This window comes from Anaerolineales bacterium (genome assembly GCA_037382465.1).
Classification (GTDB): domain Bacteria; phylum Chloroflexota; class Anaerolineae; order Anaerolineales; family E44-bin32; genus WVZH01.
In genome coordinates, this window is record JARRPX010000008.1 from 1 (window position 1) to 46,333 (window position 46,333).

At 55.9% G+C, this 46,333-nt stretch carries 40 protein-coding genes, 1 tRNA gene and 2 pseudogenes; 29 read left to right on the plus strand and 14 right to left on the minus strand.

Annotation, left to right across the window (positions count from 1 at the left end; genetic code table 11):
• From P8Z34_03740 to P8Z34_03770, 7 genes are all read right to left on the minus strand, one after another.
• Positions 1–839: TIGR03618 family F420-dependent PPOX class oxidoreductase (locus P8Z34_03740; GenBank protein ID MEJ2549778.1), on the minus strand; the 839-nt coding region annotated here is incomplete at its 3' end.
• Between the two features lie 9 nt (positions 840–848).
• The gene (locus P8Z34_03745) at positions 849–1,199 is read right to left on the minus strand and encodes a pyridoxamine 5'-phosphate oxidase family protein (protein ID MEJ2549779.1); all 351 of its coding nucleotides are present in this window, start codon (positions 1,197–1,199) and stop codon (positions 849–851) included.
• Between the two features lie 9 nt (positions 1,200–1,208).
• Positions 1,209–1,595 carry a hypothetical protein gene (locus P8Z34_03750; protein ID MEJ2549780.1) on the minus strand — a complete coding sequence of 129 codons (387 nt, stop codon included), beginning with the start codon at positions 1,593–1,595 and terminating at the stop codon, positions 1,209–1,211.
• Positions 1,596–1,741: 146 nt separating this feature from the next.
• Positions 1,742–2,458: an isoprenylcysteine carboxylmethyltransferase family protein gene (locus P8Z34_03755; protein ID MEJ2549781.1), complete on the minus strand. Its 717-nt coding sequence runs from the start codon at positions 2,456–2,458 to the stop codon at positions 1,742–1,744.
• A gap of 180 nt (positions 2,459–2,638) precedes the next feature.
• Entirely contained in the window at positions 2,639–3,073 is a 435-nt protein-coding gene (locus tag P8Z34_03760) for a YkvA family protein (GenBank protein ID MEJ2549782.1), read from the minus strand.
• A gap of 105 nt (positions 3,074–3,178) precedes the next feature.
• Positions 3,179–4,108 (minus strand): magnesium transporter CorA family protein, encoded by a 930-nt coding sequence (locus P8Z34_03765; GenBank protein ID MEJ2549783.1) that lies wholly within the window; start codon positions 4,106–4,108, stop codon positions 3,179–3,181.
• Between the two features lie 222 nt (positions 4,109–4,330).
• Positions 4,331–4,723: a hypothetical protein gene (locus tag P8Z34_03770; GenBank protein MEJ2549784.1), complete on the minus strand. Its 393-nt coding sequence runs from the start codon at positions 4,721–4,723 to the stop codon at positions 4,331–4,333.
• Positions 4,724–4,876: 153 nt separating this feature from the next.
• Between P8Z34_03770 and P8Z34_03775 the strand changes: the two genes are divergently transcribed.
• Complete coding sequence (locus P8Z34_03775; GenBank protein ID MEJ2549785.1) at positions 4,877–5,758, plus strand: cation diffusion facilitator family transporter; 882 nt, start codon at positions 4,877–4,879, stop codon at positions 5,756–5,758.
• 206 nt (positions 5,759–5,964) lie between these two features.
• Here P8Z34_03775 and P8Z34_03780 read toward each other — a convergent pair whose 3' ends face one another.
• The 4 genes from P8Z34_03780 to P8Z34_03795 form a co-directional block, all read right to left on the minus strand.
• A complete protein-coding gene (locus tag P8Z34_03780) occupies positions 5,965–7,539 on the minus strand; it encodes a hypothetical protein (protein MEJ2549786.1) in 1,575 nt (524 codons plus the stop codon).
• Positions 7,540–7,976: 437 nt separating this feature from the next.
• Positions 7,977–8,378, minus strand: a complete 402-nt coding sequence (locus tag P8Z34_03785; protein ID MEJ2549787.1) for a hypothetical protein — start codon at positions 8,376–8,378, stop codon at positions 7,977–7,979.
• A gap of 899 nt (positions 8,379–9,277) precedes the next feature.
• Entirely contained in the window at positions 9,278–10,108 is an 831-nt protein-coding gene (locus P8Z34_03790; protein ID MEJ2549788.1) for an alpha/beta hydrolase, read from the minus strand.
• 238 nt (positions 10,109–10,346) lie between these two features.
• Complete coding sequence (locus P8Z34_03795) at positions 10,347–10,697, minus strand: hypothetical protein (GenBank protein ID MEJ2549789.1); 351 nt, start codon at positions 10,695–10,697, stop codon at positions 10,347–10,349.
• 409 nt (positions 10,698–11,106) lie between these two features.
• Between P8Z34_03795 and P8Z34_03800 the strand changes: the two genes are divergently transcribed.
• Positions 11,107–12,621 (plus strand): 4Fe-4S binding protein, encoded by a 1,515-nt coding sequence (locus tag P8Z34_03800; protein ID MEJ2549790.1) that lies wholly within the window; start codon positions 11,107–11,109, stop codon positions 12,619–12,621.
• A gap of 62 nt (positions 12,622–12,683) precedes the next feature.
• On the opposite strand, the gene P8Z34_03805 is transcribed toward P8Z34_03800, so the two are convergent.
• Positions 12,684–13,496, minus strand: a complete 813-nt coding sequence (locus P8Z34_03805) for a DNA-formamidopyrimidine glycosylase family protein (protein MEJ2549791.1) — start codon at positions 13,494–13,496, stop codon at positions 12,684–12,686.
• 371 nt (positions 13,497–13,867) lie between these two features.
• Between P8Z34_03805 and liaF the strand changes: the two genes are divergently transcribed.
• The 3 genes from liaF (at position 13,868) to P8Z34_03820 (ending at position 16,755) form a co-directional block, all read left to right on the plus strand.
• Positions 13,868–14,404, plus strand: coding sequence for a cell wall-active antibiotics response protein LiaF (gene liaF, locus P8Z34_03810; protein ID MEJ2549792.1), 537 nt, complete (start codon positions 13,868–13,870; stop codon positions 14,402–14,404).
• 177 nt (positions 14,405–14,581) lie between these two features.
• The gene (locus P8Z34_03815) at positions 14,582–15,031 is read left to right on the plus strand and encodes a hypothetical protein (protein ID MEJ2549793.1); all 450 of its coding nucleotides are present in this window, start codon (positions 14,582–14,584) and stop codon (positions 15,029–15,031) included.
• Between the two features lie 479 nt (positions 15,032–15,510).
• Entirely contained in the window at positions 15,511–16,755 is a 1,245-nt protein-coding gene (locus P8Z34_03820; GenBank protein ID MEJ2549794.1) for a sigma-70 family RNA polymerase sigma factor, read from the plus strand.
• Between the two features lie 136 nt (positions 16,756–16,891).
• On the opposite strand, the gene P8Z34_03825 is transcribed toward P8Z34_03820, so the two are convergent.
• On the minus strand, positions 16,892–17,749 hold the full coding sequence (locus P8Z34_03825; GenBank protein MEJ2549795.1) for a crosslink repair DNA glycosylase YcaQ family protein: 858 nt from the start codon (positions 17,747–17,749) through the stop codon (positions 16,892–16,894).
• Positions 17,750–17,971: 222 nt separating this feature from the next.
• Here P8Z34_03825 and P8Z34_03830 point away from each other — a divergent pair, with 222 nt between their 5' ends.
• The 17 genes from P8Z34_03830 (at position 17,972) to cdd (ending at position 35,696) form a co-directional block, all read left to right on the plus strand.
• Complete coding sequence (locus tag P8Z34_03830; protein ID MEJ2549796.1) at positions 17,972–18,331, plus strand: aspartate 1-decarboxylase; 360 nt, start codon at positions 17,972–17,974, stop codon at positions 18,329–18,331.
• A 190-nt stretch (positions 18,332–18,521) separates the two neighbouring features.
• On the plus strand, positions 18,522–19,133 hold the full coding sequence (locus tag P8Z34_03835) for a sigma-70 family RNA polymerase sigma factor (GenBank protein MEJ2549797.1): 612 nt from the start codon (positions 18,522–18,524) through the stop codon (positions 19,131–19,133).
• Positions 19,130–20,008 carry a zf-HC2 domain-containing protein gene (locus P8Z34_03840; GenBank protein MEJ2549798.1) on the plus strand — a complete coding sequence of 293 codons (879 nt, stop codon included), beginning with the start codon at positions 19,130–19,132 and terminating at the stop codon, positions 20,006–20,008. The genes P8Z34_03835 and P8Z34_03840 overlap by 4 nt, the downstream gene beginning before the upstream one ends.
• Positions 20,009–20,130: 122 nt before the next feature.
• Positions 20,131–20,502, plus strand: a complete 372-nt coding sequence (locus tag P8Z34_03845; protein ID MEJ2549799.1) for an NUDIX hydrolase — start codon at positions 20,131–20,133, stop codon at positions 20,500–20,502.
• Between the two features lie 238 nt (positions 20,503–20,740).
• On the plus strand, positions 20,741–21,478 hold the full coding sequence (gene trmD, locus P8Z34_03850) for a tRNA (guanosine(37)-N1)-methyltransferase TrmD (GenBank protein ID MEJ2549800.1): 738 nt from the start codon (positions 20,741–20,743) through the stop codon (positions 21,476–21,478).
• A 31-nt stretch (positions 21,479–21,509) separates the two neighbouring features.
• Entirely contained in the window at positions 21,510–23,477 is a 1,968-nt protein-coding gene (locus P8Z34_03855; GenBank protein ID MEJ2549801.1) for an ABC transporter substrate-binding protein, read from the plus strand.
• Positions 23,478–23,771: 294 nt separating this feature from the next.
• A complete protein-coding gene (locus tag P8Z34_03860; GenBank protein MEJ2549802.1) occupies positions 23,772–24,758 on the plus strand; it encodes an ABC transporter ATP-binding protein in 987 nt (328 codons plus the stop codon).
• A gap of 26 nt (positions 24,759–24,784) precedes the next feature.
• Positions 24,785–25,786, plus strand: a complete 1,002-nt coding sequence (locus P8Z34_03865) for a dipeptide ABC transporter ATP-binding protein (protein MEJ2549803.1) — start codon at positions 24,785–24,787, stop codon at positions 25,784–25,786.
• 136 nt (positions 25,787–25,922) lie between these two features.
• A complete protein-coding gene (locus P8Z34_03870) occupies positions 25,923–27,875 on the plus strand; it encodes an ABC transporter substrate-binding protein (GenBank protein MEJ2549804.1) in 1,953 nt (650 codons plus the stop codon).
• A gap of 70 nt (positions 27,876–27,945) precedes the next feature.
• On the plus strand, positions 27,946–29,010 hold the full coding sequence (locus P8Z34_03875) for an ABC transporter permease (protein ID MEJ2549805.1): 1,065 nt from the start codon (positions 27,946–27,948) through the stop codon (positions 29,008–29,010).
• Between the two features lie 54 nt (positions 29,011–29,064).
• Positions 29,065–30,138 (plus strand): ABC transporter permease, encoded by a 1,074-nt coding sequence (locus tag P8Z34_03880; protein MEJ2549806.1) that lies wholly within the window; start codon positions 29,065–29,067, stop codon positions 30,136–30,138.
• An 87-nt stretch (positions 30,139–30,225) separates the two neighbouring features.
• Complete coding sequence (locus P8Z34_03885; GenBank protein MEJ2549807.1) at positions 30,226–31,092, plus strand: hypothetical protein; 867 nt, start codon at positions 30,226–30,228, stop codon at positions 31,090–31,092.
• Positions 31,093–31,246: 154 nt separating this feature from the next.
• Positions 31,247–32,317 carry a response regulator gene (locus P8Z34_03890; protein MEJ2549808.1) on the plus strand — a complete coding sequence of 357 codons (1,071 nt, stop codon included), beginning with the start codon at positions 31,247–31,249 and terminating at the stop codon, positions 32,315–32,317.
• A gap of 96 nt (positions 32,318–32,413) precedes the next feature.
• A tRNA-Gln gene (locus P8Z34_03895) sits at positions 32,414–32,484 on the plus strand.
• Between the two features lie 183 nt (positions 32,485–32,667).
• Positions 32,668–34,020 carry a bifunctional UDP-N-acetylglucosamine diphosphorylase/glucosamine-1-phosphate N-acetyltransferase GlmU gene (gene glmU, locus P8Z34_03900; protein MEJ2549809.1) on the plus strand — a complete coding sequence of 451 codons (1,353 nt, stop codon included), beginning with the start codon at positions 32,668–32,670 and terminating at the stop codon, positions 34,018–34,020.
• Position 34,021: 1 nt separating this feature from the next.
• Positions 34,022–35,320 carry a hemolysin family protein gene (locus tag P8Z34_03905; GenBank protein MEJ2549810.1) on the plus strand — a complete coding sequence of 433 codons (1,299 nt, stop codon included), beginning with the start codon at positions 34,022–34,024 and terminating at the stop codon, positions 35,318–35,320.
• A complete protein-coding gene (gene cdd, locus P8Z34_03910; protein ID MEJ2549811.1) occupies positions 35,292–35,696 on the plus strand; it encodes a cytidine deaminase in 405 nt (134 codons plus the stop codon). Before P8Z34_03905 ends, cdd begins: the two co-directional genes overlap by 29 nt.
• 98 nt (positions 35,697–35,794) lie before the next feature.
• Here the strand turns inward: cdd and P8Z34_03915 are convergent, their stop codons facing one another.
• Entirely contained in the window at positions 35,795–37,393 is a 1,599-nt protein-coding gene (locus P8Z34_03915) for a sulfatase-like hydrolase/transferase (protein MEJ2549812.1), read from the minus strand.
• Positions 37,394–37,482: 89 nt separating this feature from the next.
• Here P8Z34_03915 and recO point away from each other — a divergent pair, with 89 nt between their 5' ends.
• The 7 genes and pseudogenes from recO to P8Z34_03950 all read left to right on the plus strand — a co-directional run bounded on the left by recO (position 37,483) and on the right by P8Z34_03950 (position 46,217).
• A complete protein-coding gene (recO, locus tag P8Z34_03920) occupies positions 37,483–38,304 on the plus strand; it encodes a DNA repair protein RecO (GenBank protein ID MEJ2549813.1) in 822 nt (273 codons plus the stop codon).
• A gap of 13 nt (positions 38,305–38,317) precedes the next feature.
• Positions 38,318–41,317, plus strand: a complete 3,000-nt coding sequence (gene glyS / locus P8Z34_03925) for a glycine--tRNA ligase subunit beta (GenBank protein ID MEJ2549814.1) — start codon at positions 38,318–38,320, stop codon at positions 41,315–41,317.
• 113 nt (positions 41,318–41,430) lie between these two features.
• Positions 41,431–43,365, plus strand: a complete 1,935-nt coding sequence (dnaG, locus tag P8Z34_03930; GenBank protein MEJ2549815.1) for a DNA primase — start codon at positions 41,431–41,433, stop codon at positions 43,363–43,365.
• A gap of 5 nt (positions 43,366–43,370) precedes the next feature.
• Positions 43,371–43,661: pseudogene (locus tag P8Z34_03935) on the plus strand (sigma-70 factor domain-containing protein).
• A 480-nt stretch (positions 43,662–44,141) separates the two neighbouring features.
• A pseudogene (locus tag P8Z34_03940) lies at positions 44,142–44,942 on the plus strand (sigma-70 family RNA polymerase sigma factor).
• Positions 44,943–45,387: 445 nt separating this feature from the next.
• A complete protein-coding gene (locus P8Z34_03945) occupies positions 45,388–45,744 on the plus strand; it encodes an NADH-quinone oxidoreductase subunit A (GenBank protein ID MEJ2549816.1) in 357 nt (118 codons plus the stop codon).
• Positions 45,735–46,217 carry an NADH-quinone oxidoreductase subunit B gene (locus P8Z34_03950; protein ID MEJ2549817.1) on the plus strand — a complete coding sequence of 161 codons (483 nt, stop codon included), beginning with the start codon at positions 45,735–45,737 and terminating at the stop codon, positions 46,215–46,217. The genes P8Z34_03945 and P8Z34_03950 overlap by 10 nt, the downstream gene beginning before the upstream one ends.
• Positions 46,218–46,333: the final 116 nt, after the last annotated feature.

Consider the following 46,333-nt stretch of genomic DNA (forward strand, 5'->3'; position numbering starts at 1 on the left):
TCGCCGGGATCGTCGTCGAAGAGCACTTCCACGATCGGACTCCCGGAGACGAGATCGTCGATCGAGTCGACTTGGTCGCGGTACCACTTCGTTTCCGGAGCGCTCATCAGACGCCGGCGTTCCTGCGGGTCTTCGATGAGAACCGCTCGAGCGGGAAGTTCGGCCCGCAGCGATTCCTTCAGGCAAAAAGTGAACTGCGGCTGGGCCTTTAGATTGGCCAGCCAATCGCGCGGCTTGCGGGGACCTTTGCCGCCTTTGGCGTCCGGTGTACCGCAGATGATGATGCGCCCGCCGACGTTGGTGAACCAGATTTCAGTACGGCGCTGCAGCCCCGATTTCGCACCGGTGGTAATGATGTCGATGGTGCGATCGGTTCGCAGGGCTCGTCGAATCGCATCCTCCTTCCGGGAGGCGCCATCCGCCGGCGGTCTTCCGGCTTCGATTTCAACCGGCTCGATTCTCACCGTCACGCGCGTCTCTTTTTCACGTTGTTCAACGGGGAAGATGTCGCCGTAATAATGCGTCTTGCCTGTGTACCGCCGCACCAGATCGTCGAGGATGGCTTCGGCATTTTCCTCGGTGATATCCACGACCAGGCCTCGAATCGCCAGCCAGCGCCGATCGTCTTCGGGGTCCATCACCAGCAGAGCCACGTTGGGGTTGGCCTGCATGTTGCGTCCCTTCTGTCGTTCGCGTGTTGTGCAGATGAGAACGTGTTTGCCATCGTAATCCGCCCACACCACACTGGACTGCGGCGTGCCGTCCGGCATCATGGTAGTGAGCACAGCGTGATTGGCTTCGGCGAGCAAATCGAGGTGGGAGGCGGGAATCGAAGTCATATCCAGAATTCAACCCTCTACGCGGATGCGCGTCGGCGCCATGCGTACACAGATGGTATTGTCGATTTCCCGCATCTGCTTCGGAAGGGAATCATCATCCTTTCCAATCTCTATGATTTCCCCGCGGATTTCCATGTTGTGCAACGGATTCCCGCGATCGTAGGCGAGGATGGAGACTCTGTGGTTTTGCCTCACGCTGCTTTCGGATGCTGAGCCTCGCTCGATGACGAGCAGGAGGTCGTTCCCGTCAAGCGCACACCAGATCGGAGCGATGCGCGGATGCCCCGCAGTATCGACCGTTGAAAGATAGAACGGGTAGGTCTTCTCAAACAGATCCTGGTGTGATTCCGGGTAAGGCATAAGTAAGTGCTACGGCTCTTCCGTTCCGAAAAGCCAGGCCTCGGCCTCCTGTATTTCGCGAAATACTCTCGTGTTTACATCCGTGTCGCCCATCTCTGAGATGAATTTTCGCGTAAAGCCGAAGTGCAGATCGGAATGGGTTACGATGGCTCGGCGGTAGTTCTTGAACAAGGGCCGTAGTTGAATTTCTTGATCGATGAAACGCTGATAACCGTCGATCGAGAATTCCTGGTGTTCGACGGATCGAAAATCGGCGAGCTCTTTCATGTTTGGCCCGAATTGCGGATCAGCCACGAGTCGGGCGCGAAAGGCCAAATGGTCTTCCGTGGTGAGCACACCGTCGGCCTCGACGAGAATTAGGTTGCGTTCGGAATCGATACGATAGGAGATTGGCATGGCATACAGTCAAATTCTCTAATCTATGCTGCACGATTCACTACTGGCTTGAATCCCTCCGATCATATTATCGTTGTGCGCTGAGTGCAAACGTGCGATGTGCCGGGATTCGAATGGTACAGAGGAACGAAACCCCATCCGTTTCCTTACCAAATTCCCGGCAACAAGCGGTAGCGTACTTTTTGGGCATATTCTCGATACCCCGGGAGCTCTTCCAGCAGCGTGCGGTCTTCCAGCGCCGTGCGGACGACGGTCAGGGCGATGACGATCACGGTCGGGATCACCAACCAATAGGAACTGAAGAAAACCGGCGCGGCGAGCCAGGAGAGCACACCGCCGGCATACCCTGGGTGGCGCACGAAACGATACGGGCCTGTGCTGACGACGGTCTGGCCGCGATCGTGCTGGATGCGTACTTGAGAGGAGAAAAAGCGGTTGGACAGCATGGCCCAGGTCCCGATGTTGCTGCCCAGGAAAATCACCAGCAGGGCGGCGATCTGAATCCCATCGGGCAGATCGGGAGTCCAACCGAAGCGCTCGTCCAGCCCGGCGATGATCCAGGAGACAAACGGCCCGACGAGCGCCGTCAGCGGCATGAGCACTCGATCCCAGGGCTTGACGTCTTCCTTGCTGCCGGCTTCCGAGCGCTCTCGGGCCATGTCCGGGCTTTTAATCAACACGAGGGCCCGGCTGGAAACGAGCACGATCAGCGCGTTGGCCGTGTACGCCCATCCTTCCCACCAATCGAGACGGCCGGCGCAGAGGAAGAGCACGCAAGGCATGAGCGCGATCAGGATTAGCAGACTGATAAGGCCCCTCCAGGGAATCCCATGATTTTCATGGTTGGTCGTTGAAGCGTTCATGGGGCACCTCCGGGCAATAAAAAATTCGCTTCCCCGATAGATCTCTTAGAGAAGCGCGATCGTGATTGCTTGCGAAAATTATCCCCGAGTTCGCGATTCAGCGCGGGACAGGTGGCTGACGTTCATCCGACGCTGCCAGGTTCTCGGCAGGATGAAATCGGATGGCGTGCGGGGAAGAACTCATCGTCGATCCAACACGCGCACGCCGGCTACGATCAGCACGCTTGCCAGGAGAAGCCATATGATTACGACCATGGCTGCGCCCAACTTGCTCGTGGGCTTGCCGGACAACATTTTCTCCTGTGCCTTAAGGCGGCATTCGAGCATAACCGGTTCGGGAATCATCTTCAGCGCCAGCGCGATGCCCAGGGGCGTGATAACCAGGTCATCTACGATCCCCAACACCGGTATGAAATCGGGAATCAAGTCGATGGGACTGAATGTGTGCGCCACGACGAAAGCCACCAGCGCTTTGGCGTACCAGGGCACCCTGGGGTCCCTGCTGGCCAGGTAAACGGCATACGTCTCGGTTTTGAGATGCTCGATACGCTGCTTCCAGGCTTCGATCCTGCTCACGATAACGACGTCCTCGAGTTCCTCGTATTCGAACTGCATCCCTGCGATCCGCTGGCCGCCGTTCCGGGATTCCGCAAACTCGAGCTGGTGAGGCACTCGTCTCTACTGGGATCGCGAACAGAAAGCGATAAGCCAAATCTTAGCTTAGAGCCAATCCCGCCTGCGGAAGAGAACGACCACCAGGAGTGACAGGACAAGTGAGAGGATGAGCAGATTGCCCAACGCACTCGTGCTCTTGCTCCCCGGTAGGGGAACGTTCATGCCATACAGGCTGGCGATCAGCATGGGAATACTGATGATGATCGTTATGGCGGTCAGGAATTTCATCACCGTGTTGAGATTGTTGGATACGATGGATGCAATCGCGTCCATCATCTGCGTGAGGAGATTTTGCGAGATACCGACTTGATACACGGCCTGCTGAATTTCGACCAGAACGTCTTCCAATATCTCCTGGTTCTCGGAAGACCATTCGAGAACATCGGTCTTGCGTAATTTCTCCAGCAAGACCTCGAGGGAATTCAGTGCGGTGGTGAAATAAACCAGACTTTTCTGGTAGTCCAGCAGCTGGAGAATTCCCTGGTTGTGCAACGAGCGCTGAAGACGTTCCTCCACTTCCTCTGTAGCGTGGTTGATGTCGTCCAAACTGGCCAGATATTCCGATGCGGTGTGGGAGAGGATGTTCAACACGAAGGTGGTTTTTTCCTTCAGGCCATATCCGGCCGGCGGGCTTTGGGAAAATTTCCCGGCCACACCCATTTCACAAGGTTCGACAGTCACGATGTTTTCCGGCAGCAAGTAGATACTCACAGGCATGGTGATGTAGGGGATGCGAGCGTCTTGGGCCTGGCGCAGGGGAAAATGCAGCACGATGACGATGGTTTTCCCGCGCCGCAGGATGCGCGGTCTCTCATCGAAATCGAGCACGTGCCCGAGGAGTTCTTTGGGCTGGATGATTTTTTCGAGTTGGGCGAGTTCGGATTCCGTCGGGTCGGTGACGTGAACCCAGCTTTGAGGACCGATGTGATCGGATGTTTTCAGAATCCCTTCGGTTACCTGGTAGACCTTAATCACGAGAGACACCTCTGGGAGAATGTGGACTCGCGTTTCGAATCGCGCGGTCAACGTCCACTTTTATTGGTGATAGAACGCAGTCCGGCCGTGATTATACTTCGCTTGCTGAATGGAACGTCTTGGTAATATGTGCTTGGCGGAAGTCCCACTTTGTACTGGATAGGTCGTATCGCTGTATGCGTTCGATGTTGATTGGCGCCTGAGGCTCGCCTACCTTGTAGATCACGTCGTCTCGTTCGTGGCGGTGAAAAGCCATGCTTCTGCCTCATCGATATCGCGAAAGACCTGCACCTCAGGCAACGTATCGGCGACGCCGGCGATGTACATGCGGGAAAATCCGAAATGCAAGTCGGAACCCGTCACAATGGCAATGCGGTACTCTCCAAGGCGGTCGGCGTACATATTTTCCTGCTCGAGGAAACGATTGAGTCCTTCGGTGGTGTGCACGTGTTTTTCGACGGAGCGGAAATCGGAGAGTTCTCGCATATCGGGACGGAAGGCGGGGTCATTCACCAACCTTTTCCGGAAGTCGAGTAAATCGTCATCAGTTAGAATGCCGCTGCCCACGGCCAAGACGAGATTTCTTTCGACGTCGATGCGATAGGAGATTGGCACCGTGTCCTTTTTCCTCTTCATTCCAATATAGGGCGCAATCCCTCATCGACTATCTTACACTACTTTTAGATTCATGCCAGACGGAGATGTAAGGAAGAAAACTTATGCGTGATGTGGTTTAATGGGATACGATTTCGCTGGAAAGGGATGGGAATGGCTTCGATCGAATCTGGTTTGACGATTGCGGGCAGCGCAATTGCGATCAATTTAATGCTGGCCTTGATCAAGATCAGTACAGGCGTTCTGGGGAATTCATATGCGTTGATCGCCGACGGGATCGAATCGACGGCAGATATCTTTTCCTCATTGATCGTTTGGAGCGGGTTGCAGATTTCTTCGAGACCTCCAGACGAAGATCATCCCTACGGTCATGGGAAGGCCGAATCGTTGGCCGGCATGGTCGTTTCGTTGTTCTTGATCGCCGCGGCTATATTCATTGCCGTCCAGAGCATTCGAGAGATTCGTACGCCACACCATGCCCCGGCTTGGTATACGCTGCTCGTATTGGGCATCATCATTACCGTTAAGGAACTGCTCTACCGCAGGATGACCAACGTCGGCAATCGGTTGAACAGCAGCTCGCTGCGTAGCGATGCCTGGCACCATCGTTCGGATGCGCTCACCTCACTCGCCGCTTTCGTCGGGATCAGTATTGCCCTGATCGGTGGAAAAGGCTTCGAGCAGGCGGACGATTGGGCTGCACTGCTGGCCAGTGGGGCGATTCTGTTCAACGGCGTTCGGCTTTTTCTGCCGGCGCTGAACGAGGTCATGGACGCTGCGGCTCCGGAACAGGTGGAACGCCAGATTATCGACCTTGCCGCGAGCGTCGAAGGTGTGGTGGCCATCGAGAAGTGCCGAATCCGCAAGAGTGGCCTGGGATACCTGATGGACATCCACGTCGAGGTGGATGGCGACATTTCTATCCGCGAAGGGCACTACATCGGGCACAGGGTGAAAGATCGCCTCATGCAGTCGAATTTACCCATCGTGGATGTGGTGGTGCACATCGAGCCTGCCGGTGGGGTAGGAACTTGATCCGCTTCCCGTATTGATGCGCTTTTACATGTTAGTTGTTCCAGGATGTCTGAAGTAGAAGAACACTTTCGTACAGCATTGGCATTCCGTCGTCGGGCCGATCAAAAAATAGTGTAATCATCATGCGGTAAGGCTGCCGAAAAAAAGAGACTTCGTCCGTGGTGAAGGGCGAAGTCTCTGTAAAGCTTGGTATCAAGTAAATATTGTCACTCGCATTGACAATATGAAGGTTTCCCGGCTGTATCCGTCCAGGTGCCGCCAGCAGCGATGCAGTCATCCTTTTCGAGATCCTGCGTACAGACGAGGGGAGGCGATTCTTCGATTTCCGGGTCGTTCCATTTCGAGACCTCGCTGGTGTCGCCGCTTTCCTGGTTGTCGACTTTGCGCACGTAGCAGGTGTCGTTGCCGTCCGGATTTTCGATGATCCACCACTCCTCACGGATGTCTTGCGCCACGATCGCAGCCGTCTCGCCAGTCAGGAAGTAACCCAGTACGGGATATTTTTGCGGATCGGGGCCGCGCAGGCACTGCTGGTCTTTGAGCGCTTTCACGAAAGGCAGTGAAGCCTGACCGGCACACAACAGATCCTCGTTCGTGATGAAGAACGAGCGGGTTTCCGAGAACGGACCCATGTTCTGACCCTTCATGGCGGCTACGCGCCAGTAATACCTCGTACATTGCGCCAGCTCGGGAGTCGTCACGTACGTCATTGGGGAGGTTGTGGCTCCCACGAGCGACGTACCGCCGAATTCGGGATCATCTTGCAAGTCGATGTAGTAGCCAGTGGGTAGGCAGGCGGGTTCGCCAGGTTCGTAGTGCAGTTTGAGGATCGTAATGCTGGTTGTATCTCCGTCGTGCGGCGAGACCAACACCGGTGCGATCAATGCCGAAACCGAGCTGCAGAGCGGGCCGGTGAAGAAAACCCGCATGGCCGAATCCGGGCCGTGGACGCCGTCCGTCCAGGCATTGACGGTCCAGTAATACATCGTCGCCGGATCGAGCGGTCCCTGGGGGTATTCGGCATCAGCGGGCGGCCAGGTCGTGTGCAGGCCATCATCGGTATACCCCATTCGCGCCCAACCATATTCCGGATCTGGCGAAATAAGGATGCGGAAAAGCTCCGGGACGCAGCCTCCGGTGTAGCTCCATTGGAACAGTTCGGCCGGGATCGAGCCTTCCGACGGATCCGTACCGAGGTAGGCATAGTGATACGGCGAGATTAACGCCGGTGGGACGAGATCATCAGGCGTGCAGTTGGGGAGTATCGCGATCTCGGGGTAGGCTTCCGCCTGCGCGATCACGATGTTCCCTCCGACCGTTACTTCGACTTCGAGGGGATCGCTGTACATGTTGTAGCCGGATGCCTTCGCTCGAATGGAAATCAGGTGATCGCCAGGGGCGCTCGGCGTCCAGAGCAGCTCGCTGTAGAAGACGTGTCCGTATACGGATCCACCCGATCCATATCCCAGCGGCTGCACCGTGCCGATCGCGTTGCCATCGACCCGCACCTCAAACAGATCGATCCCGCCGAAGCTGTGACCGCTGAAGCGGATCAGATACGGCGCAAGAGGAATAGCGCTGCCTGGCTGGGGGTCGTAGATTTCGTGCATGTATGCAGGGAGATAATTTTGCAGATCTACTTCCGGGACATCAGCCTGTTCAACCTGCTGCGGCAGTTGTTGTTCAATATCGATGTCGGGACCAGGCTGGGGTTGCTGTTCACCACAGGCACTGAGAACGAATACGAGAACCGTGAGCACAAAGTAGTATCTTGACTTCATGGAAACCTCCTCTCGTTTGAACACGGCGACCAGGTTGGGTGCTTAATCCAACCGCCTTCAATAATAACAACGGTCGACGAAGGCAGAATGTGACAGGGACCGTAATTATCTGACTGATTGATGCGTTTTTCATTATCCGCTGCCACACATTTCCACGCGTAACGCGGGCGTTCAGGTAAGATTTGGCTTTGTGCAACGTTTCGACACGCCCACTCGAGTACGTCCAATTCCTATCCGATGACGATGAGCTTTCGGGCTTGTTCCTTGCAAATCCGAAGCGATCGACCGCTGAAGACAGTACGTACATCAGGCGAGATTCTGCAGTGTGGGTTGCCGATGGGATCGTTGGGAGAAGCGAGCCGGAATATCAATTCCGTGTTTGAAGGTGAAGCCGGTTCTTTTGCTTCCGATCAGGTTGTTGATGCGATTGTTGGTTTTTACGCACCCGCTGCTTCGTCCTCCGGATTCCCGAATAACCAGGTCTCGGCCGCTTCGATTTGGCGGAAAACGTGCAGCACGTGCCCTGACGAGGATGTACAAGATTGGTATACTCGCGCCATTCCGAACCCGATGTCCGAGTCGGTGACGATGGCTTCACGGGTGTTCTGCAATTTGTCTGCATGGGCCAGATCGATTGCGATGTATCGATTCACACCATCGACGGTGAATTGGTCTGCCTGGATGGACCGAAAATCGGTGAGGATCCTCATCCCTGAGGACATCTGAGGACTTTCGAGAAGCTCGTTTCGGTAAGTGGCCATATCGTTGTCTTTAACCATTCCTCTGGCGGTGATGACCACAAGGTTATTATCTGCGTCGATGGTATATGAGATCGACATAATCGCGTTCCCTCAAATTTCGAATTCGATAGTGATGAACAAAATTGTACATCCAATTTATCACCATGAAAAATCGTCTTTCCCAGCAAAGTGCGACGGCGGATCTTGGGTGCATATCCGGGTTGCAGGCCGTTTCTGCAGTGGCAGCCATAGTCGATTGGCTCCAAACCTCGTTCCGCGGGGTTCTTATCGAATTTCCCGTCCATTCACTCTTCCATGTATCCATTCATCTCGAACAGACTGAGCAATCGAAAGGGATTCGATAGACGAATCCGATCCGACTGTGCAGAAGAATGGCTTTCGTTACTTAAGACGTTGAATGGATGTTCGATCTCGCTGGCAGTAAACGATTCCCCCTTATCGGAATGATTTCACTTTTCCGATAGGTCAAGCCAATGGCGCGCTTCTTCCATGTCTCGGAAGACTTCGGTCCTTTCATCGATGGAATCACGCATCATTTGGAACATTCGCGCAAATCCATAGGATAAATCATCTGGAGCTACAAATGCCCTTCGGCTCCACACAGTCGAGAATTTCAGACCGGTGAATTCATGTACGGCCTGTGTTGTGATTTCAAGCTTCTGGATGTTGGATAAATAATAAGCTGCCCGTAGGAAGGATCGAGTTCGGGATTGTCCCGCGTTTGTTTTTGATGTGTGATGATATCTTCGTCCGTGACGACACCTTCGATTTTGGTGAAGATTATTTTAGCTTCGTGGTCTATCCAATAAGTTACGGGCACGACTCTGCCCTCCAAGTACCGCTATTGGTGTGATGAATGAATGCGGGGTGACTTTCAAGTGTGTGTGGTTATTCAATCTTAGATGATGTATCGTCGTTCGTGCAATCCTGCCGGACATCCTGCGAGGAAAACGTCTCGACGGTGGCGTACAACTTCATCAAATCTCGGGCATAAGATGCAGTTCGTTTTCGAGCACTCCATAGAAAGGCGCCCTGGCATGCTGTTCGATCCAGGGTTTATGACCGCAACGTTCGAGAAGAATGAACCGGAACTCGGGAAGCACCGTTTCGAGCGGCACACGGACTCCCTCTGCGGGGTGGGAATCGTGATCGCCATGAATGGCGACCACCGGGCATTGAATGCGTGCGGCAGAAGCCAGGAGTTCCCCACTGCGGCGCAATTCGGCCGCTTCCGGCCAGACACCCCGATAGATGTCGACCTGGAAATCGACGATTTCGGACTCGGCGGGCAGCGGATCGAAAGCATCTGCTATAGATAACAATTCTCCGGCGCGTCGAAACACAGACTTTGCCACTTCCTCCTGAGCAGCCATGATCTCCAGCAGTTGAGTCAATTCCCTTCGTTCAGCCGAGGAGAGGCGTTCAAGCCGAGTGGCATGCATGTCGGCGATGTATGCTTCTGTAAAACTTCCGCTGCCGATGAGGATCAGTTTGCAGACCATGCGCGGGAATCTTTCTGCGAACAAGATGCTCAACCAGGCGCCCCAGGAAAAACCGATCAACACGATCGGCAGGTCGGCGTGCTCCGCCAGAACGGCGTGCAGTTCCTCGACCTGGCCGGCAATCGTATTCGCTTGCTGCAGTGGTTCCAGGACGCCCCAATCCGATTCGAGTTCGCGGGCTACCGGCGCCATTTCGCCCGGCGCGCCGGGTCCTCCATGCACGACGACCACACGATAGGGTGCTTTTCCATACCGACGCAGGTTTTTCACCGGCTGCCTCCATTGCCAAAATATCGCTTCGTGCAAAACACCGAGTCCATTATATCGGTATGCCGGTATTTCCTCGCCGTTAACGGCAAAGGAAAAGAACGGCAACTTGTAGCATAACTATCGAAATAATGATTCTCCGGGGTGTTCTGAATTCATGCGGATGATGAGCGAAAATTGCCAGTGGGGGCGCACGGCACACGTGCGTTCGTTACCCGTCAGATTCGAGGGTGTTGGAGTTTCTCCTTGACCTACGAAGCTTATATTAAGCCTCGATCTATTCCACTTCTTTAGTATCTTCTTCGGCGACCAAATTCGCTGTGTCAATACGGTTTTCGTTGAAGTACATAAAGAGCCAGGGATAGCGGATCAACGCTTTATCGAGCCATTTGCGCGCGGTGCGGTACTTTTTCTGATACACTTTTTCGCTGATCTTCAAGAGCCATCCCATGACGTCATTCATCTCTTGAATCTGGCGTTGGGCATTCAGGAATTGTACGGTCGTGCGATCGAGGTATTTTTCCGTTTCCTTGAGCTTTAGAAACCAATCTGTCGTTGTAAATCGCTCTGCGCGCGCGTCGTTATCGGGATCGAGTATGGGGTGCCACTTACGTTCCTCTTGACTCATTTTCCCTCCTCCTGGTTATGCGCGTCAAATGGTAAACAAGCCCCCCTTGCTTCATGTATATTGATATTCCGATTGCACAATGTTCGCCTGAAAATCCTTGGCATGTTTCAAGCTGTGTGTAAATTAAAGGATACCATGGAAAAGTTCCAATTCCAACAGATTCACCATGGTTGTCATACAATCCAATATACGAAAAATCTCCTTTGAGATCAATGGTTATTAGGGGTGATTTTTTTGGACTGCCCGAGGTGAGTGAATCGGAGATCAACGATCTGCCAAATTGCCCTTAAATGCGGGATGCTCTTCCTTTCCGTGTTGCCCGAACGCACATTCGCATTAGAATAGGCGCACATGAACAGTCAGTCGAGAGATACACGAGGAGCATGGTTTCAGCACGGAAGAGGTAGTCATGAGTATGCGTAATTGGCGCCGACTGCGCCAGGTAACCCAGGTGTTGAGTTTGAGTCTGTATCTGTACTTGTTCTTCGCGATACTGCCAGAGCGAACGGCGTTTCCTCTGGCCGATTTGTATTTTCGACTCGATCCCTTGCTCGCCATGGGTGCGATGATAGCTTCCCGATCTTGGATTCCGAAGCTTGTGCTGGCGTTGATCACCATCGGGTTTACACTGCTGTTCGTGAGGATCTGGTGTGGATGGTTTTGTCCCTTGGGCACGATTCTGGAGTGGTTTCGCATTCGATCGCCCAAAAAGCGCAGGCAGCAGCCATCCGCGGATTGGCGAAAGGTGGGAAGAATTTTGCTACTGGTGATGCTGGTGGCGGCGCTGCTGGGCAATCTGTCTTTGTTCATCCTGGATCCCCTGACGCTGCTCACGCGTTCCATGTCCACGGTCTTCCTGCCCGCCTTCGACAAGGGAGTCACCGCAATCGAAGAGACCCTGTATAAGCTGCCTGGGTTGCGGCCGGCGGTAAATGAACTCGAGCGGCTGCTGCGAGGTCGAATATTGCCCGTTGAGCCCCAGGTTTTCACGTCGAGCTTCCTGATTGCCCTTATATTCTTCACTATTCTCGCTTTGAATGTGTTTGCAGAACGTTTCTGGTGCCGCTACCTCTGTCCTCTGGGCGCTTTATTGGGCTTTCTTTCCAAAATATCGATCTTCCGTCCGTTCATCGGCGAATCGTGCAAAGCCTGCGCACGCTGTTCGCGCGTCTGCCAGTTGGATGCCATCCGCGACGAACCGAAGTATGAGATCGCCCCTGCGGATTGCACGCTCTGCCTGGATTGTTTTACCGCTTGTCCTGCAAATGACATACGTCTCCGGCCGACGGTCAGCGTCGACGCGCTGCGTCCCTACGATCCGGCGCGTCGGGAGGTTCTGATGGCGATGGCGGCCGGGGCGATGGGCGTGGCGGTGCTGAAAAGCGGAATACGAAGCAAGGATCGCCATCCATTTTTACTGCGTCCACCGGGTGTCGGGACGGAGGACGTGTTCCTGGCGCATTGCCTGCGCTGCAGCGAATGCATCCGCGTTTGCCCAACTTCCGGTTTGCAGCCCGTGCTTGCGGAGGCGGGTGCGGAGGGCTTTTGGACGCCGCGTCTGGTGCCGCGCCTGGGATATTGCAATTACGGCTGCAACGCTTGCGGCCAGTCGTGTCCCTCGGGCGCCATTCCGGCCCTCGAACTGGAAGACAAACGCCGGGCGGTGATCGGGACCGCCAACATCGACAAGGATTTATGTCTGCCCTGGTCGAAAGGGGTACCATGCATCGTGTGTGAAGAAATGTGCCCCATTCCGGAAAAAGCCGTCAAACTTGAGGAAGCGACGGTCATCAACGCTGATGGTGAAAGTGTGACTGTGCAGCGTCCATCCGTCCTCGACCACCTGTGCATCGGCTGCGGGATTTGCGAATACAAGTGCCCCGCGCAGGGAGGCGCGGCGATACGCGTCCGCCGTCAGGCGTAACCCTGGGTTTGCCGTTCACGAGCGCGCTTGTGCTGAAACGCAGAGGCGGCTCGCAACTGCGGTCATCCATCGATGGGTTGGCAATTGGGGCAGATGAAACTGCTCGTGCTCCCCGTCTTGATCTTTACGATCTCGGTCTTGCACACGGGGCAAGGCTGCCCTTCCTTGTATCCGACGAGAATGTCGTCCATCGTGAAGCCCCCTTTTTCCCCATGCAGGTTGACTTCATAGAATGCACCTCCCTTGTCGATGCCGGGTTGGAGACCGGCGTGGATGGATTCCGCCAGGCGTTCGATTTCGTCCTGTGACAAGGTATTCAAGGTGCGCAGCGGATGGAGTTTGGCGAGAAAGAGGATGTCGTGCACGTACGCATTGCCGATTCCCGCGATCGAAGTCTGGTCGAGAAGGAACGATTTTACCCGCGCTTTGCGCTTGGCAATGATCTGCCGTAGATCCTGCGCCGTGAGGTCGATGGCCTGAGGACCAAGCTTTGCAGTCATCTTGTGGTCCTGGAGGCTGTCGCTCGGCATGTAGTGGGCGTAACCAAACCACCAGAAGTTGATCGACAGGCAGGTATCGTCGTCGAAGCGAAAACTCAATCTGCGCTTCTCCGGCAGGTCGTCGCAAGGCGTGAGCAAGATTTCGCCTCCCATACCCAGGTTGAGCAGCAGCCACCCCTGATCGGTTTCGACGAAGATCCATTTTCCCCGGCTGCTGACGTCGTATATCGTGGCCCCTGTCAACGCCCGGACAAACTCCTTTTCAGGGACGTTCAGCGACTTGGGTTGAAGGATTTCGATATGTTGGATGGTCTTGTCGACCAAAGTGTCTTTCATCTCTTTCGATCTTGCGGTAATTTCCGGCAGCTCCGGCACATGCCGCTCCTTTGAATCATCGACTCGCTCGACGGTAAGTTTTCTCGACCCATCATAGAACAAATGTTTGATTTGTCAATACATCGATGCCCTTCATGTGGATGCAACTTTGAAGCAGACTAAAGCGTATAGCCTAATGAAGAACGGTCGATCCGCTACGCGTTTGTCGCCCGAAGTCTCGGAGTAAAGATGATCGAGCACAGGCGGTGGCGAGCGTTCGCTCGAGCGCGCAGGTGAGATGAAACGTCGTGTTTTCACAATATAATTGGAAAGACGCAGCGTGACTCAGCGAAGCGAGTACTTGATTTTCCACCTGTCTGGTGATCGATCCTGATGAACCTGCGATGGGTGAACTCCATAGGAGGATGATTATGCGTGACAAGGGACAACTCTGGCTGGGGGGTGTGCTGATCTTTCTGGGTCTGCTTATTTTATTGGACAACATCTTCGTCGATATTGCCTTTGGCGCACTCTTCTGGCCATTGGTGTTTATCCTCGTCGGCGTGTTGATCATCGTACGTCCGCGCATGGTCAGCCCGGAGACCGACGTCAACGTGCGTTTGTTTGGAGACACCCGCCAGATGGGAGAGTGGGATGCACATGACGTGGAGTACTGGTCTTTCATCGGGGACGTTAAAATGGACCTGCGTGAAGCCAACGTGCCCGCCGGAGAAACCGTCGTGAAACTGTACGGTTTCATTGCCGATCTCAAGATACGCCTCCCGGAAGACGTCGCGGTTTCCGTCGATAACATCGCACTCATAACGGAATCGAAAATATTTGGGAAGAAAATGGGCGGCTTGCTCACCCCGATCGATTGGAAGAGCGATGATTACGATGGCGCCAAGAAAAAGCTGAACATCGAGATGGTTAATTTCATCGGTGGTGTTACACTGTTCCGCGGCTGAGTTCGTTCGTGGAGAACAGCCAACCGCGTGTCCGAGAGTCCGTGGAACAGCACTGTGCGAGGCAGATAAGAAACGCAGGACGGTAAAGTTGGGTTATAAAAGGTAGATTGATGTCGGGAACATCAAGCGTGAGGCGTTTTTCGATTTACAGATCTCAACGTGTTGGAGGAGGATACGATGGCCGATCAAAGCTTTGATGAAAAAGAAGTTCAGAAAAGGGAAGAAAAAGGTGTGGACGAGAAGGATCGTCAGGACACCGTGAGTTCGTTGTCGTTTGCCGCGTTCTTGATCTGGGCCGGCGTGGTGCTGCTGTTGAATAACACCGGACATTTGCCCGTACTCACGGACTTCATCGCCCGCCTCAATCTGCCGACGAGCGAATTGCCTTTCGAAATCCCTTTTATCGATACCGAAGGTTGGCGGGTGTTCTTCCTCGGTGCGGGATTGCTCGTGCTGATCGAGATCCTCATTCGCCTCGTCGTGCCGATGTATCGAAGACCCATTGTGGGGAGCATCATCTGGGCCGCCATTCTGTTCGGCTTGGCCTTGGGCACCTGGCAGGTGATCTTGCCGATGGCGGTCATTGTCGCAGGGCTGGCGATTCTGCTGCGCGGCTTGATACGTTGACGAGCATCGTTCGAGTAGACGAATAACGTACTTCGCTGGGTATCTGGCCTTTCCACTACGGGGGAAAAAGGGCCGGCATCAAAGCGTATTGTTCCGATTCTGGTCGAAGACATAGGGGAGGGTTTTTCGTTTGTGCTCGTTGAGGACATCAACGGGCGAAATGAAAGCCAGGCACGCTCGGCAGGGCGGTGTTGGTCTACAGTGAGCGACGGAGATTGCTGCGGCTATCGCCGTTGCTTCGTTTTCTTTTAAGGATGGCGGATGTAAGTCGGCGGTAATTGATTAAGGAAACGTTAAGCATGTTGTGGCATACTATAGATGCGATCAATTCACCTTCGTGCCAGAAGCCTATCCTTGCGTATTAGTCAAGTTCTGTGAGTTGTTGGGTTTATGTCTCGCTGAACGATGAGGAGAGACGCAAGTATGGGCTGTTGTGAGGTGAATGGCGCGAATGGAGAGGAGGAGTTCAAATCGATACCTTGAATTCTAAAACCGCGAATAGCAGCAGCACTCGTGCACGAAATTCCCTTACGGCAGAGTCGGAAGCAGTCGAACTTCTCATCGATCTCGGGATGGAGAAGGGCTACGTCAATCTCGACGACATTCTCGCCGCGATTCCCCAGGCGGAAGAGAACGTCGATCTGCTGGACGAGTTGTTCAACGCGCTTCTTGCCGCGGGCATTCCCTACTCGAATAACGGCTACATTGCCGGGAATCACGATGTGCAGGAATCCGATGTCGAAGCGGCGACGAAGATTGCCCGGAATGAGGATACGGAAGAGGAGTTCCAAAACCAGCGCACCATCGATGCGGCCGATGCAGGTGACAGCATCGGTACGTATCTCAGCCAGGCGGCACGCGTTCCTCTGCTCACGCGTGAGGAGGAGGTCCTCCTCGCCAAACGCATCGAGCGCGGCCGCGATGCGAGCTGCAAACTTGCAAAAGCGAATGGTTCGGCGAAGAAGCGTGCCGATTTGAGGTGCCTGGTCGAGGACGGTGTGGCTGCACGCGAGCATCTGATCCTGGCGAACGTACGCCTCGTTTTCAGCGTGGCCAAGAAATACTGCGGACGAGGTATGCCGTTGATGGACTTGGTGCAAGAAGGCCACATTGGATTGATGCGCGCGGCGAAGAAATTCGATTACAAACGGGGCTATAAATTTTCGACCTATGCGACGTGGTGGATCCGGCAAGCGATTACCCGCTCCGTGGCGGATCAGGGCCGGACGATTCGACTGCCGGTGCACATGGGCGAGCGAATCAGCAAAATGTACCGCGTGCGTCACAGCTTGATACAATCCCTGGGACGGCTTCCGCGAACGGAAGAGCTGGCGGAAGCCCTGGGGGACAAAACCGAGAACGTCGCCAAGATGTTGCGATTTTCGAAGCATACTTTGTCCCTCGAGCTGCCGGTCGGAGAAGATGATGACGCCGTGCTTGGCGATTTCATCGAAGATGAAGAAGCGCCGCCGCCGGAAGATAAGACCGGACAGGTTCTGCTCAGGGAGCGCATGAAGGATCTTCTGGATACGCTGCCACCGCGCGAAGTGCGCGTTCTGCAATTGCGCTTCGGCCTGTACGGCACGCGTCAGCATACGTTAAATGAAGTCGGCCAGAAGATGGGCATCACGCGCGAGCGTGTGCGCCAGATTCAGGCGCAAGCCATCCGCCGCTTGCGGAAAAATTCACTGCGGCGGGAGTGGGTCGATTACGTTAGGGCGTAAAAAACCTGCTCGAAGATTTGATCGATACCGGAAGCACCCGCCAGGGTGCTTCCTTAATATATATGAGATCCGGCGTCGAGTGAGAAATCCGGAGATGTTTGTTAGATGCTTGCAGGGGCAGGTTTAAAATCTGCCCCTATTCCATACGCGGCGATCCATCCCATAGTTTGGCGGTCGCCCAGCGTTTGTCCTCGCACGGAACGGCCAGGCTCTCATCCGCCAATTTCTGCAACGCTTTATCGGTTTCCTTGATGCGCCAGCGGAACAGACGGCCAATGTCTTGCGCCGTCGCAGCGCCGACCGAGTCGAGATAGCGGCACGCGAGTGTGGTGCGTGCATCTGCGAGTGTGATCGGTCTGGCTTGTGATGCTACGTTCGTGAACCAGCGGTCGAAGAGTTCGTAAATGAAGGCATAGCGCCAGGCGCCAGCTTCGGCGATGCCGATGGGCACGACCCACAACCCGCGCTGCAGATCGGCGATGGCTTTATTGAAACGAGATTTCGATTGACCGGCGCTGAGGTGAGCCAGCCTGCGCAGCTGAATCGTGTGTTGAGGCCCGTTCCTCAACAATGCTTCCGCCACGCGGTACGCCTCGTAGGTCAAATGCCCATCTTCGTACGCCAGACGGTAGTCATCGATTTCCGCGACGCGGTCGGAGAGGGCGTAGAAAACGGGAATGACCTCGAGACTGACCAGCGTGGCTTTGCCGCGCAGCAGCTTTCCGTAATACCACTGACGTTTGTCCAGCATCTGGTCTTTCCAGCTCCAGGTGATGTGGCCCGGATCGTCGTGCTCGTCGGCCACGGGACGGTCGCCCGCCACCGCAGTCCACAGACTGGGGAGATCGAACGATTGGATCGGCCAGAGCGTCGCGAATCCGCGCGCTTCGACGAATGCAAGCGCATCGTCAAGGGTTTGGAGGCGGGTACCCGGCGCAGTTTTGTAAGTCCGGGCGCGGTAGGTCTGTAAGGATTTATCCGGAACGCGTGTCATGATGGTCCTATTCTACCCGTTTGCCATTTTAAAGAGGTTGAAAATCCACTTTCGAAAACACGTTCATTACGAATACTCGCTGCTCGATGAAGAATCCACACTCAAAGACTGTTCTGCCGGCAATTCTTGCTTGGAGAGATTCTGATAGAGAGATGTGTTTTTAATTCCCTTGATCGTGACCGGGTATACTCGTAGAATGGGTCCGATTGAGGGAGTGTTGTCGTGACAGAGAGGGATAACAAACGCTGGCTGCTGCGTTCGAAGATACATAAAGCCACCGTGACGTCTGCCGATCCGGACTACGTGGGCAGCATCACGATCGATTTGGATTTGATGGACCGGGTCGGCATCTGGCCGGGCGAGAAGGTCATGGTCGTCAGCAACGCGACGGGGGCGCGGTTGGAGACCTATGCCATTTCCGGTGTGCGCGGTTCGGGAGAGATCTGCATGAACGGCGGTGCGGCCCATTTGATTAAACCCGGTGAGGAGATCATTATCATGGGTTTCGCGTTGGCCTCAGAACCGATCGAACCGCGGATCATACTCGTGGACGCCGAGAATCGATACGTGAGGGATTTGTAGCCGGTTTGCTGTTCGATGATGTGGGGGAACGATCCAAAGGTTGCTTCCACGATTTAATATCGAATAATCGACCCTCGTTCCGTGTGAGTGAATCGTTGCCTGCGAGACAATCACAGCCTGTGGACGACTGGCCGGCCGTGGGAGTTGGTTTCTTGCTTTCGCGTAATTGCCGCGCTATGATGGATCCGACGTGGATGAGCCAGAACTGATTCGCTACGCCCAGCAGGGCGATTTGGATGCCTTCAATCGTTTGATCCAGATCTACGAGCGGCAGGTTTTTAATCTTGCCTGGCGCATCATGGGGGATTCGGATTCGGCTGCGGATGCAACCCAGGAAGCGTTCATCTCGGCATACAAGGCCGTCGTCCGCTTTCGCGGCGGTTCGTTCCGTTCGTGGATGATGCGCATCGTCACCAACGCTTGTTACGACGAACTGCGCCGGCGAAAACGGCGGCCGGCTGGTTCCCTGGAGAAATTGTTCGACGAAGTAGGCGTGCCTGAACCGGACGATCCGGGTGACCTGATCCACAAACCGGAAGACCCCGAAACGGCGACCGAGCGCGCCGAGTTGTCGAACGCCATCCAGGATTGCCTCAATCGTTTGCCCGACGATTTCCGGGTGGTCGCCGTACTGGCCGACGTCCAGGGCTATGAGTACGGCGAAGTGGCGCAAGTTATCGGAAAACCGTTGGGTACGGTAAAGAGTCGTCTGGCGAGGGCGCGGGCACGCTTGCGGGAGTGCCTGCAGCGTCACCGGGAACTTTTACCGGCGACATACCGTCTGGAAGATGAGTCGCCATGAACGAGATGAACGTCAGTAAACTTTCGAAGCAAGACCTCGAGAGGCTGTCTGCCTATGTAGACGGCGAGTTAGACGCCAGGCAAACTGCCCAGGTGGAAGCACGCCTCGAAAGGGACGAGTTGTTCCGGGAGGCACTGGCGGAACTGCGTCAGACCGCCCACTGGCTGCGTTCCATGCCGCAGGTCGCTCCACCGAGGCGATTCCGCCTCACGCCTGAAATGGTCGAACGGCGTCCGGCCGACCGCGCCTATCCGTTTCTGAAATTGGCCAGCGCAGTGGCTGTGACCGCGTTTGTGTTCGTGATCGGGATCGATGCTTTCAGGTCGACTCACGAATGGAAAGCCCTTCCGGCCAATCTGGCCCAACGTTCGGCCGCCGAGGCGCCGGGAGCAGCAGCGGATACGGGTGAGGCGGAGGAATATGCCGCTGAAGAATCCATGGTGGAGGCACTGGAAGCCGCCGCACCACTGGCGGAACCTGCGGAGGAGGCGACCGAGCAGAGGTTCGCAGCGGAAGCGGAGGCGGACCAGCAGACGCAGCAACCTGAAGCCGAAATGCCGGCGGAAGAATCGGAGGGGCAGCCGGAAATGCCGCTGGAAGAATCTCCCGCAATCGGAAAAACCTCACAGGGAGCCGATAACCTCGGGGGAACGGGGGTTGAAGAAGCCGGCGGAGAGCCGCCGGCTGAAGCGGAGGCCGCCCCGACTGTGACGGCTCCCATCGAAAATGAGGGGACGCTGGTTGGAGAGGAAGCGCCGGAGAGAGGATCGTCGGTTCGCCAGGTCGAACCGATCCGCCTGCTCGAATTCGGGCTGGCGCTTCTGTGCATCGTGCTGATCAGCGCAACGCTGCTGATGCGTGTATCTTCCCGGTGAACGATCCGTCCGCGATTCGATTCTGTGTGTTGTGCGGCGCGCAAACGAAGCTGCAGGAGCGTTTCGGCCGTTTACGTCCGGTTTGTACTTCTTGCGGTCATATCCATTTCCAGGAGCCAAAAGTGGCCGCCGCCGTCATCTTGGAGCGGGAAGGGAGGATCTTACTCGTGCGCCGCGTGAACGAGCCGCAGCAGGGGAAATGGTCCTTGCCGGCCGGTTTCATCGATGCCGGTGAGGATCCCAAAGAGGCCGCAGTGCGAGAGGTATATGAAGAGACCGGCTTGCGGGTTCGTGTCACAGAATTGCTCGACGTGATCGGCGGGCGGGAATATCCCAACGGAGCCGACATCGTCATCTTGTACTCCGGCGTGATCGAAGGGGGAGAACTGGCCGCCGCAGACGATGCAGATGCGGCAGCGTTTTTTGACTACGAGGCGTTGCCGGCGATAGCCTTTAAATCGACGCAAAAGGCGATCGAAAATCGGCAGCGGTAGCCTTGAATCGAAGGTTCGTTTCATTCGATTTCGGATAGGGGGAAAATCGTCTTTGCAGCCGTTTAGACCATCGGGCGTCCGTCACGTGCAGAAGGAAGGAAGGTATAATGAACACTCGTTCGGGCGGTGGAACGCGGTTTCATCTCCCGCACGCATGCTCGAGATCAGCGCAGTTCGAGCAGACCCATGATGGGCAGATGCCAGTTTTACTGCGTCGTTATTGGTTCGAGAGGGTAACATGGAAATCGATGTGTTCACCTTGTTTCCGGAGGTGATGCAGCCGTATCTGCAGTCAAGCGTGTTGGGTAAAGCGCAGGACAGCGGTCTGCTCTCGGTTCGCCTGCACGATATTCGCCAGTACGCGGCCGATCGCCACAACACCACCGACGAAGAGCCATACGGCGGTGGCGGCGGCATGATCATGAAACCGGAGCCGGTATTTGCGGCCGTGGAAGACGTACTGGGGAAAGAGATCGATTCGATCTCCATCATCCTGCTCACCCCGCAAGGAAGGGTGTTCGATCAGCGTACGGCGAAGGAGCTTTCGCATCACAATCACATCGCGTTGATCTGCGGACGATATGAGGGCGTCGACGAGCGCATCCGCGAACACCTCGTCACAGACGAAATCTCCATCGGCGATTACGTGCTTACCGGCGGGGAACTACCGGCGCTCGTGGTCATCGACGCTGTTGCACGCTGGCTTCCGGGGGTGCTCGGTGACCGGAGCGCCACGCACAAGGACTCACACGCCAACGGCCTTCTCGAATATCCACATTACACTCGACCTGCCGCGTTTCGAGGTTGGAAGGTTCCGGATGTGTTGCTCTCCGGTGATCACGCCCGCATTGCCGCATGGCGCCGCGCAGAGTCGTTGAAGCGAACTGCCGAACGCCGGCCCGATCTGCTCGAACGAGCCGAACTCGATGATGAGGACCATAAAAAATTGTCTCAGGGGGATGAAAACGATGAATAGCATGTTGAACATAAGACCAATGGAGGAACGCGTGGAACGGAGCTCTTCGGTGTGGAATGGTGTCCGTATCACTCTCTTCTTGCTGGCCGCAATGGCGATTGGCGCCTGTCAGCCGCCGCAGGACGTCGATTTGCCGCTTACGATCGACGGTTCGAAAACGGCGACGCCGATCGTCGAACCGACGCCGGAACCACCGCCTCCGAAAACCCTTTTTGTCTGTCTGAACCAGGAGCCCGCTTCGCTCTACATTTACAACCCACTGTATTTCAGTGGAGATTCCAGCGGGGAAGCGGATGCCGTTCTCCAGGCACTGTATGATGGACCGATCGACATCGTCGATTACCAGCCTGAAGCGGTCATTCTGGACGGCCTGCCGAATCTCGCCCGAGGGGAAGATGCCCGCCTGGAAGAAGTTGCGGTACACACCGGAGAACTCTATTACAATCCGAAAACCATGCAGCCGGAGGTCCTCGCATACGGCAAGGAGTATCTTCCCTCCGGATGTGCGGGATCGGATTGTCTGCTTACCTACACCGGCGGCGAGGTCTTCATGCCGCGCATGATCGTCGAATTTCATCTGCTGCCCGGTTTGACCTGGTCGGACGGTTCTCCGCTGACGGCGCAGGATTCGGTCTACTCCTTCGAACTCGATCGCAACGCCGACACGAACTCGATCAAATATCTGGTGGATCGCACCCACTCCTACGAGGCGCTGGACGACGACTTGAGTGTCCGTTGGACGGGAATTCCCGGCTTCATCGACGCCGAATACAAGACGAACTTCTGGTCCCCTTTGCCGAAGCACGTTCTCGAGAGTTTCACGCCCGAAGAACTACTAACAGCAGATGCCGCCAATAAAGACATCCTGGGATGGGGCCCCTATCAAATCGATTCGTGGTCCGCAGGCCAGCAGATCGTGATGACACCCAACCCGTACTATTTTCGTGCTTCCGAAGGGCTGCCCAAGTTCGATCGCCTGATCTTCCGCTTCCTGGGGGCGGATGGGAACGCGGCCATCCAACAGTTGCTTACCGGAGAATGCGATATCCTCGACGAATCCCTGATCCCGGACCAGGCGCTGCCTTCGCTGATCGATCTGCAGCAGTCTGGTGAGCTGTCGATCGTGGACGGGCCCGGTTTGTATCTCTTCCGGATGGACTTCAATCTATCTCCCGTGGGGCAGGAATTCGATAAGGGTCTCTTTGCCGACGCGCGCACGCGGCAGGCCATCGCGGGCTGTATCGATCGTGAAAGCCTCGTGCAGGATATCTTTTACGGTCTCGCATCCATCTCCAATACCTACCTCTCACCTGATTATCCGGCCTATGCCGGCGATCTTGATTTCGTCGCCTACGACGTTGAAGCCGCTCAAGCGACCCTCGACGCATTGGGATGGATCGATACTGACGGCCTGCCCGAGACCGCCAGAGTGGCGCAAGGTGTGCCCGGGGTGTCTTTCGGAACACCGCTTTCCTTCAGTTACAGGACGACTGCGGGTGTCTTCAACGAGGCGCTGGCCGAGTACATCCAGGCGGAGCTCTCCGTTTGCGGCGTCGAGATGACGATCGAATACGAAGATGCTTCCACGTTTACCGCCCCATGGCCCGACGGACCGATTTTCGGCCGCGGTTTCCAAACGGTCGGCTGGGCCTGGTTGGACTGGTGGACCCCGCCGTGCGAGATGTTCGCCGGGCGAGAGATTCCCTCCGCCACGTATGAGAATGGCAGCAATGCCAGTGGCTTCGACAATCTGCAATATAATGCCGCATGTGAGCAAATCTTGTTGGGAGCACCGGAAACGCAAACCTATCAAGATGCCGTCTTGCTTACCCAACAAGTGTTTGCACAGGAAATACCCGCCGTTCCACTCGCCATTCCGGCGCGGATAATGGTGGCCAACACCGATGTTTGTGGATTCGACTTCGTGCCCCTGGCGGACAGCGGCTTGTGGAACATCGAATCAATAGATTCGGGGGACGGTTGCGATAGTGAATCTTGAGTGATCCAATATGTCTGTACTTTTATTTTGAGCCGAAATGCGATAAAATCCGCGGGGTTTAATTGTATGACAAATATCAACGAATTACAGATTGCATGGTAAAATAACAAACGTTCTTAAGACCTGTACAACACTTCCAAAAGAGAGAAGTTACTATTCGAAGATATCGTTTGAATGCGCTTTGAAAACCGATATAATAATTTCAAAGGTTTGCTTCATTAAAAACCCATGTTCCCAGTTACAGGATGCAACAGGAAACGGACATAGCCAGAAAATATTCAGGAAGAGGTCACATTGGCAAATAAACTCCTCGAAGTCAAAGATCTAGTGACCCGATTTTACACACCCGAGGGTGTGGTTCACGCTGTCAACGGAATGTCGTTCAACTTAGATGAGGGGGAAACGCTCGGAATTGTTGGAGAGAGCGGGTGTGGAAAGAGTGTTTCTGTGCTTTCCATTTTGCGGTTGATTCCCAATCCGCCAGGTAAAATTGAACAGGGCGAAGCCATCTTCCTGGGCAGGGACTTACTGCAACTCCCAATCGATGAATTGCGACAAGTGCGGGGGAAGGAAATCGGGATGATCTTCCAAGACCCGATGACGTCGCTCAATCCTGTGATGACCATCGAGCACCAGTTGGCCGAGCCGATGCTCGAACACATGGGGATGTCAAAGCGTGATGCACGCGATCGGATCATCGAACTGCTTCAAATGGTGGGCATTCCCAACCCTGCGGAGCGAATCACGGAATATCCGCATCAATTTTCAGGCGGCATGCGCCAGCGGGCGATGATCGCCATGGCGCTGTCGTGCAACCCCAAGATTCTCATCGCAGATGAGCCCACAACGGCGCTCGATGTGACCATCCAAGCCCAGATTGTGGATCTGGTCAACCAGCTCCAAGACAAATTGGGCATGGCAATCATCTGGATCACCCACGATCTGGGTGTAGTGGCTCGCCTGGTGGATCGCGTTGTGGTGATGTATGCCGGCTATCCGGTCGAAAGAGCGTCCGTAAAGGATACGTACGGCAACCCACGTCATCCATATACGATTTCACTGCTGCGGTCTTTACCCAGGATTGATGAACAGCGGGAGGATCGTCTGGAGAATATCGAAGGACGGCCTCCCGATTTGTTTGAGGAACCGGATTTCTGTCCTTTTGCTCCACGCTGCCCCTTCGTGCAGGACAAATGTTGGCAGGAAAATCCCGGTATGCGTTCGGTCGGTGAAAACCACGAGATCGCTTGCTGGTTTGACGTTACCAAAGACGATTTGTAATCCGGGACGTTTGGGAGAATCGACGAGTGAAGGCAAATTCGAATACAGCGAAGAAAAGCAACGAAGTCATCATCCGAGTCGAGAACTTGAAGAAGTACTTCCCAATCGAGCGAGGCTTATTCCGCCGTCAGGTCGGCGCAGTGCAGGCCGTTGACGGCATCTCGTTCGAGATTCGCCGCGGAGAGACGTTGGGATTGGTGGGCGAAAGTGGGTGTGGAAAATCTACCACCGGCCGCACCATGCTGCGCTTGTACGAGCCCACGGAGGGGAAAGTCTTCTTCGGAGATGTGGAAGTAACCGCATTATCTCGCAATGAAATTCGCAGCTTTCGACCCCACATGCAGATGATTTTCCAGGACCCCTATGCGTCCCTCAACCCGCGCATGACGGTAGGCGAGCTGATCGGCGAGCCGCTGCTCATTCATACACCTATGACTTCGAGTGAACGCAACGAAAAAGTGGCGGAATTGCTTGAACTTGTGGGGTTGAATCCGCGTTTCTCGGTGCGTTACCCACATGAGTTCTCCGGCGGGCAAAGACAACGCATCGGAGTCGCTCGGGCATTGGCGCTCAGCCCTGAATTTGTGGTCGCCGACGAACCGATTTCCGCTTTGGACGTGTCAGTCCAGGCACAGGTGGTCAATCTGCTTGAAGACCTTCAAGACAAGTTCAGCTTTACCTACCTCTTCATTGCCCACGACTTGAGTATGGTTCGGCATATTGCCAACCGTGTTGCTGTGATGTATCTGGGGAAGTTGGTGGAAATTGCCAAAGGTAAGGACTTGTACTCAAATCCACTGCATCCCTATACGCAAGCCTTGTTGTCGGCTGTACCCATCCCGGATCCAGTTATCGAGGAGACTCGTTCCAGGATCATTCTCTCCGGTGATGTGCCCAGCCCTGTTTCGCCTCCATCCGGTTGCCGCTTTCATACACGTTGCCCGATTGCTGAAAAAATCTGCTCTGAGGAAGAACCTCTACTCAGACAATTAGAACCTGACCACTGGGTTGCCTGTCATTTGGCATAGGCACAACCCCGATCGTAGAGATCGAAAGGAGGTGATGGTATCGGGGTGATAGGAATGACTGCAGGTTTAGGAGTATCCGTACAAATTAACACTCGTAACATGTTGTTCCTCATAACGAACTCTGAAGGAGGAGAAAATGTCGAGAAAGCACCTTTTTTGGACTTTAGTCTTGCTTGCTGCGCTTAGTGTGTTCGTAGCAGGATGTGCCAAGCAAGCAGTTGAGACCGTAATAGTCGGTGGTGAGGTCGTTGTTGTGACGGCCACTCCCAAGCCGGGCGAAGAGCCCTGCGACAACCCCTTCCTGGGAAGCTGCAAGCTTGACGGGAACGGCATCCCACCCGATTTCTTCTCGGATGTACACGTGCGCAAAGGTTTCAATTACTGCTTTGACTGGGATACGTTCATCCGAGATGCCTGGGCCGGTGAAGCCATTCAGAACGTCGGCTATCTGATCCCCGGCATGGTTGGCTATGAGCCGGACGGCCCGCACTACACTTACGATCTTGATAAGTGTGCCGAAGAGCTCTCCCTGGCTTGGGACGGCGCGGTGGCGGAGAACGGCTTCCGCATGCAGATCGCCTACAACACGGGTAACATGGAACGCCAGACGGCGGCCGAGATTCTGCAGGCCAATCTGAGTGAAGTCGACGAGCGCTACATCGTCGAGATCATCGGACTTCCGTGGCCGTCATTCCTGGAGAACTACCGCAACAGCCGTATCCCCGTGAACATCTCGGGCTGGCAGGAAGACCTTCACGACCCGCACAACTGGGCGCAGCCATTCTTGGTGGGCACGTATGCCAGCCGCCAGAATCTGCCGGAAGATCTGCTGGCGCAGCTCAAAGAGTTGGTCACCAAGGGCGTTTCCGCCACAACGGATGCGGCGCGTGCAGAGGCTTACCACGAGCTGAACCAGATCGATTACGACCAGGCAATTGCCATCCGCCTGGTGGTTCCCACCGGACGAGCCTGGATGCAGAAGTGGGTTGAAGGATATTACTACAACCCAATCCAGGATCTTGCTGCCCGTTGGAAATCGCTCTCGAAGACCTCTGCTGCAGCTGACCCGACGACCATCACCTACGCAACGATCGGTGATGTGGACACGCTGGACCCGGCTTGGAACTACGAGAACTTCGGTGACAACGTGATCCTCAACACCTACGAGCAGTTGGTGACCTACGATGGCAAGTCGGCGACCACCTTCGTGCCGCTCTTGGCGGAAGAGTACAGCATCTCCGACGACGGCATGACCTACACCTTCAAGATCCGCGACGGTGTGAAGTTCCACGAAGGCCAGGACCTGACGGCCTCCGACGTGGAATACACCTTCGAGCGCGGCATCCTCCAGGGTGGAACCTGGTCACCGCAGTGGCTATTCACTGAGCCGTTCTTCGGCACCGGTGTCTACGACATCGCCGAACTGGTGGATCCCTCTGGCGCGCTGGATGATGCGCCGGAAGATCTTCAGGCTGCGGACTCCGCTGCCCTGATGGCGGCTTGTGAACAGATCACGGGTCAGATCGAATCCGATGATGCTGCGGGCACCGTCACCATGACATTGTCGCAGCCATGGGCTCCCTTCCTGGCCACACTGGCACAGAGCTGGGGATCCATCCTCGATAAAGACTGGGCTATCGAAAACGGGACCTGGGATGGTGATTGTGCAACCTGGCAGGATTACTACGGTATCGACTCGGCAACCTCACCGATCCGCGACGTCGTCAACGGGACCGGCCCCTACATGCTCGATCACTGGGAACCGGGCGTGGAAGTCGTCGTAACCAGGTTCGATGGTTACTGGGGTGACGCACCGGCCCTCGAGCGCGCGGTTTGGGCGGAAGTAGACGAGTGGGGCACACGCTTCGCCATGGCGAAAGCCGGCGATGCCGATCTGGTTTACGTGCCTCGCGAGTTCGTCGATCAGGTCACACCGTACGCGGCGACAGTATGTCCGTGGGATTCTGCCCAGCAAGTTCACGTCTGTGAAGATGTGGCAGGCGCTGAAGATCAACCGCTGATCGTTTATTACGGTCATCCGACGACCTATCGCGCTGACGTATTCTTCGTTTGGGACGTGGCTCACTGATCGAGTAGTTGGTTCAATCTACCTGCAGGGGATATTATCCCCTGCAGGTTCTCCTTTCGCAGGAGGTGACATGTCGACATATATCCTGAGACGGGTTTTACTTCTTCCGTTGTTGTTGATCGGGACGACGATTTTGATCTTTGGGATGCTCTCTTTTCTGACCCCGACAGAGCGGAGCGCGCTTTGGGTTCAGAATATTCCCAGGAACGAACGCCAGGTTGAAGGCATTATCCGGAAGTACGGCCTGGATAAGCCGATTTACGTTCAGTACTATATCTGGCTGGTGGGCAATAAAGATCCGGAAACGGGAGAATACGAAGGTGGTTTGCTGCGAGGGGATTTAGGTTACGCACGTTCTGCTTCCCAGCCCGTGATGGACATCATCAAAGCGCGACTCCCGAACACACTCGACCTGGCAATCTGGAGTGTGCTGCCCATCGTGTTGATCGGCGTCTTATTAGGTGTTCTTGCCGCTATCAATCATAACCGTTTAATCGACCAGTTTGCGCGGGTTTTCAGCATATTAGGCTGGTCTTTTCCTACATTTGTCTTCGCACTCGTCGTATTAATGATTTTTTACGCCGGATTGGGGTGGTTCCCGCCAGGACGGGTATCTGATTGGGCCAATCAGGTCATCTTGTCGGGGGAGTTCCGTACCTATACACATATACTCAGCCTCGACTCGCTCTTGAACGGCCGCTTCGATATCTTCATCGACGTTATCCGTCATATGATCCTGCCCGTCATAACCTTGTCCTATCTCAACTGGGCTTTGATGTTACGCGTGACTCGTTCCTCGATGTTGGAGGCTCTTCGCCAGGAGTACGTAACGACGGCACGCTCCAAGGGCTTGAAGGAGTCGGTTGTCATCTTTCGTCATGCACTGCCTAACGCCTTGATCCCCGTGGTTACGATCGCTGGCTTCACCATCGTGGCTTTATTGAACGGCGTCGTGATCACCGAGACCATTTTCAATTACCCCGGTATCGGGCGGGCGGCGGCACGCGCGGCTTTGAATCTGGATGTGGTGGGCATCCTCGGTCTCACGCTCTTCAACGGCTTGATTTTGATCGTCGCCAATCTGGTCGTCGACGTGCTGTATGCCGTTGTTGACCCACGTGTACGGCTTTCATAAGACATCTTACTTTTCAATATCTGGATCGAGGGTATTGCTATAAGGAAAGGGTTCATGGAAAACCAGAAGATCAACAAGGATGAGTTGAAGAAAATAGAACGCCGTAAACAATTGCTGGAAGTGACTCTGGATGGACTTCCAGAACGAAAGATAAGTCGTCTTGAGCGCGCATTGGGACCTGAGCCTTACCGGATATTGAAGGGATTGGTCACCAATCCTCTATCGATTGCGGGTTTTCTCATTCTGGCGATTTTCATCTTTATCGCCGTCGCCGCTCCGGTACTCGCGCCTCCCCGTAAAGCGGCGACTGCGTATCGCATTCCCCGGGATGGGTTTCACCCTACGCCGCAGGAACCCGGAACGGTTTGGGAAAGCCGTCCGCCACCGGTGCCGTTTTGGTATGAGCCAATAACCGGCAAAGAGGAATGGATTCACTTGCTCGGAACGACGAGCGGACAGTGGGACATCTATTACGGCATCATTTGGGGAACGCGTACGGCGTTCAAGGCCGGCCTTACGGTTACGATAGCAGTCGTCGTCATTGGTATTCTGACCGGTTCTATTTCGGCATATTACGGCGGAAGAATCGACAACGTAATCATGCGCATTACGGATATCTTCATGTCCTTCCCCTTCTTTTTGGCCGCGCTTACCCTGTCGACGATTCTCACGCCCAAAATGGGACGCAGTATTTTTCCGGCCATTGTTGCCTTGATCGCATTTGGTTGGATGGGTTATGCGCGCCTGGTGCGCGGCGACATCCTTTCAGTGAAAGAGCGCGACTACGTCATGGCTGCGCGGGTCGTTGGCGCAGGCGATCGGCGTATTTTGTTCCGTCACATTTTGCCCAACGCCATTTTCCCAACGCTGGTCGTCGCTTCCATGGACGTTGGCACCTACGTGCTCAGCTTCGCAGCCTTGAGTTTCCTCGGCGTCGGCACCGAAGTGGGATACGCCGACTGGGGCCAAATCATCTCCTTTGCCAGAGATTGGATCACCGATTTGGCGGACTACTGGTTCGTGGTAGTCTATCCCGCTTTGGCGATCGTGTTCTTTGTCCTGGCGTGGAATCTCATCGGTGATGCCGTACGCGATCTCTTCGATCCGCGCTTACGCGGCACGACATAATAAACCCATCACAACCCAGAATATCGATCGGACAACCATTGTTTTCAGATACACGGTTGTCCGATTGTCTTGGGAGTATATTGAGCGGTGGAATCAAGAGACGAATACGAAGGCCTATATAAGCCCGATCCTTCTCGCCAGGATGCATATCGGTTTCGAAGGCTGCGTTACGGGCTGTTTTTTGGCATCATCGGCGCGCTGGCCTATTCATGCGCCGCCTGGGGAGTCGATGGGTTCGACCTTTCTCAATCGCACGCGATATACCCTTGGTTGAAATTGGGCCTGGGAACCTGGATTTGTGTAATTATAGGTGGGGCTGCAAGCTTATTCACGGTGATTAAAGATCGCGGCCAGGTCAGTGTGGTGGTATGGTTGTTCACCGGTGTTGCCTTCGGATTGCTAGTGGGGCACATTCCGTTTGAAGGCGCGACAATGCTGCTGAATCGATTCGACCCGGATTTGTCCCGTCTCATCGCCTATCCATTTCATGAAGGGGCGCGCACGCGTACGATTTTTGCGATCGTTGGCAGCGCGGGCATTTTCTTGATCGCCGGTCCGTTCTTGCCCTCCCTGGTGGATATCAGCAGTAAGGCCGGGAAGTTTTTCGAACGCTGGATGCCAATCGTGGTTTGGGCAGGTTTATTTGTTCTTGCTGGCTCGTTGGCTGATAGCGTCGTCAATCAACCCTTGCGTTCTCCGGTCATCGTAATGGACGAGTTGGTTCAATTCAAACTGGATCATGAAGGGATCCCCATCGAACATGAAGAGGCGCTTGAGATGCACGTTTCCGCATTGGGGTCGATCACGGATTTAATTCAGCGCCCTCGGCGGCTCATTCTGGGTGGTTACGACGTCACGCTGGTATCGATCGATGTGTTAATTGATTTCGACGGGGTTTGGGTGAAATGTGCGGTGCTGGATGATCAACCCGGATATTGCCGACGTATAGAATAGCGGTAAAATTTGATTTGCTCCTGAGGATGCTTTTCAAGCCGGTGCGTGAGCGGCCATCCATCTTCCTCGATTCGACATCCACCTGACGGCCTGGCTTTGCTTGGGAAAAAAGTGCAATATTGTCCGCCGTCAAGCATGTGCTAGAATGAGGACCATGAAAACCCCTCGGATCCTCATCGTCGATGACCAGCATGAGGTCGTACGCATGCTGCGCTCGAGTCTCGAGCTGTCGGGCCGGGCATGCTCGGTGATCGACGTCAACTCCGGTGAGGAAGCGCTCATCGAGTTGACACGAGGCCCGATCCATTTGCTCATCACGGACCTGCGCTTGCCGGGGATATCTGGAATCGATTTGTTACAGCGCTACAGGCAACTACATCCCAACGCTCGCAGCATCGTCATCACCGGGCAGCCGGCGAATGAACTCAAATCACGGGCGGAAGAACTGGGTGTCGTCGCCTTCTTCCAAAAGCCGATTGGGACCAGTTTCTTCCTCGAAGCCGTGGATCGGGCGCTGGAGAGTTTCGCGGGGGAGGAAGATTCGATGGGACTTCAAAAAGGAAAGTCCGAGGTCGAGAATATCCTCAACCAGGTTCTCCATACGCTCAGCGCAGATTTGACCTTGTTGATCGACGCGCATGGGGAAATCATCGCGCAGGCCGGGGAGAACGACGTGCCCGATCTTGAAACGACGTTGCTGTCGATCAGCGGTGCCTTCAATGCAGGCCAGAAGACCTCGGCGCTGTTGGGATCGAGTTTTCCGGGGAGCATCCAATATTTCGACGGCGACACGCACGATCTCTATCTCGCCAGCGTGGGAACCGCCCATGCTCTCGTCATCATCCTGCGCAGCGGGCAGGAAACCGTCAAGATGGGTGCGATCGTGCATTATGGCAAGCGGGCCGCCGCGGCATTGCTGGAACACTTTACTCCGGGCGGTCCGGCAGCTTCAAAACGGCAGTCCGCGAGCGTGCAGCACGCACTCGAGTGGAAGGAATTCAAAGTCGATGAAACGCACCCCGGCATCGAACACGACAGCCAGGATTGGACGGGATCCAAGCTGAAGGTCAAATCGGATGAAGCCTTGAAAGATGATGCGGAGAGTTATTGGCGCAAAATGGCGGACGACACCTCCGAGTACGAAGTGGAAGATGAGGACATTTTGACCTTTCGTGAGGCTCGCGAACGCGGTTTGATGACGAACGACCCCGAAACGATCGAGTGATCGTCCGTGCCATCCCGTGGGACTGCGCCGTTTGGGGTGTTGGACATCGGAAGCGTGTGTTACAATTTGCAGCGCTTAGGCCGAACGGTCAAACTTTGGGGCGTGGTGCAATGGCAGCACACCGGACTTTGAATCCGTGGATCCAGGTTCGAGTCCTGGCGCCCCATCTCAGATTGTGAAAAAAGACTTAACCCCTGTGCAAGACGATAAACCTCCATCCTGTAAACCCTACCCGCATCTCAGGCAACGAGCCTCGAGTGGAAGAAGTCATCTTCCTGGTAAGCAGCGCGGATGTTTGCCGTCCTCATTCAACATCTACTGCAATCCGACCGGTCATCGAGGAGGTGGTCATGATTTGTGATGCCGTAATCTTGGCTGCAGGTTTGGGCACGCGCATGAAATCGGATACGCCCAAAGTGCTGCATACGCTGGGAGAACGTCCAATCCTCACCTGGGTCGTGGATTCCTGTCGGGAGGCCACGCAGAACGCTCCGATTGTGGTCGTCGGTCCGGATGCCGACGAGATACGAAACCAGATGGCGGCGGATGTGCGCTACGTTGTGCAGGAGAAACGATTGGGCACCGGCCATGCCACATTGCAGGCGCGCGATGCGCTGAACAAGAAGGCGGATCTCGTCTTGATCGTCAATGCGGACCTGCCTTTAATCGAAGCGGATACGTTGAAACGGTTGATTTCCGTCCAGGAAGGCAACAGTGGACCACTTTCGATTCTAAGCGCTAAAACCCCGCAAGCTCGCGGTTTTGGACGAATACTGCGTTCGGCTGATGACCGAATCCTGGGCGTTATCGAAGCGGCGCACGCCACGCCGGAGCAGCTTGCGATCGAAGAGTTGAATGTGGGCGCGTACGCAGCCCGAGCAGAATGGTTGTGGGATCAGCTCTCCGAATTGCCGCTTTCTCCGAAGGGAGAATACTATCTCACAGACCTGGTGATGCTGGCGGCAAAAGCAGGGCAGCCAGTGGGCAGTGCGGAGGTGGGGGATCTGAGTGAGGTCATCGGGATCAACAACCGCCTGCATCTGGCGGAGGCAGAGGCGGCGCTGCGCACCAGGATCAATCGACGCTGGATGCTCGCGGGGGTGACGCTTGTCGATCCGCAAACTGCATACATCGGCCCGGATGTAGAAATTGGGAATGATACGCTCATTTTACCCAACACGCATCTGCAGGGAAAAACGGTGGTCGGCAGCCGCTGCCGTCTGGGACCGAACACGATCTTGCGCGACACTGCCATCGGCAACGGCTGCGAGGTGACCGCCTCGGTGCTGGAAGGCGCCGTGCTGGAAGATGACGTGGATGTTGGACCTTTCGCTCATTTACGCAGCGGCGCCCGGCTGTGCCGCGGCGTTCACATGGGGAATTTCGGCGAGGTCAAGAACAGTACCCTGAAGGCGGGTGTGAAGATGGGACATTTCTCGTATGTCGGGGACACGATGGTCGGAGAGAGTACGAATATCGGTGCGGGAACGATCACATGCAATTACGACGGCGAACGAAAACACCCGACGGAAATCGGCGCCGAAGCTTTCATCGGCAGCGATACAATGTTGGTAGCGCCGGTGAAGATCGGTGCGAAGGCCCGTACGGGCGCCGGATCGGTGGTGACGCGGGACGTTCCCGACGGCGCAGTGGCTGTCGGGGTTCCTGCACGCGTCGTGCGAAAGCCGGATAAAGGGGAATAACATGCTCGTGGGTACGTTGGTTTTTGTTGCACTTCTTCTTTCCGAGGCGCTCATTGCCCTGGTTCGCGCCTCATTCGTCAACAGCCATCACGCCAAACTCAGAGCGTTGGTGGAGAACGGCGTTCGACGAGCCGCACTCGCCGTGCGCGTTGCGGAAGAAGCCAGACGGCTCATTCTTACTTTTGCCATCGCGCTAAACATCAGCCGCCTGGCGGTAATTGGCGTCGCTTTGGTCGTCTATAGCCTTCCGCTGCACGATCGAGGCCTGACACCTTTAATTTCCATCGGCAGCATCCTGCTCGGTGTGGGGATACTGATGGGGTTGTTGGAATTTCTGGTCGACAACCTGGCTTTGCGAAATCCGGAGCGCTGGGCGGTACGCTTGAGCGCCGTCGCTTACGCCGTTCGCATCATCATGTCACCGCTGAGTTGGTTGTTGTCGCGCTTCGCCATGCAAATCAACGGGCATGCCGAAGAGCGCTCCTATCCGTTGGTTACCGAAGAGGAAATCATGACGCTGGTGGATGCAGGGGAAGAGGACGGGGTCATCGAAGAAGAAGAAAAGGCGATGATCTATTCGATCTTCCAGCTCGCCGACACCCTGGTCCGCGAGGTGATGGTGCCCAGGATCGACATGTTGGCCTTCGAGCGCGAGACCTCGCTCGTCGAAGCCACCGAATCGTTGCTGCGCACCGGCTTCTCCCGCGCGCCCGTGTTTGCGGAAACCATCGATAACATCGTCGGATTGCTGTATGCGAAGGACATCCTCGCGGCGTGGAAGGAGGGCGGTCAGCATGAGACCGTCCGCAATCTCTGCCGGGAAGCTTATTTCGTGCCGGAGGCCAAGCGTGTGGATGATCTGCTCACGGAAATGCAGGTCAAGCAGGTGCATATGGCCATCGTGGTGGATGAATACGGCGGAACCGCAGGTTTGGTGACCATCGAGGATCTGGTCGAGGAAATCGTCGGGGAAATTCGCGACGAATACGATTATGCGGAGGAGCTGCCTTTCCAGAAGCTGCAGGAAGGTGAATTCCTCTTCAGCGGCCGCATCGATCTCGATGACGTCAACTTGATGACGGAAGCACAGTTGCCCAAGGAGACGAGCGAAACGCTCGGTGGATTCATCTACAGCCGCCTGGGGAAAGTGCCGGTGAAAGGGGAAGTCGTAGAGGCCGGTGGATTACGGCTCGTTGTGGAAGAGGTGAGCGGTCGGCGAATTCGTAAAATTCGCGCCCGCCGGTTGAAACCACGCATACCGGAGACGGAACATGACGATCACAAAAACGCAGCGGAGTGAATTGATTCGAGAAGCGATCGAGGCTCGGCGTGGTGCGTATGCGCCCTATTCGGGTTATGCCGTGGGGGCCGCGCTGTTGACCGTTTCGGGCAAAGTCTACCGCGGAGCAAACGTGGAAAACGCAGCCTATCCAACGAGCATGTGCGCCGAGCGGGTGGCCCTCTTCAACGCAGTGTCCGAGGGGGAGCGCCAGTTCGCGGCCATCGCAGTCGCAACGGAGAACGGAGGTTTCCCCTGTGGTTCGTGCCGGCAGGCGCTGTCCGAGTTCGGTCTGGATATGCGGGTGATTGTCGTGGATAGCGAGGGACTGCTGAATGCCGAACTCGGACTCGAGGAACTCCTGCCTCGGGCTTTTGGACCGGACGATTTCAAATAACTGTAAACAACGAATTCAGGATTGCGTAGTAGGGTCGCTGCCTTCGTCGAAGGGTATTGTCTCACACCTGCGCATGTCCTCGCGCATGGCCTGACCGCCTACCGGTAATAATCGTACACCTCGTCTGTGACTTCGAAAAACGAATAGGGCTTGCTGTACTGCGAGTAGAAAACCCGATCCGGCAGAAGTTCGAGTGATGCGCCGAAGTAGGTATCGAAGATCACGCGGAACGAATTGACTGGTGTGATGGTCGGATACAGCGCTTCCTCACCCCCGTCCGGCAGATAGTATGCGTTGAAAATGGAAAGGCGTTCGTGTGTGTAGGGCAGGATGTCCGTTTCGGCCTTCGGCCCATGGTCGCCTTGAATGACGATGATGGGCGGCGTTTCGGACTTGGCGAGAATGGCGTCGATGACCTGGATCATGCGATCGTTGACGAACATCAACTGCTCGCGATAACCATCGATCCAACTCTGCAATTCCTCCGGCCTGTAGTCACCGTAGCCGAAACCAAGGGAGAACGGCGCATTGGGTGTCACCGGATTTCCGTTGCGATCGAAAACGAACGGGGGATGAGGCGCGATGATGTGGGCGAAGACGAAATGCGGTCCTTCGAGATCGGGAACATCCATCAGGTGTTCGAAGGCGTTCAACGTGCGCGCCCGGCGCACCTCATAGGGGTAGCGCAGTTCCTTGATGAAGCTGGGCAGGACGATCAAACCGTCGGTGATGATTCTCCCTGCGGAGTTGTAGACCAGCATGCTTTCGAAGGGAGTCACGGCGCTCAAGCTGACGATCTCGTCCATCGTGCCCGCGCTGTAATAGACGTCCGCATCTTGGAGGTCGGTGCCGGCAAGTCCGGTGGGGAATGCCACGGTCTTATAGCCGATGGCTTCGAGAGCCGTGCGGACCCTGCTGTGCTTCAACAGACTCCACAGCACGTCGCGGCTCTTGTCCTTCGGGTCGAGATCCGGGATCATGTCCTGGATGTATTCCATGTTGGTGGAGGATGTGATAGAGAGGCTCGTTTGAGCGTAATTCGGGCGGCTGTAGTCGCCGATGTAGAAACCGCGCTCGCGGAGTTCATCGAGGAAAGGGGTATTGTCGTAGTTGAATATTTCTTGAATGATGTCCGCACGCCCGTAGGCGTCCAGGATGATGTAATACACGTCGGGCGCTTCTTCTCCGGGGGGAAGTTGAAGTTGAATCACCGGGCGCGTGTGGATCGTGTCTGCCGTCGCACGACCCGAGGCCGATTCGATCTGGTACTGCACGATGGTGAAGATGGGCAAGATGAGCGCGGCGATCGAGGTGATGTTGAGGGCATTGTTCAGGGACCGCAGATTCGACCGGCTGCGCACGACGAAAAAGGTGGCGAGGATGAAGAGCAGAGCCCACGTGGGAATCATGTAGCGGTGTCGTCCGATCGCCGCCAGGTGTTCCGATTTTTTCAGCAGTTCGTAGATGTGGCCGTAGGAGAAAAACAGGAGGACGGCGGCGGTTACGATCAAGCCGGCCTTCAGCCAATCTTTCGTCAGCCAGCGGGCGACGAGCAGCAGAAGCAGCGCGGCGAGCAAGGTGACGACGAGCGAGCGGAGTGCGTCCTGCGGCACCGCCCACTCGATGTTGTAAGCCAGAAGTGCAAGGATGGGATAACCGGCAAACAAGAAGGGATGGAGAACGAGATTGCGTTTCATCGGATTGAGACCCTTGATACCACCTTCCTTAGGATTGAGTTCGATCAATAGGGGATTGTACCCCAATGGTGCAGGAATTCCACGTATAGATGGGGCGCTGGTATAATCGCACCATGTCAGCGCGAGATCGTGTTTATCGGACGGAAGCAGTCGTCGTGCGGCGCCAGAATCTTGGCGAAGCCGATCGTTTGCTGACTCTGTACTCGTTCGATCACGGCAAGATCAAGGCGATCGCCAAGGGAATCCGGCGGCCGCAATCTCGAAAAGCCGGTCACCTCGAACCGTTCACCCAGGTGGCACTGATGCTGGCCAAGGGCCGCGAACTCGACATCATCACCCAGGCGGAGGCGATCGAATTGTTCCCGCATCTGCGGCAGGATCTGGTTCTATTGAGCCAGGCGGCATACGTCGTGGAATTGCTGGATCGTTTCACCGTAGAACGTGACCGCAATCGCTCGCTCTATCGGCTTTTGGTGAACACATTGGAGCGTTTGGAAGCCGGTGCAGACCCGGATGCCGTACTGCGTTTCTACGAACTTCGCCTGCTCGACCTCACGGGATACAAACCCGAGCTTTTTCGCTGCGTGGAATGCGAGTTGGAGGTAAAACCGGAGGATCAGTACTTTTCCTTTTCGTCCGGCGGGATCTTATGTCCGGTTTGCGGACCCGGCAGGGAGCGGGCCCGGCCGATTTCCCTGGCGGCTTTGAAGGTCCTGCGGCATTACCAGCGCAATACGTTCGCCTCCGCTTCCACGGTTCGCATTCGGGCGAAAACGTATCGGGAGATCGAATCATTGATGGAAGATTATCTGTCTTTCGTCCTGGAGCGAAAGCTCAACAGTCCGGCATTCATACGACGCGTGCGGCGCACGATTCGAGATCAACCGGAACCCGACACCATCACAGAATAGCGAGGAACCGAATTTGGACGATAAATCAGGCCCGACTCTGCAAAACGTAATCCTACGGCTGCAGGAGTTTTGGGCGAATCAAGGCTGTGTCATCTGGCAGCCCTACCACACCGAAGTCGGGGCGGGAACGATGAACCCGGCCACATTCCTGCGAGTGCTCGGCCCGGAATCGTGGTGGGTGGCCTACGTCGAGCCGTCGATCCGACCGGCGGACGGCCGTTACGGCGAAAATCCCAACCGTTGGCAGCACTACTACCAGTTTCAGGTGATCTTGAAGCCGGATCCCGGCGATCCCATCGAGCGCTACCTCCAATCTCTCGTCGCCCTGGGCATCAAGCCGGAAGAACACGACATCCGCTTTGTTGAAGACAATTGGATTTCACCCGCGCTCGGCGCCTGGGGGTTGGGTTGGGAAGTGTGGCTGGACGGCCAGGAGATCACGCAATACACCTATTTCCAACAGGCTGGCGGACAGACGTTGGATCCGGTTTCGGTGGAAATCACCTATGGTCTCGAACGCATCGTGCTGGCGCTGCAAGACGTGGACAATTTCGTCGAGATCCAGTGGAACGACCGGGTCACCTATGGTGAACTCAATCTTACCGCCGAGCAGGAGCACAGCCGCTACAACTTCGAAGCCGCGGACGTTGAACGCCTGCGGCTGCTGTACGACGAATATGAATCCGAGGCGGAAGCCTGTTTGGCGAAAGGGATGGTCTTCCCGGCGCACGATTACATCTTGAAATGCTCGCACACCTTCAATTTACTGGACGCGCGCGGCGCCATCGGGGTGACGGAGCGCGCCGCACTGTTCGGCCGCATGCGGGAACTGTCCCGTCAGGTGGCGGACGCATACGTCGAACGGCGGGAAGCATTGGGCTTCCCCCTGCGAGACCGCTGGAGCGTTTCGTGGCCACAATTGGATGGCTCGAAGGACGGCAGCCCTGCGCCCGATTCGCCGGCGGACTTTATCCTGGAAATCGGAACCGAGGAGCTGCCGCCGGAAGATCTGGACAGCGCCATCGATCAATTGAATACATCCATGCCGCGGATGCTCGAAGAACAGCGTCTCGCGCATGAGGCTGTGGAAGTCAGTGGTACCCCGCGGCGTCTGGTTGTACACGTGAGCAAGTTGGCGCCCAGCCAGGCCGACCGGGTATCGTTGGTGAAGGGACCCCCGGCAGAACGTGCCTTCGATGAACAGGGTGAACCAACCAAGGTCGCAGAAGGGTTCGCACGCAGTAAAAACGTGGCCGTGGAGGACCTCGATGTGCAGGAAATCGATGGCGGCCGCTACGTAGTGGTGGAAGTGCGCGAGGCAGGAGTGTCGGCGGATGAAGTGTTGACCGAAACCCTACCGGCGACGATCGCGGGGCTGCGTTTTGAAAAATCGATGCGCTGGAATCAAAGCGGCGTCGCCTTCTCACGGCCCATCCGCTGGCTGCTTGCCCTGCACGGAGACCATCGCGTGCCGTTCGAGTACGCCGGTTTGACCAGCGGCCGCGAGACGCGCACCATGCGTTTCGATGATCCGGCGCAAGTTTCGGTTAAAGATGCGAAAACCTATTTCAAAACGCTCGACTCGCACGGAATCATCCTGGATGGCGCAGCGCGTGCCGATGAAATCCTCGAGCAGGCGACGCGATTGGCGAAACAGGTGGAAGGTACTCTCCAGACGGATGCGGATCTGCTGGGTGAAGTCGCCAACCTGGTAGAAAAACCCACCGCGCTGCGGGGGGAGTTTGCCAAGAAGTTTTTAGAACTGCCCACGTCGGTGTTGATATCTGTGATGAGGAAGCACCAACGCTATTTTCCGGTCGAGAAGGATGGAGAGCTTCTGCCCTATTTCATCGCCGTCCGTAACGGCAGCGAAGAACACCTCGAAGTCGTCACCCGGGGAAACGAGCAGGTGATTCGCGCCCGTTTTGCCGATGCGGATTATTTCTTCCGTCGTGATCTGGAGCGGCCGCTGGAAGACTATCTTCCCCGGCTGTCGACGTTGACGTTTCAAGCCGATCTTGGCTCGATGCTGGATAAAACCAGGCGGATCGAACACCTCACGGAAATGCTCGCAGATAAATTGAACCTGAGCGCACGGGCGCGTAAAGCTGCAACCCGGGCGGCCCATCTCGCAAAAGCCGACCTGGCGACCTTGATGGTGATCGAAATGACCTCCTTGCAAGGCGAAATGGGACGGGTGTATGCGCTGCGCGGCGGTGAGCCGCCGGAAGTAGCCCAGGCGATCCGCGAGCATTATCTGCCCCGTTTCCAGGGCGACCGGATGCCCGAATCCGATCCCGGTTATGTAGTCGGTTTGGCCGATCGCCTCGATAGTCTGATGGGATTGTTTGCGGCGGGGATTCAACCCAGCGGCGCCAGCGATCCCTTCGCCATGCGCAGAACTGCGATCGGGCTGGTACAACTGTTGATTTCGAAGTGCATCCATTTCGACTTGACCGAGGCGCTGGAGATGGCCGCCGACGGACTACCGTTGGCGGAACCGAAAGCACACATCCCGGACTGCCTGGCGTTTATCGTTGCCAGATTGCAGACGCTGCTTCTCAACGATGGGGATGCGTATGACGCCGTCGAAGCGGTCCTGACCGCACAGGGGCAAAACCCTGCGGGTGCGGTCGCCGCGCTCGAAGAACTCAGGCCTTACCGTCAGCGAAAGGATTGGGACGAGATTCTGCAAGCGTATGCGCGCTGCGTTCGCATAACACGCGGCGAGGCGGCGATCTATCCGCTTGAACCGACGAACCTCATGGAACCGGCGGAGAAAGGATTGTATGAGCAGCTTGAGAAGGCCGAGAAGACGTCTCGGGAACCAGGATCTGTCGGCGATTTCTTCGAAACCTTCATTCCGCTGATCCCGTCGATCACCACATTCTTCGATGAGGTACTGGTCATGGCCGAGGACGACGAATTGCGCCGCAACCGCCTCGGATTGCTGCAGCGCATCGTGGCATTGGCCGACGGCGTTCTGGACCTCTCCAAACTCGAAGGTTTCTAGCACTCCTCAACGGTCCGGATAGAATACATATATACGGATTTGCTCGAAAGCGAGTCAGACGCTATAATTCCCGCCCATCCCTTTCTGCAGGAATAACCAAGCGACGGAGTACGATGTCTGTAATCGATGAAGTCAAAGAGCGTATCGACATTCTCGATGTGATCGGGGAGACCGTTAAACTCCGTAAATCGGGTAAGAACTACATGGGATTTTGCCCGTTCCATGCCAACACCCGGACGCCGGCGTTTGCCGTTTTCGCCGACAGCGGTACATGGCGCTGTTTTGGCGCGTGCAACGAAGGCGGAGACGTTTTCAGCTTTTTAATGAAGAAGGAAGGCTGGGATTTCGCAGAGACGCTGCGCTACCTTGCCGAGCGTGCGGGCGTCGAGCTCCAACCCCAATCGCCGGCGCAGCAGGAAGCGGAAGAAGCCCACGAACAACTGCGCACGATTTTGGAATCCACCGCCGTCTTCTTTCGGCATACGCTCAACGGAACTGTGGAAGGCGAGAAGGTCCTGCAGTATTTACTGGATCGCGGCTTGAAGCGGGAGACCCTGGAGCGATTCGAAATCGGCATGGCGCCTGCAGGATGGGAAAACTGCGTCGCTTATTTAAAGGAAAAGGGGTACGAAGATCAAGAACTGGTGGATGCCGGCGTGGTATCCGAGCGGGAAAGCGGGGGCATTTTCGACCGCTTTCGCAACCGGATCATGATCCCCATCCGTGACTCGCGGGGGAGAATGGTGGGATTCGGTGCGAGGGTAATCGATCCCGACGACGTGCCCAAATACCTGAATTCACCTCAGACCGTGTTGTTCGATAAAGGGCGTTTGTTGTACGGCCTGGACAAAGCGCGCAAGGCGATCCGCATGCAGGATCAAGCGGTGATCGTCGAAGGCTACATGGACGTCATCGGGCTGCATCAAGCCGGTTTCGAAAACGCGGTATCGCCGATGGGGACAGCGGTATCGGAGTATCAACTGCGCACGCTCAAGCGTTACAGCCGGCGCATCGTGTTGGCCATGGATGCGGATCTCGCCGGGAGTCAGGCCACGCTGCGCGGCCTTTCGGTTGCGCGCGAGGCGCTCGATCGAGAGCCCGATCCGGTGTTCGACGCGCGTGGATTGGTGCGGCACGAAGGCCGCCTGGATGCCGAAATACGGGTACTCACACTCCCGGAGGGCGTCGATCCGGATGAGGTCGTGGCCGGTGATGCCGACGCCTGGCGCGGGATGTTGGATCAGGCGCAGACCGTGGTGGAGTACGTGCTCGATGTGATGACGCAGGATCGTGATGTGGACGACCCGAAGGCGAAAGCAGAAATCGCCCGTCAGGTGCTGCCCTTGATCGAGGACGTCGCCGATCCTGTCGAGCGGGAGGCCTATCGGCAGATGCTCGCGCGGCAATTGCGAGTCGATGAACGCGCGCTGCTGCGTTGGCAGCCACAGATATCCCGGCGTGGAGGCCGCGCGGCGCCGTCGCGGGCAGAGCTTGCGCAGCCACTGCCGGACGTGCGGCGGGATTCACCGTTGGAAGGTTTTTGCCTGGGGATTCTCCTGAACGACCCGGAACTGCTGTATCGTGTCGATCGTCAACTGCAGATGATAGAGCTGACCCGGCTCGATGCTCAGGATTTCTCCAGCTCTGAAAGTCGAGTGATCTTCGAAGCCCTGCGTAATGCACTGACGCAAGATGATATGGAACCTGCGCAGCATTGGCGAAAGTCGTTGGAGCCGTCCATTTCCGAAAAAGCCGAAGAATATGTTTCCGGTGTTGCGGACCTCGACATGTCTCGGGCAAACGTCCTGGAAGCCGTCGTTGCCCATTTCTTGCGGCTGCGAAAACGGAATCTTGAAGAGCAACTCAGCCAACTTCGCTTTCAACTCCAGACGATGCAGGAGGCGGAAGACCAGGATGAAGTGGAAAAGGATTTGTGGCACTACACCCGAGTCGTGCAGGATATCGCCACGCAGAAAGACCGTCTCGACCGCGCGATGACACAACAACGAGGCGCTTCACAATCCATGCTCATGACCCAAGGACGGTGATCGATATGAGCGAAGCGAAGAAATCAGAAGAGGAAGAAAACATAGACGAGTCATTCGATTCCGAAGATGACGTGGAAACGGATCCCAATGATGCCGTCGACGTCGTCGGTGGTCAATCCATAGATGTGGAACCGGACATTCCGAAGGAGGGCTCCGGGGGAGAAGGCCAGGGCGATGACATCGTCGAGATCAGTCCGTCTCCCATCTCGGTCGAACTGGGCGACGACCCTGTACGTCTGTATCTGAAAGAGATCGGACGCGTCGAGCTGTTGTCTTCCGATGAGGAGTTGTGGCTCGCCGTGCGCATGAACGCCGCGCGCCGGTTGGAAGTACTGCGCACGGGTAGAGCTTCGCGCAAGAATACCAACGACTCCGCAATTGCGGTCCAACTCAACATAATCGACGACATGCGCACGGCCTGGAAACGGGTTGTTGAGGATGCAGAGCGTTTGGATTCCTCGGAGCCGGAATTTCCCAAGATCCTGGAGGAAGCGCGCAAATTGCGCGGACCGTGGGAGGGACTGAGTGAATCCTACCTGCGCAATTGGCTTAACAATGAACTGTGGGGAACCGATCCCGCCTGGGAGCAGGTGGCGCACAATGCGATCGAAGTCTTCATGGCCTTGTACATGCTGCCGGCGGATATCCAGGAGCGCCTGGCGAAACGTTTCAGCGAGGGCAAGAAGATGCCCACGGCACGCACGTTCAAGCGTTGGCTGAAAAACATCGAGAGTATGAATCATGACGAATGGCAGGTCATGGAATTGGCCGGGGAAGCCAAGGCGGCATTGATCCGCGCCAATTTGCGTCTGGTGGTCAGCGTGGCCAAGCGGTACATGGGCCGCGGTATCGCCTTTCTGGATCTGATTCAGGAAGGCAACATTGGTTTGCTGCGAGCGGTCGAGAAATTCGACCCTGCCAAAGGATATAAATTCAGCACCTACGCTACCTGGTGGATTCGCCAGGCCATCAGCCGCGCCATCGCGGATCAGGCGCGCACTATCCGCATCCCCGTGCACATGGTCGAAACCATCAACCGCATGATGCGCGTGAAGCTGCGTCTCACGCAGGACCTGGGGCGTGAGCCGACCTCCGAAGAGTTGGCCCTCGAAATGGAACTGCTCGAGCCGGAGGAGATCGAAGCCATCCGAGCGCGCGCGGAAGATGAGCCGTTGGACGCGACCCTGGCCAGGAAGTGGCACCGCGCCGCCGCCAAGGTGCGCGGCATCATCCGCATTGCCCAGGAGCCCATGTCGCTCGAACGGCCGGTCGGCGATGAGGAATCCAGCCAGTTGGGCGATTTCATCGAAGACGAGACCATGCCCGAGCCGGTGGACGCGGCGGCGCTGGGTTTGTTGAAGGAGCAGGTGCAGAGCGCCCTGTCGGTGCTCACCGAACGGGAACGCCAGGTGTTGGAGATGCGCTTCGGGTTGCGAGACGGCAAGGATTACACCCTGGAAGAAGTAGGCAAACACTTCAAGGTCACGCGCGAGCGCATCCGCCAGATCGAGGCCAAAGCGCTGCGCAAGCTGCGCCATCCGACGCGCAGCCGGCATTTGCGCGATTATCTTTCCTGAGCTATCTTTACATTGTCTCTACAAACACCAGCCCATCTGCCTGGCGGCAGGGGGCTGGTGCTTTTTGCGTCGGCTGCGGATATTCATCCGCAACCGGTAACCGGCAGATATTTATCTGCCAATACTCACTTCTCAATTGGATACCTCGTACTTGTAGATCGTGTATCCCAGGGTGTAATCTAGTCTGAGTACTGGTCGATACATATCCACCAAATACTGGCGACGGCCACAAATCCGTCAGCGGCGAAGGGTTTTCGTCCTGAGCAGAACGGGCCGTGAAGTGGTGAGTGAAATCGAAGCTTCCTTCGACTACGGGTTACGCGCCCCACGCAGTAATTGGGAATTGGTGAAGTCCCGCATCTTTTGTGATAAAATTCACATTTAGAAACGGCCGGTTTGGTATATAATTAACTAATGTAACCATCTCACACACGCCGAGGTACGGATGCCCAGTGAATATCTCCCCATCGCAATATTGGTCGTCCTCGCAACTGCTCTTGCTTTACTCGTGGTGATCCTCGGCGCGATTTTTGGCCCACACACACAAACCGAAGTAAAATCCGAACCTTACGAATCCGGCATGAATCCCATCGGCCCGGGCAGACGGCGCATGCCGGTCCATTTTTACCTGGTGGCGGTGCTTTTCATCCTCTTCGATGTAGAAATCATTTTTCTCCTGCCCTGGGCGTCCGTCCTGCGTGAGCTCGATGTTTTCGGGCTGGTCGAAATGTTTGTATTCATCGGTATCTTGATCGTTGGTTTTGCGTACGCATGGAAGAAGGGAGCTCTGGAGTGGGATTAGAGAGCAAACTGGGAAGCATGGGCGTGGTCACCACTACGCTGGAACAAGTGGTGAACTGGAGCCGCACGCGCGCCATGTGGCCGATGCTGTTCGGCCTGGCGTGCTGCGCGATCGAAATGATGGCGGCACAAGCTTCGGATTTCGACATGAGCCGCTTCGGAATGGAATTGATGCGTGCCAGCCCGCGCCAGAGTGACTTGATGATCGTCGCCGGGCGCGTTTCGCGTAAAATGGGGCCTGTACTGCGCAGATTGTACGATCAGATGCCGGATCCCAAATGGGTTTTGGCCATGGGCGATTGCTGCTCGTGTGGGGGCGTTTTCAACAACTATGCCATCATTCCCGGCGTGGACGAGATCGTACCGGTCGACATCTACGTCGCCGGCTGCCCGCCAAGACCCGAGGGGTTGATCCACGGTATTCTCACACTCTATGAGAAGGTAAAAAGCGAAGACGTCAAGACCTGGTCCTGACGCAAAATCATCCGCATTGTTTGACGCCGGATGTTCCGGTCTGCCTGAGGGAAGCGCATGGATGTACTCAATCGAGCCGTTGAGACTCTGCAGAACGCCTTGAAAGACAAGGTGCT

What these genes read in the sequence shown, in the direction of transcription:
- P8Z34_03745 (MEJ2549779.1), bottom strand. Translation starts at nt 1,199, where the DNA reads ATGCCTTACCCGGAATCACACCAGGATCTGTTTGAGAAGACCTACCCG.
- P8Z34_03750 (MEJ2549780.1), bottom strand. Translation starts at nt 1,595, where the DNA reads ATGCCAATCTCCTATCGTATCGATTCCGAACGCAACCTAATTCTCGTC.
- P8Z34_03755 (MEJ2549781.1), bottom strand. Translation starts at nt 2,458, where the DNA reads ATGAACGCTTCAACGACCAACCATGAAAATCATGGGATTCCCTGGAGG.
- P8Z34_03760 (MEJ2549782.1), bottom strand. Translation starts at nt 3,073, where the DNA reads ATGCAGTTCGAATACGAGGAACTCGAGGACGTCGTTATCGTGAGCAGG.
- P8Z34_03775 (MEJ2549785.1), top strand. Translation starts at nt 4,877, where the DNA reads ATGGCTTCGATCGAATCTGGTTTGACGATTGCGGGCAGCGCAATTGCG.
- P8Z34_03780 (MEJ2549786.1), bottom strand. Translation starts at nt 7,539, where the DNA reads ATGAAGTCAAGATACTACTTTGTGCTCACGGTTCTCGTATTCGTTCTC.
- P8Z34_03785 (MEJ2549787.1), bottom strand. Translation starts at nt 8,378, where the DNA reads ATGTCGATCTCATATACCATCGACGCAGATAATAACCTTGTGGTCATC.
- P8Z34_03795 (MEJ2549789.1), bottom strand. Translation starts at nt 10,697, where the DNA reads ATGAGTCAAGAGGAACGTAAGTGGCACCCCATACTCGATCCCGATAAC.
- P8Z34_03800 (MEJ2549790.1), top strand. Translation starts at nt 11,107, where the DNA reads ATGAGTATGCGTAATTGGCGCCGACTGCGCCAGGTAACCCAGGTGTTG.
- liaF (MEJ2549792.1), top strand. Translation starts at nt 13,868, where the DNA reads ATGCGTGACAAGGGACAACTCTGGCTGGGGGGTGTGCTGATCTTTCTG.
- P8Z34_03815 (MEJ2549793.1), top strand. Translation starts at nt 14,582, where the DNA reads ATGGCCGATCAAAGCTTTGATGAAAAAGAAGTTCAGAAAAGGGAAGAA.
- P8Z34_03825 (MEJ2549795.1), bottom strand. Translation starts at nt 17,749, where the DNA reads ATGACACGCGTTCCGGATAAATCCTTACAGACCTACCGCGCCCGGACT.
- P8Z34_03840 (MEJ2549798.1), top strand. Translation starts at nt 19,130, where the DNA reads ATGAACGAGATGAACGTCAGTAAACTTTCGAAGCAAGACCTCGAGAGG.
- trmD (MEJ2549800.1), top strand. Translation starts at nt 20,741, where the DNA reads ATGGAAATCGATGTGTTCACCTTGTTTCCGGAGGTGATGCAGCCGTAT.
- P8Z34_03870 (MEJ2549804.1), top strand. Translation starts at nt 25,923, where the DNA reads ATGTCGAGAAAGCACCTTTTTTGGACTTTAGTCTTGCTTGCTGCGCTT.
- P8Z34_03875 (MEJ2549805.1), top strand. Translation starts at nt 27,946, where the DNA reads ATGTCGACATATATCCTGAGACGGGTTTTACTTCTTCCGTTGTTGTTG.
- P8Z34_03880 (MEJ2549806.1), top strand. Translation starts at nt 29,065, where the DNA reads ATGGAAAACCAGAAGATCAACAAGGATGAGTTGAAGAAAATAGAACGC.
- P8Z34_03890 (MEJ2549808.1), top strand. Translation starts at nt 31,247, where the DNA reads ATGAAAACCCCTCGGATCCTCATCGTCGATGACCAGCATGAGGTCGTA.
- glmU (MEJ2549809.1), top strand. Translation starts at nt 32,668, where the DNA reads ATGATTTGTGATGCCGTAATCTTGGCTGCAGGTTTGGGCACGCGCATG.
- P8Z34_03905 (MEJ2549810.1), top strand. Translation starts at nt 34,022, where the DNA reads ATGCTCGTGGGTACGTTGGTTTTTGTTGCACTTCTTCTTTCCGAGGCG.
- cdd (MEJ2549811.1), top strand. Translation starts at nt 35,292, where the DNA reads ATGACGATCACAAAAACGCAGCGGAGTGAATTGATTCGAGAAGCGATC.
- P8Z34_03915 (MEJ2549812.1), bottom strand. Translation starts at nt 37,393, where the DNA reads ATGAAACGCAATCTCGTTCTCCATCCCTTCTTGTTTGCCGGTTATCCC.
- recO (MEJ2549813.1), top strand. Translation starts at nt 37,483, where the DNA reads ATGGGGCGCTGGTATAATCGCACCATGTCAGCGCGAGATCGTGTTTAT.
- dnaG (MEJ2549815.1), top strand. Translation starts at nt 41,431, where the DNA reads ATGTCTGTAATCGATGAAGTCAAAGAGCGTATCGACATTCTCGATGTG.
- P8Z34_03945 (MEJ2549816.1), top strand. Translation starts at nt 45,388, where the DNA reads ATGCCCAGTGAATATCTCCCCATCGCAATATTGGTCGTCCTCGCAACT.